Origin of the sequence: Micromonospora rhizosphaerae, assembly GCF_900091465.1 — a bacterium.
Taxonomy (GTDB): Bacteria; Actinomycetota; Actinomycetes; order Mycobacteriales; family Micromonosporaceae; genus Micromonospora; species Micromonospora rhizosphaerae.
This window is the reverse complement of the sequence record NZ_FMHV01000002.1, coordinates 4,407,897-4,464,464: the sequence shown is the minus strand read 5'-3', so window position 1 is coordinate 4,464,464 and position 56,568 is coordinate 4,407,897. Positions and strand designations below refer to the sequence as shown.

At 69.8% G+C, this 56,568-nt stretch carries 55 protein-coding genes and 1 pseudogene (1 of these 56 cut by a window edge); 18 read left to right on the top strand and 38 right to left on the bottom strand.

The features are described 5' to 3' along the window. The 6 genes from GA0070624_RS20880 to GA0070624_RS20855 all read right to left on the bottom strand — a co-directional run. Positions 1–653: the 5' portion of a sugar kinase gene (locus tag GA0070624_RS20880; RefSeq protein WP_091343616.1), read on the bottom strand. It extends 301 nt beyond the left edge of the window; 653 of the gene's 954 nt are visible here — the first part of the coding sequence; it begins with the start codon at positions 651–653; its stop codon lies off the left edge, out of view. After that, the gene (locus GA0070624_RS20875; RefSeq protein WP_245718907.1) at positions 650–1,273 is read right to left on the bottom strand and encodes a bifunctional 4-hydroxy-2-oxoglutarate aldolase/2-dehydro-3-deoxy-phosphogluconate aldolase; all 624 of its coding nucleotides are present in this window, start codon (positions 1,271–1,273) and stop codon (positions 650–652) included. The genes GA0070624_RS20880 and GA0070624_RS20875 overlap by 4 nt, the downstream gene beginning before the upstream one ends. Positions 1,274–1,275: 2 nt before the next feature. Continuing rightward, on the bottom strand, positions 1,276–2,424 hold the full coding sequence (gene dgoD, locus GA0070624_RS20870) for a galactonate dehydratase (protein ID WP_091343613.1): 1,149 nt from the start codon (positions 2,422–2,424) through the stop codon (positions 1,276–1,278). A gap of 7 nt (positions 2,425–2,431) precedes the next feature. Continuing rightward, complete coding sequence (locus GA0070624_RS20865; protein WP_091343612.1) at positions 2,432–3,247, bottom strand: carbohydrate ABC transporter permease; 816 nt, start codon at positions 3,245–3,247, stop codon at positions 2,432–2,434. Further along, a complete protein-coding gene (locus GA0070624_RS20860) occupies positions 3,244–4,188 on the bottom strand; it encodes a carbohydrate ABC transporter permease (RefSeq protein ID WP_091343610.1) in 945 nt (314 codons plus the stop codon). Before GA0070624_RS20860 ends, GA0070624_RS20865 begins: the two co-directional genes overlap by 4 nt. Positions 4,189–4,264: 76 nt before the next feature. Beyond that, on the bottom strand, positions 4,265–5,506 hold the full coding sequence (locus GA0070624_RS20855) for an ABC transporter substrate-binding protein (protein WP_245718906.1): 1,242 nt from the start codon (positions 5,504–5,506) through the stop codon (positions 4,265–4,267). A 186-nt stretch (positions 5,507–5,692) separates the two neighbouring features. Between GA0070624_RS20855 and GA0070624_RS20850 the strand changes: the two genes are divergently transcribed. Together GA0070624_RS20850 and GA0070624_RS20845 are read left to right on the top strand one after the other, a co-directional pair. Then, positions 5,693–6,466 (top strand): FadR/GntR family transcriptional regulator, encoded by a 774-nt coding sequence (locus GA0070624_RS20850; protein WP_245718905.1) that lies wholly within the window; start codon positions 5,693–5,695, stop codon positions 6,464–6,466. Between the two features lie 152 nt (positions 6,467–6,618). After that, a complete protein-coding gene (locus GA0070624_RS20845; protein WP_091343603.1) occupies positions 6,619–8,163 on the top strand; it encodes a SagB family peptide dehydrogenase in 1,545 nt (514 codons plus the stop codon). Between the two features lie 63 nt (positions 8,164–8,226). Here the strand turns inward: GA0070624_RS20845 and GA0070624_RS20840 are convergent, their stop codons facing one another. The 8 genes and pseudogenes from GA0070624_RS20840 to GA0070624_RS36640 all read right to left on the bottom strand — a co-directional run. Continuing rightward, complete coding sequence (locus tag GA0070624_RS20840; RefSeq protein WP_091343601.1) at positions 8,227–9,216, bottom strand: zinc-dependent alcohol dehydrogenase family protein; 990 nt, start codon at positions 9,214–9,216, stop codon at positions 8,227–8,229. Next, positions 9,213–10,082: a carbohydrate ABC transporter permease gene (locus tag GA0070624_RS20835; protein WP_091343599.1), complete on the bottom strand. Its 870-nt coding sequence runs from the start codon at positions 10,080–10,082 to the stop codon at positions 9,213–9,215. The genes GA0070624_RS20840 and GA0070624_RS20835 overlap by 4 nt, the downstream gene beginning before the upstream one ends. Beyond that, positions 10,079–11,005 carry a carbohydrate ABC transporter permease gene (locus GA0070624_RS20830; RefSeq protein WP_091343597.1) on the bottom strand — a complete coding sequence of 309 codons (927 nt, stop codon included), beginning with the start codon at positions 11,003–11,005 and terminating at the stop codon, positions 10,079–10,081. The genes GA0070624_RS20835 and GA0070624_RS20830 overlap by 4 nt, the downstream gene beginning before the upstream one ends. Before the next feature lie 59 nt (positions 11,006–11,064). Further along, positions 11,065–12,411, bottom strand: a complete 1,347-nt coding sequence (locus GA0070624_RS20825; RefSeq protein ID WP_176731802.1) for an ABC transporter substrate-binding protein — start codon at positions 12,409–12,411, stop codon at positions 11,065–11,067. 82 nt (positions 12,412–12,493) lie between these two features. Beyond that, positions 12,494–13,255, bottom strand: coding sequence for a DeoR/GlpR family DNA-binding transcription regulator (locus GA0070624_RS20820; protein WP_218105235.1), 762 nt, complete (start codon positions 13,253–13,255; stop codon positions 12,494–12,496). 259 nt (positions 13,256–13,514) lie between these two features. Beyond that, on the bottom strand, positions 13,515–14,759 hold the full coding sequence (locus GA0070624_RS20815) for an MFS transporter (protein ID WP_091343589.1): 1,245 nt from the start codon (positions 14,757–14,759) through the stop codon (positions 13,515–13,517). Between the two features lie 241 nt (positions 14,760–15,000). Further along, positions 15,001–15,309 carry a hypothetical protein gene (locus GA0070624_RS35900; protein WP_091343586.1) on the bottom strand — a complete coding sequence of 103 codons (309 nt, stop codon included), beginning with the start codon at positions 15,307–15,309 and terminating at the stop codon, positions 15,001–15,003. Beyond that, positions 15,306–15,668: pseudogene (locus GA0070624_RS36640) on the bottom strand (hypothetical protein); the annotation flags it as partial. The gene GA0070624_RS35900 and the pseudogene GA0070624_RS36640, both read right to left, overlap by 4 nt. A 219-nt stretch (positions 15,669–15,887) precedes the next feature. Between GA0070624_RS36640 and GA0070624_RS20800 the strand changes: the two are divergent. After that, positions 15,888–16,139 (top strand): FadR/GntR family transcriptional regulator, encoded by a 252-nt coding sequence (locus GA0070624_RS20800; RefSeq protein ID WP_091343584.1) that lies wholly within the window; start codon positions 15,888–15,890, stop codon positions 16,137–16,139. Positions 16,140–16,331: 192 nt separating this feature from the next. On the opposite strand, the gene GA0070624_RS20795 is transcribed toward GA0070624_RS20800, so the two are convergent. From GA0070624_RS20795 to GA0070624_RS20785, 4 genes are all read right to left on the bottom strand, one after another. Continuing rightward, positions 16,332–16,562: a hypothetical protein gene (locus GA0070624_RS20795; protein ID WP_091343582.1), complete on the bottom strand. Its 231-nt coding sequence runs from the start codon at positions 16,560–16,562 to the stop codon at positions 16,332–16,334. 203 nt (positions 16,563–16,765) lie between these two features. Then, positions 16,766–17,266, bottom strand: coding sequence for a hypothetical protein (locus tag GA0070624_RS20790; RefSeq protein WP_091343580.1), 501 nt, complete (start codon positions 17,264–17,266; stop codon positions 16,766–16,768). Between the two features lie 786 nt (positions 17,267–18,052). Further along, the gene (locus GA0070624_RS34175) at positions 18,053–18,490 is read right to left on the bottom strand and encodes a cupin domain-containing protein (RefSeq protein ID WP_141715113.1); all 438 of its coding nucleotides are present in this window, start codon (positions 18,488–18,490) and stop codon (positions 18,053–18,055) included. A 580-nt stretch (positions 18,491–19,070) separates the two neighbouring features. Beyond that, positions 19,071–19,463: a tetratricopeptide repeat protein gene (locus GA0070624_RS20785; RefSeq protein WP_218105234.1), complete on the bottom strand. Its 393-nt coding sequence runs from the start codon at positions 19,461–19,463 to the stop codon at positions 19,071–19,073. Between GA0070624_RS20785 and GA0070624_RS20780 the strand changes: the two genes are divergently transcribed. Genes GA0070624_RS20780 through GA0070624_RS20765 form a run of 4 tightly spaced genes read left to right on the top strand, consistent with a single transcriptional unit; the run spans position 19,456 to position 22,166 of the window. After that, the gene (locus tag GA0070624_RS20780; RefSeq protein ID WP_091343575.1) at positions 19,456–19,812 is read left to right on the top strand and encodes a transposase; all 357 of its coding nucleotides are present in this window, start codon (positions 19,456–19,458) and stop codon (positions 19,810–19,812) included. The two genes, GA0070624_RS20785 and GA0070624_RS20780, sit on opposite strands and share 8 nt — an antisense overlap. Beyond that, complete coding sequence (locus tag GA0070624_RS35885) at positions 19,809–20,588, top strand: IS3 family transposase (protein WP_091343573.1); 780 nt, start codon at positions 19,809–19,811, stop codon at positions 20,586–20,588. Before GA0070624_RS20780 ends, GA0070624_RS35885 begins: the two co-directional genes overlap by 4 nt. Then, positions 20,534–21,862, top strand: a complete 1,329-nt coding sequence (locus GA0070624_RS20770; RefSeq protein WP_425413514.1) for an IS30 family transposase — start codon at positions 20,534–20,536, stop codon at positions 21,860–21,862. Before GA0070624_RS35885 ends, GA0070624_RS20770 begins: the two co-directional genes overlap by 55 nt. Next, positions 21,846–22,166 (top strand): integrase core domain-containing protein, encoded by a 321-nt coding sequence (locus tag GA0070624_RS20765; RefSeq protein WP_141715112.1) that lies wholly within the window; start codon positions 21,846–21,848, stop codon positions 22,164–22,166. The genes GA0070624_RS20770 and GA0070624_RS20765 overlap by 17 nt, the downstream gene beginning before the upstream one ends. Before the next feature lie 27 nt (positions 22,167–22,193). On the opposite strand, the gene GA0070624_RS20760 is transcribed toward GA0070624_RS20765, so the two are convergent. Both GA0070624_RS20760 and GA0070624_RS20755 read right to left on the bottom strand, forming a co-directional pair. Then, the gene (locus GA0070624_RS20760; protein ID WP_091343569.1) at positions 22,194–23,975 is read right to left on the bottom strand and encodes a tetratricopeptide repeat protein; all 1,782 of its coding nucleotides are present in this window, start codon (positions 23,973–23,975) and stop codon (positions 22,194–22,196) included. After that, a complete protein-coding gene (locus GA0070624_RS20755) occupies positions 23,951–24,376 on the bottom strand; it encodes a hypothetical protein (protein WP_176731801.1) in 426 nt (141 codons plus the stop codon). Before GA0070624_RS20755 ends, GA0070624_RS20760 begins: the two co-directional genes overlap by 25 nt. 748 nt (positions 24,377–25,124) lie before the next feature. Between GA0070624_RS20755 and GA0070624_RS20750 the strand changes: the two genes are divergently transcribed. The 4 genes from GA0070624_RS20750 to GA0070624_RS20735 all read left to right on the top strand — a co-directional run bounded on the left by GA0070624_RS20750 (position 25,125) and on the right by GA0070624_RS20735 (position 29,616). Continuing rightward, positions 25,125–26,324 (top strand): low temperature requirement protein A, encoded by a 1,200-nt coding sequence (locus GA0070624_RS20750; RefSeq protein WP_245718901.1) that lies wholly within the window; start codon positions 25,125–25,127, stop codon positions 26,322–26,324. A 1,060-nt stretch (positions 26,325–27,384) separates the two neighbouring features. Further along, positions 27,385–27,597 (top strand): hypothetical protein, encoded by a 213-nt coding sequence (locus GA0070624_RS20745; RefSeq protein WP_091343564.1) that lies wholly within the window; start codon positions 27,385–27,387, stop codon positions 27,595–27,597. Positions 27,598–27,869: 272 nt separating this feature from the next. Next, complete coding sequence (locus GA0070624_RS20740) at positions 27,870–28,283, top strand: hypothetical protein (RefSeq protein ID WP_141715111.1); 414 nt, start codon at positions 27,870–27,872, stop codon at positions 28,281–28,283. A gap of 165 nt (positions 28,284–28,448) precedes the next feature. Then, a protein-coding gene (locus tag GA0070624_RS20735; RefSeq protein ID WP_091343559.1) for an IS3 family transposase occupies positions 28,449–29,616 on the top strand; the annotation gives its coding sequence in 2 pieces (ribosomal slippage) (positions 28,449–29,327 and positions 29,329–29,616; 1,167 coding nt in all). Here GA0070624_RS20735 and GA0070624_RS20730 read toward each other — a convergent pair. Next, complete coding sequence (locus GA0070624_RS20730) at positions 29,551–30,081, bottom strand: IS110 family transposase (RefSeq protein WP_218105233.1); 531 nt, start codon at positions 30,079–30,081, stop codon at positions 29,551–29,553. The two genes, GA0070624_RS20735 and GA0070624_RS20730, sit on opposite strands and share 66 nt — an antisense overlap. Positions 30,082–30,352: 271 nt before the next feature. Further along, positions 30,353–31,678 (bottom strand): IS4 family transposase, encoded by a 1,326-nt coding sequence (locus GA0070624_RS20725; RefSeq protein WP_091343557.1) that lies wholly within the window; start codon positions 31,676–31,678, stop codon positions 30,353–30,355. Positions 31,679–31,839: 161 nt separating this feature from the next. Between GA0070624_RS20725 and GA0070624_RS34900 the strand changes: the two genes are divergently transcribed. Continuing rightward, positions 31,840–32,439, top strand: a complete 600-nt coding sequence (locus tag GA0070624_RS34900; RefSeq protein ID WP_176731800.1) for a hypothetical protein — start codon at positions 31,840–31,842, stop codon at positions 32,437–32,439. Between the two features lie 91 nt (positions 32,440–32,530). On the opposite strand, the gene GA0070624_RS20720 is transcribed toward GA0070624_RS34900, so the two are convergent. Then, positions 32,531–33,808 (bottom strand): hypothetical protein, encoded by a 1,278-nt coding sequence (locus GA0070624_RS20720; protein ID WP_091343555.1) that lies wholly within the window; start codon positions 33,806–33,808, stop codon positions 32,531–32,533. A gap of 1,735 nt (positions 33,809–35,543) precedes the next feature. Between GA0070624_RS20720 and GA0070624_RS20710 the strand changes: the two genes are divergently transcribed. The 4 genes from GA0070624_RS20710 (at position 35,544) to GA0070624_RS20695 (ending at position 40,239) form a co-directional block, all read left to right on the top strand. Beyond that, positions 35,544–36,365 (top strand): SCO6745 family protein, encoded by an 822-nt coding sequence (locus GA0070624_RS20710; protein WP_091343551.1) that lies wholly within the window; start codon positions 35,544–35,546, stop codon positions 36,363–36,365. A gap of 341 nt (positions 36,366–36,706) precedes the next feature. Continuing rightward, positions 36,707–38,038 carry a chymotrypsin family serine protease gene (locus GA0070624_RS20705; RefSeq protein WP_091343549.1) on the top strand — a complete coding sequence of 444 codons (1,332 nt, stop codon included), beginning with the start codon at positions 36,707–36,709 and terminating at the stop codon, positions 38,036–38,038. Between the two features lie 112 nt (positions 38,039–38,150). Continuing rightward, entirely contained in the window at positions 38,151–38,714 is a 564-nt protein-coding gene (locus tag GA0070624_RS20700; protein ID WP_091343547.1) for a hypothetical protein, read from the top strand. 580 nt (positions 38,715–39,294) lie between these two features. Then, complete coding sequence (locus tag GA0070624_RS20695) at positions 39,295–40,239, top strand: CDP-alcohol phosphatidyltransferase family protein (RefSeq protein ID WP_091343544.1); 945 nt, start codon at positions 39,295–39,297, stop codon at positions 40,237–40,239. Positions 40,240–40,368: 129 nt separating this feature from the next. On the opposite strand, the gene GA0070624_RS20690 is transcribed toward GA0070624_RS20695, so the two are convergent. The 12 genes from GA0070624_RS20690 to GA0070624_RS20635 all read right to left on the bottom strand — a co-directional run bounded on the left by GA0070624_RS20690 (position 40,369) and on the right by GA0070624_RS20635 (position 52,439). Next, on the bottom strand, positions 40,369–41,331 hold the full coding sequence (locus GA0070624_RS20690; RefSeq protein ID WP_091343541.1) for a mechanosensitive ion channel family protein: 963 nt from the start codon (positions 41,329–41,331) through the stop codon (positions 40,369–40,371). Positions 41,332–41,417: 86 nt separating this feature from the next. Continuing rightward, positions 41,418–41,924, bottom strand: coding sequence for a hypothetical protein (locus GA0070624_RS20685; protein WP_091343540.1), 507 nt, complete (start codon positions 41,922–41,924; stop codon positions 41,418–41,420). 16 nt (positions 41,925–41,940) lie between these two features. Then, the gene (locus tag GA0070624_RS20680; RefSeq protein WP_141715110.1) at positions 41,941–42,660 is read right to left on the bottom strand and encodes a hypothetical protein; all 720 of its coding nucleotides are present in this window, start codon (positions 42,658–42,660) and stop codon (positions 41,941–41,943) included. A 23-nt stretch (positions 42,661–42,683) separates the two neighbouring features. After that, the gene (locus GA0070624_RS20675) at positions 42,684–43,919 is read right to left on the bottom strand and encodes an MCE family protein (protein ID WP_176731799.1); all 1,236 of its coding nucleotides are present in this window, start codon (positions 43,917–43,919) and stop codon (positions 42,684–42,686) included. Next, entirely contained in the window at positions 43,916–45,310 is a 1,395-nt protein-coding gene (locus tag GA0070624_RS20670) for an MCE family protein (RefSeq protein WP_091343533.1), read from the bottom strand. Before GA0070624_RS20670 ends, GA0070624_RS20675 begins: the two co-directional genes overlap by 4 nt. Further along, positions 45,307–46,557 carry an MCE family protein gene (locus GA0070624_RS20665; RefSeq protein ID WP_091343530.1) on the bottom strand — a complete coding sequence of 417 codons (1,251 nt, stop codon included), beginning with the start codon at positions 46,555–46,557 and terminating at the stop codon, positions 45,307–45,309. Before GA0070624_RS20665 ends, GA0070624_RS20670 begins: the two co-directional genes overlap by 4 nt. Further along, a complete protein-coding gene (locus GA0070624_RS20660; protein WP_091343527.1) occupies positions 46,557–47,540 on the bottom strand; it encodes an MCE family protein in 984 nt (327 codons plus the stop codon). The genes GA0070624_RS20665 and GA0070624_RS20660 overlap by 1 nt, the downstream gene beginning before the upstream one ends. Further along, the gene (locus tag GA0070624_RS20655; RefSeq protein ID WP_091343524.1) at positions 47,537–48,571 is read right to left on the bottom strand and encodes an MCE family protein; all 1,035 of its coding nucleotides are present in this window, start codon (positions 48,569–48,571) and stop codon (positions 47,537–47,539) included. The genes GA0070624_RS20660 and GA0070624_RS20655 overlap by 4 nt, the downstream gene beginning before the upstream one ends. Further along, positions 48,568–49,857, bottom strand: a complete 1,290-nt coding sequence (locus GA0070624_RS20650) for an MCE family protein (RefSeq protein WP_091343522.1) — start codon at positions 49,855–49,857, stop codon at positions 48,568–48,570. The genes GA0070624_RS20655 and GA0070624_RS20650 overlap by 4 nt, the downstream gene beginning before the upstream one ends. Before the next feature lie 2 nt (positions 49,858–49,859). Beyond that, positions 49,860–50,663, bottom strand: a complete 804-nt coding sequence (locus tag GA0070624_RS20645; protein WP_091343520.1) for an MlaE family ABC transporter permease — start codon at positions 50,661–50,663, stop codon at positions 49,860–49,862. A gap of 1 nt (position 50,664) precedes the next feature. After that, entirely contained in the window at positions 50,665–51,435 is a 771-nt protein-coding gene (locus GA0070624_RS20640) for an MlaE family ABC transporter permease (protein ID WP_091343518.1), read from the bottom strand. After that, entirely contained in the window at positions 51,432–52,439 is a 1,008-nt protein-coding gene (locus GA0070624_RS20635; RefSeq protein ID WP_091343516.1) for an ABC transporter ATP-binding protein, read from the bottom strand. Before GA0070624_RS20635 ends, GA0070624_RS20640 begins: the two co-directional genes overlap by 4 nt. A gap of 163 nt (positions 52,440–52,602) precedes the next feature. On the opposite strand from GA0070624_RS20635, the gene shbA reads away from it, so the two are divergent. Further along, on the top strand, positions 52,603–53,181 hold the full coding sequence (gene shbA, locus GA0070624_RS20630) for an RNA polymerase sigma factor ShbA (RefSeq protein ID WP_091343514.1): 579 nt from the start codon (positions 52,603–52,605) through the stop codon (positions 53,179–53,181). Then, the gene (locus GA0070624_RS20625; RefSeq protein WP_141715109.1) at positions 53,178–54,017 is read left to right on the top strand and encodes a hypothetical protein; all 840 of its coding nucleotides are present in this window, start codon (positions 53,178–53,180) and stop codon (positions 54,015–54,017) included. The genes shbA and GA0070624_RS20625 overlap by 4 nt, the downstream gene beginning before the upstream one ends. A gap of 166 nt (positions 54,018–54,183) precedes the next feature. Here GA0070624_RS20625 and GA0070624_RS20620 read toward each other — a convergent pair whose 3' ends face one another. From GA0070624_RS20620 to GA0070624_RS20610, 3 genes are read right to left on the bottom strand one after another with little or no spacing between them, the layout of a single operon-like run. After that, positions 54,184–55,254 carry a hypothetical protein gene (locus GA0070624_RS20620; protein WP_091343510.1) on the bottom strand — a complete coding sequence of 357 codons (1,071 nt, stop codon included), beginning with the start codon at positions 55,252–55,254 and terminating at the stop codon, positions 54,184–54,186. Beyond that, the gene (locus tag GA0070624_RS20615; protein WP_091349181.1) at positions 55,251–55,598 is read right to left on the bottom strand and encodes a PadR family transcriptional regulator; all 348 of its coding nucleotides are present in this window, start codon (positions 55,596–55,598) and stop codon (positions 55,251–55,253) included. The genes GA0070624_RS20620 and GA0070624_RS20615 overlap by 4 nt, the downstream gene beginning before the upstream one ends. A 42-nt stretch (positions 55,599–55,640) precedes the next feature. Continuing rightward, positions 55,641–56,546 (bottom strand): slipin family protein, encoded by a 906-nt coding sequence (locus GA0070624_RS20610; RefSeq protein WP_091343508.1) that lies wholly within the window; start codon positions 56,544–56,546, stop codon positions 55,641–55,643. Positions 56,547–56,568: the final 22 nt, after the last annotated feature.

Genomic DNA, 56,568 nt, shown 5'->3' with positions numbered 1-56,568 from the left:
CGGTCAAGCAGAGCGGCCACCACGGCCGGCTCGTCCGCGCCGGGCTCGCCGACGAGTTCGAGCTCGTCTTCCGAGGCGACGACGACCGAGGCGTACCCGGCGAGCGGGGTGAGCACCGCGCGGGCGGCGTCCCGGGTCCAGAGCCGCGCCCGGTGGTTGACGTCGAGGCAGACCAGCGCCCCGGACCGGGACGCGGTCTCGGCCGCCCACCGGGTGGCCTCGCGGGCGCTGTCGGAGAGCGCCGGGGTGATGCCGGTCAGGTGCAGCACGTGGGCGCCGGCGGCCAGGGCCGGGCGCAGGTCCTCGACCGACAGCGCCGAGCCGGCGGATCCGGCCCGGTGGTAGCGCACCCGGGTCAGGTCGGCGGTGCGCCGTTCCAGGAACATCAGCCCGGCGGGCCGCTCGGGATCGCGGGTCACGTGGTCGACGCCGACGCCCTCGGCGCGCAGCTCGCGCAGCACGTATCCGCCGAGCTCGTCCTCGCTGACCCGGCCGGCCCAGGCCGTCCGGTGGCCGAGCCGGGCCAGCCCGATCGCCACGTTGGCCTCGGCGCCGGCCAGGTGCATGGTCAGGGCGCCGCCGGCGGCCAGCGGCCCGGCCGCCCGCAGCGACACCAGCGCCTCGCCGAAGGTGAGCAGGTCGAGCCCGGTCATGACGTCGCGGCCCGGTAGGCCCGGGCCCGCTCCCGCAGCGCGTCCAGGTCACCGCCGGACGCCGCGTCACCGACCAACGGACCACCGACGCCGACGGCGATCGCGCCGGCGGCCAGGTAACCGGGCAGCTCCGCCAGGCCCACCCCGCCGACCGCGACGAACGGGATGTCCGGGAACGGGTCACGCAGCGCCTTCAGGTACGCCGGCCCGCCCAGCGACGCCGGGAAGAGCTTCACCACGGCCGCGCCCGCGTTGACGGCCGCGTACGCCTCCGTGGGGGTGAGCGCCCCGGCGGCGACCGGGAGTCCGCGGCGGACCGCCTCGGGGATGGAGTCGACGACGGCCGGGGTGACGACGAACTGCGCGCCGGCCGCCGCCACGTCGGCGACAGCGGCCGGGGTGAGCACCGTTCCGGCGCCGACCAGCGATCCGGCCGGCGCCGCCGCCCGGATCGCGGCGATGGCGTCGAGCGCGCCGGGCGTGGTCAGGGCCACCTCCACCACGCGTACGCCCTCGGCCAGCAGGGCGGTGCCGGTGGCGATGGCAGCGGCGGTGTCGGTGCCCCGGATGACCGCCAGCAGGCGGGTGGCGGCGAGTTCGCCGGTGAGGTCGAGGGTCATCGTCACCATTCCGCGTAGGAGCCGTCGAGGTGTCGCCACATCGGGCTGCGCCAGGCGTGGCCGTGTTTGTCGGCGGCGCGGATCGCCTGCTCGTCGACCTCGATGCCCAGGCCGGGCGCGGTGAGCCGCTCGACGTGTCCGTCCACGAAGGTCAGCGGGGTCTTGTCGAGGCAGTAGTCGAGCACCTCGGCGCCGAGGTTGTAGTGGATGCCGATGCTCTGTTCCTGGATCAGGTAGTTCGGCGTGGCGAACCCGACCTGCAGGCAGGCCGCGAGGGCGATCGGGCCGAGCGGGCAGTGCGGGGCGAGTTGCACGTCGTAGACCTCGGCGAGCGCGGCGATCTTGCGTACCTCGGTGATGCCGCCGGCGTGCGAGACGTCCGGCTGGGCGACCGCGATGCCGGCCTGGAAGACGGGCAGGAACTCCTGCCGGCTGTAGAGCCGCTCCCCCGTCGACACCGGGGTGGTGGTCGACCGGACGAAGTCGCCGATCAGGTGGGAGTTCTCCGGGACGACCGGCTCCTCCAGGAACAGCGGCCGGTACGGCTCCAGCAGCGGCGCGACCCGCCGGGCGTTGGCCAGGGTGAACCGGCCGTGGAAGTCGACGGCGACGTCGCGATTGTCGCCGAGCACCTCGCGGGCGGCGGCCACCCGGGCGACGACGCCGTCCAGGTCGGCCACCGAGGCGATCGGCTTCATCCGCCCCGAGGCGTTCATCTTGACCGCGGTCAACCCCGCCGCGACCTGGGCGGCGATGTGGTCGCGGACCTCGCTGGGCTCGTCGCCGCCGACCCAGCCGTAGACCCGGATCCGGTCCCGCACCGGGCCGCCGAGCAGTTGGTGCACCGGGGCGCCGAAGTGCTTCCCGGCGATGTCCCACAGCGCCTGGTCGAGCCCGGACACCGCGCTGGCCAGGATGGGGCCGCCGCGGTAGAACGAGCCCTTCGTCATGACCTGCCAGTGATCCTCGATCCGCAGCGCGTCCCGCCCGATCAGCAGCTCGCCGAGCTGCTCGACGGCGGTGCGGACGGTCTCCGAACGCCCCTCGCAGGTGGCCTCGCCCCAGCCGACGACCCCGGAGGCGGTCTCGACGCGGACGAAGAGCCACCGGGGCGCGACGAGGAAGGTTTCGATGCGCGCGATAGTCGTCATGATGTCCTCAGCCCTTCGTCGCGCCGGCGGTGAGCCCGGAGACCACGTACTTCTGCACGAACAGGGCGATCAGCATGATCGGCAGGGTGACCACGGTGGCCGCGGCCATCAGCCCGCCCCAGTCGATGCTGGCGTAGCCGACGAAGTCGAAGATCGCCACGGGCAGGGTCTTGGTGTCGGCGCCGGAGAGCACCAGGGCGAACATGAAGTTGTTCCAGGAGAAGATGAAGGACAGGATCCCGGCGGTGGCGATGCCCGGCACGGACAGCGGAAGGGTGATCCGGCGGAACGCGCCGATGTGGGTCAGCCCGTCGACCAGCGCCGCCTCCTCGAGCTCCTCCGGCAGGCCGTCGAAGTAGCCCATCATGATGTAGACCACCAGCGGCAGCGACACGAACATGTGGCTGAGGATCAGCACACTGAAGCCGCCGACCATCTTCAGGTTGGAGAAGACGTAGTACCAGGGCACCAGCAGCGAGACGCCGGGGATGACCCGGGCCATCAGCACCACCAGTGCGGACTTCTTCATGTTGAACCGGCTCATCGAGTACGCGGCCGGCACGCCGAGGATCAGCGATGCCACGGTGGCGGCGAAGGCCACCCAGAGGCTGTTGCCGATGAACTGGACGTAGTTCGCCTGCTTGAGCACCTTGGCGTAGTTGTCCATGGTGGGCGAGAAGACCAGCGCCCTGCCCGTGTCGTAGATGTCCACGTTGGTCTTGAACGACGCGGCGATCATCCAGAACAGCGGCGCGAGCAGCGACAGCACCACGACGGCGAGCGCCACCACCCGGAACACCCGGTACGCGGGACGGGGCTTCATCGCTGGGCCTCCTTGCGCCGGGCGGTCAGGGCCCACATCGACCCGATGATGATCAGGAAGAAGATGATGAGGACGGTCGAGGAGACGCCGTACTCGTTGTAGTCGAAGCTGAGGCCGTAGGCGTACACGTTGAGGGTCTCCACCTCGTGGAACGATCCACCGCCGCGGCCCTTGGTGGCGTAGAGGATGTCGAAGGTCTTCAGCGCGTCGATCCCGCGCAGCAGGATCGCCACGATCACCGTGGGCATCAGCAGCGGCAGGGTGACGTGCCGGAAGCGTTGCCACGTGCTGGCCCCGTCGATCCGCGCGGCCTCCTGCGGCTCGTCGGAGAGTGAGGTCAGCCCGGCGAGCAGGATCAGCACCACCATCGGCGTCCACTGCCAGATGTCGATGAAGATCGTGGTGGGCAGCGCGGTGTGCTGGCCGGCGAGCCACGGCTGGGGCCCGATGCCGACCCAGCCGAGCATCTGGTTGGCCATGCCGATGTTCGGGTCGAAGATGAGCCGCCACATCATGCCGACGGCGACCGGGGTGGCGACCAGGGGCATCAGGATGGCGACCCGGACCCACTTCTGCCCCCGGAACGGCCGCCACAGCAGCAGCGCGACGGCCATCCCGAGGACCACCTCGAAGAGCAGCGCGACGACGGTGAACGCGGCGGTCCGCCCCACCGCCGGCCAGAACCGGTCGGTGTCGGAGAGGACGTCGAGGTAGTTCTGGAAGCCGACGAACTCGGACTCGGCCCGGACCGACCCCTCGGCGTCGGTCAGGCTGAGGTAGCCGGTCCAGGCCAGCGGGAAGACGATCAACACCGCGACGAAGGCCATCGCCGGCGCCGCGAAGAGCCACTTGCGGTGGTCGTTGGCCCAGCGCGCCCAGGCGGGCGTGTCGGGGGTGGCCGGGGCGCTGCGGGACGCCTCGGTGGAGGTGACGGTTGCCATGAGATCTCCGGGGTGGGCGGGCCGGACGGGGTGACGGGGTGGTGGAGCCGTCCGGCTCCACCACCCCGCGCTCGGCTTACTTGGCCTCGTCGTCCAGGAACTTCTGGAACGCGGCGTTGGCCGTGTCGGCCGCGGCCGCCGCGTCCTTGCCGGTGATCGCGTCGACGATCGGCTGGCCGACGATCTCGCGGGCCTCGGGGACCTTCACGACCAGCGGCCGGTCGTGGCCCACGCCGTCCTTGGTGCTGGCGGCGATGGCCTCGACCAGGTCCTTCGGGTAGGTCGCGGTGCCCTCCGGGTTGGCCCAGACCGAGGTACGGGCGCTCGGCACGCCGGCCTTCTGCTGGGCGAGCGTCTGCTCCTTGCCGGTGGCCCACTCGATGAACTTCCAGGCGTTGCTCTTGTTCTCCGAGCTGGAGTTGATGCCCAGCGCCCACGAGGGGATGTTGTACGGCTTCGAACCGGCCGGGCCGGCCGGGAACGGCGCGAAGCCGACGGTGTCGGACACCTTGGACTTGGCCGGGTCGGTGGCGTTCTTGTAGAGCGAGTTGGCCTCGGTGTAGAAGGCGGCCTTGCCCTGGGTGAAGATGGCCATCGCCTCGGGCCAGCTCATGTCGGTGCTGACGTTCGCCGGACCGTTGTCCTTGATCAGCCCGCCGTAGAAGGCGTACGCCTGCTTGGCGGCGTCGCTGTTGACGGTGGCCTTGCCGCTGCCGTCGACGAAGTCGCCGCCGAAGCTGTAGAGGAAGCTGGAGAACTGGGTGACCGCCGGCGACTTGCCGGTACGGGCGACGAAGCCCGCGACGCCCGGCTGGGCGGCCTTGATCTTGGCGGCCGCGGCCTTGAGCTCGTCGAGGGTCTTCGGCGGGGCGCTCAGTCCGGCCTTGGCGAGCAGGTCCTTGCGGTAGTAGAGGACCTCCTGCTCGGTGATGATCGGGACGCCGACCGGCTTGCCCTCGTACGAGGTCGCCTCCACCGGGCCGGACTGGAAGTCAGCGAAGTCCCAGTCCTTGTTGGACTTCACCTGGTCCGACAGGTCCTCGAGGTACTTGTTCTTGGCGAACAGCTTCCCCTCCTGCAAGGGGCGGTACATCATCACGTCGAGGTCGCTGGAGCCGGCGTTCAGCTTGACGTTGTACTGGTCGGAGAGCTGGTCCTCGCCGAGCTGAGTGAGCTCGACCTTGAGCCCGGTCTGCTTCTCGAACTCGGGCAGGGCCTTCTTGATGTTCTCCGTCCACACGTGATTTGCCAGGGTCACCCGGACCGTCTTCGAAGCGCTGCTGTCGTCGCCACCGCCGCCGCAGGCGGACAGGCCCATGGCGACAACCACAGCCAGAGAAGTGCCGATTATCGATCGACGCCGCACGTCCATCTCTCCTTCTGTCGTGGCCGCCACCTCGGGGGAAGAGCGCCACACCGGTGTAACGTCTGCTTAACGCCCGGATGTTAGGGCTAAAAAGCTGACTTATTCAAGAGCTGATCTTCAACTGATATGCTCCAACGCGTGGATCAGTCCTCTCCAGGGGCCGCGCCCGCCCAGCACGCCCCTGCCGAGGCCGGGCTGCACGCACGCGTCCTCGACCACCTCGGCACCGCCATCTGCGGCGGCGAGATGGTCGCGGGTTCGGTTCTCAACATCGACGACCTGGTCGACCGGTACGCGGTCTCCCGCTCGGTGATCCGCGAGGTCCTGCGGGTGCTCGCGGCCATGGGTCTCATCGAGACCCGCCGCCGGGTCGGGGTGCTTATCCGACCGGCCGAGGCGTGGAACGTCTTCGATCCGCAGGTGATCCGCTGGCGACTCGCCTCGGCCGGTCGGATGGCGCAGATGCGCTCGATCACCGAGCTGCGGACCGCGGTCGAACCGCACGCCGCCTGGCTGGCCGCCAGTCGGGTCGACCACGACGAGGCGAGCGACCTGGTCGGGCTCGCCGCCAAGATGTGGGCCGCCGGGAAGGCCGGGGACGAGGAGCGCTTCCTCAGCCTCGACATCGAGTTCCACCGGCGAGTCCTGGCCGCCTCCGGCAACGAGATGTTCGTCAAGCTGCAGCAGATCGTCGCCGAGGTGCTCACCGGCCGGCACCACTACCACCTGATGCCGCACTACCCGGACGAGCAGGCCCTGCAACTGCACGCGGACGTCGCGCAGGCGATCCAGCGGCGCGACGGCGACCGGGCCCGCGAGGCCATGGTGCGGATCATGGAGCAGGCCTTCAACGAGATGAAGTCGATGTGGGAGCAGACCGCAGAGCCGGATCACGGCTCAACCGGTTCGTGAGCTGACCTCTCCTGTTCGGAGCAGGTACCGGCGTAGAGTGATGCCCGGCGCAGTCCTGCGCCTCACCTCCTGCCCGGCGCTCACGCCGCCGGCCTCGCGGAGGCCGGTTCGTCGTATGGCGTACGCCCGGCGCCCGTGGGTACGCGGGCCGGATGCAGATCGGCGAGGTCTCCCGGGTCTACCACCAAGAAACCAACCAGGGCCCCCGGCGCCGGCCCCGGCCGGTCGAGGGGTTCGTCCCGATGGATCCGGCCAACCGGCCCCTACCCTTCAAGCGGTACCCCCAGGCACGGCTCCGCGCCCTCCCCAGGGACCTGCCCCCGACGGGGGCGCCGGCAGCCGCGGCGCTGTCCGGACGGGTACCGCCCACCGAGGCCGCCGTGGATCTCGACCTCCTCGCCCGGCTGCTCTACTTCTCCGCCGGGGTGATCCGGACGACCGCCGGCACCGGCGACCCGCTCTGGTTCCGCGCGGCCCCGTCCGCCGGCAACCTCCACCCGCTCGAGGTGTACGTGGTGGCCGGCGACGTAGCGGGGCTGGATTCGGGGCTCTACCACTTCGCGCCGGACGTGTTCGGCCTGGAGGCGCTGGCGGAGGGCGATTCCCGGGCGGCACTGGCCGAGGCCGTCGCCGACGGTGCGGCCGCGGCCAGCCCGCTCAGCCTCGTCATCACCGGTATGCCGTGGCGGACGGCGTGGAAGTACGGCGAACGCGGATGGCGGCACGTGTACTGGGACTCCGGGACGTTGCTGGCCAACCTGCTGGCGGTCGCCGAGGGTCATCGGCTGCCCGTGGAGGTACGGCTCGGATTCGTCGACGTCGCGGTGTGCCGCCTGCTCGGCATCGACGGCGTGGCGGAGTTCCCGGTCGCGGCGATCACCCTCGGTCGTCCGACGGCTCCCACCCCGGCGGGCCCCGCCGGCCCGACCCGGCCGTCGTTCGCGGCAACGGACCTCTCCCCGCCGCCAGTCGCGTTCCCGCTGACCACCCGCGTGCAACAGGCCGGCGAGCTGACCACGGCCGAGGAGGTGGTCGCCTGGCGGGCGCGTACGGTCGCCGGGCTGTCCCGTTCCTCGGAGAGCGCGGATCCGCCGGCCACGGCCGGCAGCGAGCCGATCGAGGCGCTGATCCTGCGGCGCGGCTCGACCCGCCGGATGCGCCGGCAGGCCGCGCCCGCCGAGCTGCTTAAGTGGGCGCTGGCGGTCGCCACCCGGCACGTCCCCGTCGACGCCGTCCCGGCGGGGACCTCGCTGCTCACCCACGAGGTCGGGGTCCATGCCGTCCGGGGCATGGACCCGGGCCTGTACCACCGGGCCGATCGGGGGCTGCGGCTGGACCGGGCGGCGCCGGAGGCGGAGGTACGACGCCTGAGCGAGCACCTCTGCCTGGACCAGCCGCTCGGCGGCGACTCGGCGTACACCGACTTCGCCTGCGCCGACCCGAACCGGGTGCTCACCGGGTATGGCGACCGGGGGTATCGGGTCGCCCAGCTCGAGGCGGGTGTGGCCGCCGGGCGCCTGCAACTGGCCGCGTTCGCCCTCGGGTGCGGCGGCACCGGCCTCACCTTCTACGACGAGGAGATCCGCGAAGCGTTCGCCACCCCCGCCGCCTGCATGCTCGCGGTCTCGATCGGCGTGCCCGCCTACCGGGCGAAGCCGGGCGGCCCACCCGGCCGGCCGACGCGCATCACCGGCTGACCGGACGCTGTAGCTTGCCGACCGGGGCCTGGGCTCCCCCGGCGCGGAGCCCCGGACCCCGGATCAGGCCGAGATCTGGATCTTGCGACCGACGCCGGCCCGGAACTGGGCCATCGCGTCGGCGTACCGGTCGAGCGGGAAGCGGTGGCTGATGAAGACCTCGGGGTCCAGCACGCCGGCGGCGAACAGTTCACCGGCCCGCTCGAAGCTGTGCAGCACCGCCATTGAGCCGGTGATGCTGATCTCCTGGTTGTAGATCCGGTACGGCTCCACGGTCGCCCGCGTCCGGTACTCGGAGACGCCGAACTGCAGGAACGTCCCGGCCGGGGCGACCCGGCGCAGCCCGTCGTCGATCGCGGCCTGCACGCCCGTGCAGTCGATGACCACGTCCCACCCGCGGGGCCGGGTCAGCTCATCGGCCTTCGCGCCGCTGGCCGTGCAGCCCAGCCGGACCGCGGTGGCGAGCCGGTCCGGGTTCGGGTCCACCACGCTGACGCTCGCCGCGCCGCAGCGCTTCGCCAGCTCCAGCATCATCAGCCCCATGGTGCCGGCGCCGTAGATGAGGTAGTGGTCGCCGAGCCGGCGGGGCAGCACGTCGAAGCCGCGTACGGCGCAGGACAGCGGCTCGATCAGCGCGGCGTCGGCCGGCGCGACGCCGTCGGGCAGCGGGAAGCAGTTCTTCACCGGCGCCACCGCGAACTCGGCGGCGCCGCCGGAGACGGTGACGCCGATGGCCGCCCAGCGTTCGCAGAGGTTGCCCCGGCCGCGCCGGCACTGGTAGCACTCCCCGCAGTGCAGCGACGGGTCGACGGCGACCGCGTCGCCCACCCGCACCTCGGTGACGTCCCGGCCGGCCGCGACCACCGTGCCGGCGAATTCGTGGCCGGGCACGATCGGGTACGCCGGCGCGAACTCGCCGTCCATGATGTGCAGATCGGTGCCGCAGATCCCGCAGCCGGCGACCTCGACCACCACGTCGCGTGGCCCGGGCGAGGGATCCGGCACGGACTCCAGCGAGACCTGTCCCGGCGTGACGATGACCGCTGCCTTCATTTGACCGCCCCCATGGAGAGTCCTCGGACGAGTTGCTTCTGGGCGATCCAACCGGCCAGCACGACCGGCAGCGACACGATGGTCGCCGCCGCGCAGAGCCGGGCGAGGAACAGCCCTTCGGAGGTGATGAAGCCGACCAGGAAGATCGGTGAGGTGCCGGCCCGGGTCGCGGTCAGGTTGACCGCGAAGAAGAACTCGTTCCAGCTGAAGATGAAGCAGATCAGCGCGGTGGCGGCCAGGCCGGGGGCGACGATCGGCAGCAGGATCCGCCGGATCGTCATGGTCAGGCTGGCGCCGTCCATCGCCGCCGCCTCGATCAGCGCCGCCGGCACCTCCAACAGGAACGAGCGCATCATCCAGACCGCGAGCGGCAGGTTCATCGACGTGTAGAGGATGATCATGGTCCAGACGTTGTCGAGCATGCCGAGCTCCTTGACCAGCAGGTAGATCGGCAGCAGCGCGGCGACCGCGGGCAGCATCTTGGTGCTGATGAAGAAGAACAGCACGTCGCGCCACTTGGCGACCGGCCGGATCGACAGCGCGTACGCCGCCGGGGTGGCCAGCAACAACACCAGCAGGGTGGAGAACAGGCTGGCCATCACCGAGTTGAGCAGGTACGGCGTGATGTCCCGGTCGAAGACCTGCCGGTAGCCGTCGAGCACCGGCGTGAAGACCCAGGACGGCGGGTTGCTGGCCGCGTCGACCTCCCGCTTGAACCCGGTGAGCACCATCCAGAGCACCGGCAGGAAGAACAGCAGCCCGGCGAGCCACGCGACGACCGCCCAGGCCGCCCCGCTCGCCCCGGTCGTCCGGCGGGCCGGGCTGGCCGGCCGTCGCCGGGACGCCGGTCGCGTCAGCGTCGTCATCGCGCGTCCTCCATCCGGAACAGGCTGGAGATCACCCGCAGCGCGAACGTGGCGACGATGATCGTGCCGATCACCACCACCACTCCCGCCGCGGCTGCCTCGCCGTACTCGAACTTGCGGAAGGTGGTCAGGTAGATCTCGTAGGGCAGGTTGGTGGTGGCGGTGCCGGGACCGCCCTGGGTGATGGTGAAGACCGCGTCGAAGGTCTGCACCAGGTAGATGGAGCCGAGCAGGGCGCCCAGCTCCAGGTAGGGGCGCAGGTACGGCAGCGTGACCCGGGTGAAGGTCTGCCACGGCCCGGCCCCGTCGACCCGGGCCGCCTCGAGCGTCTCGAGGGACTGGCCCTGCAGTCCGGCCAGGATGATCAACATCATGAACGGGGTCCACTGCCAGACGAGGGTGGCGACGACGGAGAGCATCGGATACTGCGAGACCCAGTCGGTGCTGCCGCCGAAGATGCCGTTGATCAGGCCGTACGATGGGTTGTAGATGGCGTGTTTCCACAGCAGCGCCGCCGCCATGGGCATCACCAGGAACGGGGTGATGAGCAGGGTGCGTACGATGCCGCGACCGGGGAACCGGCGGTCGAGCAGGATCGCCAGACCGAGGCCGAGCAGCACCGAGACGACGACGGAGGCGGCGGTGAGCACCACGGTGTTCAACAGGGCCGCGCGCAGCCGGGCGTCGGTGAGCACCTGGCCGTAGTTGGCCAGGCCGACGAATGCGCGGCGGCCGGGCCGCAACGCGTTCCAGTCCAGGGTGGAGAGATAGAGCGTGACCAGGAACGGGATCTGGGTCACGACGATCGCGAAGATCAGGGCGGGCAGCAGCGGGGCGCGACGGGTCCAGCGCTGCCTCGCGGCGAGTGGCACGGGCCGGACGCTGCGACGCGGCGCCGCGCCCGCGGTCATGGTCTGGGTCATCGGTCCACCTCATGGCGGGTGGCCGGGGCCGGCCGGTCGGCGGCCGGCCCCGGCGGCGGCTACCGGTATTCCTTGGCGACGTCCTCGGCCAGTCGCTGGCCGTCGGCGAGCGCCTTGTCGACGGTGGTGCTGCCGGCGATCGCGGCGGAGACCTCCTGCGACACCTTGGTGCCGAGGTCGGCGAACTCCGGGATGCCGACGAACTGCACGCCGAGCGCGGGACGCGGCTGCACTCCGGGATTGACCGGGTCGGCCTCCTGGATCGACTTCAGGGTGAGGTCGGCGAAGGCGGTGGCGGACTGCCGGTACTCCGGGATCTCGTACGTGGACTGGCGCTTGCCGGCCGGCACGCGGGACCAGCCGAGCGAGGAGCCGACCAGCTTCTCGTACTCCTTGCCGGTGGCCCAGGAGATGAACTTCCAGGCGGCGTCGGCGTTCTTGGTGGTCTTCGGCATCGCCAGCGCCCAGGCCCACAGCCAGCCCGACGACTTGGTCTTGTTCACCGGCGCGTACGCGTAGCCGACCTTGCCGGCGACCTTGCTGGCGTTCTTGTCCTCCAGAGTGCCGGCCGCGGAGGTGGCGTCGTACCACATCGCCGCCTTGCCCTGGCCGAAGGTGTTCAGGCACTCGGTGAACCCCGCCTGTGGCGCGCCCGCCTCGCCGTGGCCGCGGATCAGGTCGACGTAGAACTTGGTCGCCTCGGTGAACTCCGGTGCGTTCACCTTCGGTGTCCAGTCCTTCTCGAACCAGGTGCCGCCGAACGTGTTGACCACCGTGGTCAGCGGAGCGAACAGCTCGCCCCAGCCGGGCAGCCCGCGCAGGCAGATGCCGGCGACGCCCGCCTTCTTGTCGTCCAGCTTCGCGGCGAACTGCGCCACCTGCTGCCACGTCGGCCGTTCCGGCATGGTCAGGCCCTTGGCCGCGAAGAGTTCCTTGTTGTACATGAGGAAGGACGACTCGCCGTAGAACGGGGCCGCGTAGAGCTTGCCGTCCTCGCCGGACAGCGAGGCGACCATCGGCTTGAGCAGATCAGCCTTGTCGTAGCCGCTGTCGGAGTCGGCGTACGAGCTGAGTTCGTGCAGCCAGCCGTTCTTGGCCCAGATCGGCGCCTCGTACGCGCCGATTGTCGCCACGTCGTACTGGCCGCCCTGGGTGGCCACGTCCTGGGTGACCTTGTCGCGCAGTTCGTTCTCCGGCAGGATCGTGAACCGCACGGTGATGCCGGTCTGCTTGGTGAAGTTGTCGGCGGTGACCTTCGCCAGGTCCTCCATCTGGGGGTTGCCGACCATCAGCACCGTGAGGGTCTTGCCGCCCCCGGCGCCGCCGGTGGAGGAGCCGCCACCGGCTCCGGAGCAGGCAGTCGTCGTCAGACCGACCGCGACGGCGACCGCGAGCGCCCCGCGCAATCGGCGAGGAGACCGTGTTCTGGACACAGCGAACCTCCATGAGTGGTGGTGTGGTGGTGGTGGAGACGGGTCGGCCGGGCGCTCAGACGCGCAGCACCACGGGGCCGAGCAGCGAGTAACGGTGGGCCTCGGACGCCGGCAGCGCGGTGTCCGTGACGATGGTTTCGACGTCGCCGACGTCCGCGAAGCGGCAGAAGCTGCTGCCGCCGAACTTGGTGTGCACCCCGGCGAACACCACCCGCCGGGCCACCGCCATCACCTGGGCCTTGACGGCGGCCACAGCCGGGTCCGGAGTGGTGAGGCCGTGCTCCCGGGAGATCCCGTTCGCGCCGACGAACGCCAGGTCGATGACGAAGCCGGCGAGCATGCTGGTGGCCCAGTGGTCGACGGTGGCGAGGGTACGACCGCGGACCCGGCCACCGAGGAGCAGGACCGTCATGGTGGGCGAGGAGGCGAGCATGGCGGCGGTGTGCAGCGAGGCGGTCACCACCGTCAGCGGCCGGTGCGTGGGCAGCGCCTCGGCGATGAGCTGCGGAGTGTAGCCCTCGTCGATGAAGACCGACTCCGCGTCACCGAGGTGCTCGACCGCGGCGGCGGCGATCCGGCGCTTCTCCACGACCAGTCTGGTGCTACGGCTCTCCAGGGTCGTCTCGAAGCGGGCCCGCTCCACCGGATACGCGCCACCGTGCGTGCGCCGCACCAGGCCCTGCTGTTCCAGCAGGCTCAGGTCCCGCCGGATGGTCTCCGGAGCGACGCCCAGGTCGGCGGCCAGCTTCTGCACGTCGACGTCGCCCTGACGCCGAGCCAGCGTGAGGATGTGGTGTCTGCGCTCCGCTGCGTCCACCTCACACCTCCCGCCCGCTCGTGATTCTGTTTCTAACACCGGCAATCGGGCATGACGACGGTCACATCTGGGGTAATACGCTGTGTTTGCCGCCCGCGACATCACGCCGAACGGGCAGCGAAGAACGGGGCAGAAACCGCATACCTCTCTTTTAGACCGCCCGTTTTCCACCGTCCGGCGCCCGATCTCCATCCGGGCCGCCCGCTCGGGCACGGGCACCCCCCCGCCCGGCAGGTCTCGCCGGGGCCGGTGCCGCCCCTCAGCGAGGCGCCGCACGACCCGCGGCCTGCCAGAGCGCCACCGCCAGGTAGGGCAGGGCGGCCACCGCGAAGGCGACCGCGTTGCCGGCCGCACCGGCGACGAGGCCGTACCCGCCGTAGAAGGCGACGATGGTCAGGTCGGTCGCCATTCCGGCCACCGAGGTGACCGTCGCCCGCGCTGTTCCGGTGATCCCCGCCTGCAGGCGTACGTCGGCGAGCACCGTGGCGACCTGGAACGCGGCGAAGGCGACGGCGAGCAGCAGGAAGCCCTCCGGACGGCGGATCAGCGCCCCCGCCGCCAGGGTCGACGCGGCGAGCACCAGCAGACCCGCGTACCCGCGGTTGGTCAGCCGCTCCCCCATCGGGGCGAGCAGCCCGCCGGCGGTCATCCCGGCCCACATGAGCAGGAGCAGCAGCGGCACGGTCGCCTCGGCGACGCCGGTGTCCCGGGCGAGCAACCCGGTGTACTCATCGAGCCCGCCCCAGATCGCGGTCACCACCGCGACGAGCAGCAGGGCCCCGCGTACCCTGCGGTCGGCCCGGGCCTCGGCCAGCCCGCCGCGCAGGCTGGCCAGCCACCCGGGCGCGTCGTCACCGTCCGCCGACTGGTCGCCGGGCACGGTCGGTCCGGGTACGCCCGCATCCGGCATGGACGACCGGTGCGATCGGTGCTCCGGGAACCGGGTCGCGACGGCGGCCGCGAGCAGACAGGTGAGAATGCTGGCCACGCCCACCGCCGGGTAACCGCCGGCGGCGAAGACCGGCCCGGCCACGGCCCCGGAGCCCGCGGCGCCGAGCACCTCCGCCGTGCGGGTCCGACCGATGAGGCGGGCGTACCGGTCGGCGGCGCCGAGCCGGTCGAGTTCGGTGAAGACCAGCGCCTCCAGGGCGCCGGAGCGCAGCGCCCCGCCGGCGCCCCAGAGCAGGAAGCCGGCGGCGAACGCCGGGTAGGACGGGACGAGCACCCAGAGGGCGAAGCCCGCGGCGGCCAGCAGCGGCGCGAGGACGAGCAGCAGCCGCCGGGAGACGGCGTCGGCCCAGGCGCCGGAGGGCACCTCCAGCACGATGCCGGTGGCCGACCAGAGCACGAAGAGCGAGGAGATCTGCCCGACGGACAGGCCGGTGTCCGCGAACAGCAGCACGTAGAACGGGTAGAGCAGGACGAAGTCGATGAGGAACGCGTAGCCGTAGAGCGTGGCCGCCAGCCGGCGGGTCGCAGGTACGCGCGCAGGAGCGATGAGCATGAGGCCTTCCCACGGGACGGAGCGGACACCGGACGTACGGCGTCCACGGCGGCCCGCGGCCACGGCCTCTAGCTATGCATCAACATCGCCAGGTCATGCGCCTGATGGTAGCCCGCTCTCGCCGGCCGTGCGGCCCCTCGTCACGAGCGGGATGTCTTTCACCGTTGCTGTCGCCAGCAAGATGCGGATCGCTTCGGTGTGAACTCTCGGCGAGGGGGTGTGGTGGGGATGTCTTCCGAGGTCAGACGGGTTGCTCCGGCTCGTCTCGGTGCCATGTGGCTGGCATGGTTGCTGTACTTCGGTGCTGTACTGCTGGCGTGGACCGGTCGGCCTCCCTGGTCCATCCGAGAAAGCGGCGGTGCAGCACTCCGGCCGGTGTACAGGGCATGTCCTCGGTGGCCTGGACGAGGTAGGAGCCGAGGTAGAGGGCCAGCGACACCGGAGCATCTGCATACTCGGCCCGTAGCTCCCGCTTCCGCGTGGGGCAGGGCCAGGGCAGGTCGCAGCCCCCGCAGTTCCAGATCGGCATGACCGGGCCGTGGGCGGTCACCGCACACCCCCAAGAAACCGGGCGGTGATCGCTTGGGCCTGCTGGCTGGTCGCCCAATCCACCTGCCAGCACGGGTACGGCGTCAGCCGCGACCACCAGACACGGCAGCCGACGCAGGTCCCGTCAAGCCCTCGGACGTGCACGGCGAGGATCCGCTGCTCCTGGTTGTCGTTCACTGGGCCTCCTCTCCCGGCCAGTGGCCGCGGTTGATCGGGATGCGGTGGCGGGCACGGCACGGCAGGTCGGCGCCGCACCGGCAGACCCGCCGCCACCGCCGCCAACACCAGACCGGCCGATGCCGACGCGCGAAGGTCAGCGCGACCGCCAGGACGTACTCGTCGTACGAGACCCGCCTCATCGGCTCATCACTCGGCGCTGAGCCATGAAATGTCGTGCCAGCCAAGGTGAAGGGAGCACTGCCAGCTCCTCCTGCCGCAGCTATCGGAGGCGTGGATGCCCGATCGCAGAGGTGCGCCGGACATCCACGCCGGCGAGGACGGCCCACAGCGCCAACCGGGGGAATCGACCTCCTCGGCAACCTCCCACAGGTACCGTTGGGTAGTCAAGGGGTGACGTAGGTGGTCTACTCGTGTTGCCAACCGAGGGGAAACACCGTGCCACCGCGTTACCGCTATGAGCAGATCGCCGACGACCTTGCTGGACGCATCTCGTCCGGGGAGTTCCCACCCGGCTCTAAGCTGCCCAGCCGGCGAGAGTTGATCGAGCACTACGGGGTCACGGAGCCGGTGATCGACCGCGCCATGCAGGTGCTGCGGATCAAAGGGATGACCGAGACGCTGCCGGGCGTGGGCGTCTTCGTCGCCGAGTAGTTCCCCTGGCCAGCCGCCCGCCGGTGGGGCCTCGACCCCTCGTTTGTAAGTTCTAGGCGCTTCGTCTGGCGGGGTCCGCCCTCGTCCGCGACCTCGGCCGACCGTCCGGGGCCGGCCGCCAACGGTCGCCCCAGTCCGGGTCAGTTGCTGTCAACGTTGCTGTCGACAGCTCCGCATAGTCTCCTCAGACCGTCACCAGCCCATATCTCGACTGACCTCTGCCTTCGCCGCCTCGATCTCGTCGTGCGAGGCCCCCGCCGCGTCCGTCTCCTCGAGACGGGTCAGGAGGTCCATCAACGCCTGCTTCTGAGCCGGATGGCTGATCGGCACCGCGTTCAGGTCGACGTCCTGGAGCCAGTCGAACAACACGAGCGCATCGGCCCGCCAGAGATCAAGGGCGACCCTCGGAAGATCCTCGTTCACCCCAGCAGTATCCGGCGTACAGGCCGATTCGTCCGTCGCCCACCGGGTCAGCCGCCTTCACCTGGCGGCTGGCCTGCTGTTTCTCCGGGTGACGCTGGTCGTCATCGGTCAATGTCGGTTGGCCTTTGACGGCCGGTTCACGGCTCAGACGGCTCAGCGACGGCCCGCCCGGAGCCGTCATCGCCGGCATGCCACAGGGCATGTCACTCCCACAGGTCGGCATCCTCGTTGCCGGACGGGTCCGTCTCCCCCAGAGACTCATGGAGCCCTCCGATCTCGCGGCCCGTCGGATTGCACTCCGCGTCCGTCTCGACCAGGTGCCAGCCAGGGTCGCTCTCTCGCGCGTTCGGGTCCCCGCCCTCGTCTAGGACGCACACTGCGGCGACGACCGCCTCGTACGCTCCGGCCCGCGCGACCAGCAGCACATCGTGGGGATCCGCGCCTGCGTCAATCAACCGCTGGGCAGCCGCCACGTCGCTCAGAGCGCTGGCATCCATCCAGGGAGATATCGCCTCCCGCCACAGGGCACGCAGAACCATGAACCGCGCAAGCTGCGGAATGTTTTCGCTGATCTCCGACCTAGCCCACTCCTCCGGGTCTTGGGCTCCAAGCTCCTTGAACCTCTTCGCGAGCGATACAGCAGAATCGCGGACATCCGGCGGCAGAGTCGCCAGCCACTCGCCCCAGGTAGGCCAGGAAATCACCACGTGATCATGCCTTCGCCTCGTCCACTAGCCAACCCCCAACGCTCGGTGCGGCGTCTCTAGACGCCAACGGGAGATGACGTGCCGGAAACCGACCGCTTCGGTGTGAACGCGGTTACGGGGCATCGTTCGTTGTCATGCGTTGCCGTCCTGCATGGCGGAGCATGCTGTCCGTGCCGCCTGATGCCGTCTCGTGCCAGCCGCTGCTAATCGTCTCGCTGCCTCCTGGCTGCCTGACGCCGGCTGGACCCCTCGCTTGTAAGTTCTAGGCGCTTCGTCCGGCCGGGTCCACCCGCGTCCGCGACCTCGGGCGGCTGTCCGCGCCCGGCGGCCGGCGGCCGTCCTCGTTTCGGCTCGTTGCTGTCACCGTTGCTGTCGACACCACTCGCCCCGGTTGCACATTCGCCGACGTGGCTGGGTCGACTCAACTCTGCTCAATTCGCCTGGTCAGCTCGGCGGGCGACCTCCTCGGCCAAGCGGGTAGGGTCGAGGCTTGCCAGGATAGCCCGTCCCGTTCCTCGTGCGGATCGCCGGATCGATCACCACCGTTACAGCCAACGGTCGAGCAGCGCCACGGGCAGCCCGCGGTGGCGCCAGCCGTCACGGCGAGGGTGCGGGTCTTCTGGGATGGGTGCAACAAGGGCTGGATGAGGCAGTTGAGGTCCAGCCGGGGCCAATGATGTGTCCAGATCAGCAGACCCCCTGCGTTAGATGGGGCCTGCCGACCGGTACAACTCGGGCGGGCTCCGCTACCGCATGCATCCGCCGTTCTGATGGTGCTCGCTGCTACGCGCAACAACAGCAATAGCAGTAGCACATAAGGGCTCCGTTTGGCCCAACGTCGAAGGAGTATGACTGGCCGCGAGGAATGAACATCCAGTCGCCTGCGGTAAGTTCCTTGCCCTCATAGATGATGGACCCGCCAGCAATGAACCGGATTCCGTCGCCCTCGTCATGCGAATGTTCTGGTGTGTGAATGTCTGGCTCGGCGAAGGAGATGAACATCTGCGACCGCTCGGAAAGGTAGACAGGCAGTTGATACTTGCGGAACCCGTCCGGCACGTTGCTTACCGCTAGGGCCTTCCGAAGCGAGTCGGCTCCTTCATCTCTTGACGTAAAGATCCGACCCTCCAACCGAATGCCGGCTTCTTCGGTTGCTCTACGGATTCGCTCCAGCCCTTCGTCGAATGACAGACGATTGGGATTGAACTTCTCACTCGCCATTGTTGCCTCACTTGGTCGGCGTAGTTGCGTTACGTTGGTTCGGGTCTGAGCGGCGATAGGCATAGGAGTTCGGCGCCAAGCGCCCGCCAGGAAGTGTTATACGCCGCGCGCGATGCCTGCATGGCTTGCCACCGGCAAGCCCTGATCGGAATGACCTACCTTGAACCGCATCGATGCCGTACCACAGTCAGCCTGCCATGAATGCAATTAATCACAATGTCCAAGTCGATGATCCGACAGAAATTGGCCCTCACTCCTCAACTGCTCCTCAGCTTGCCTCCCGTTGAGAACCAGGGCGGTGCGGCGCGGGCGCAAGCCCGGCCGAAGGACTCCCACACTGCCAGGGGGGATCTCGCGGACTTCCCTGGCCGGGCGCCGCGCTGACGTGCGGCTAGCCTGCACTGTCCCCGTCAGTCCCCGTCGAACCCCCGACGTCACCTGCCGACCTGGCACGGATTTGGCACGCGTTCGGTCGCCCGGGCCTGGCCGGCGGCCAAAAATGCGTCTGTCGACCCTCCTGTGTGGCGTTCTCGGGCTCGCTACTGGTGCAGGTCATCCAGTTCCTCACTCATGGATCGACTCACGCATCTGCGTCACTGCTACGAGCGTGATTTGACAACGCTAGGGCGCGTAGCTGCAGAGGTTCAGCCTCCGCAGCCCGCCCGAGGTCTCGCAGAATGCCCGCTAGGTTGTTTAACCGCCTCGCCACGTCGGGGTGGTCGGTGCCCAGCGCAGCTTCGGTGATGGCTAGGGCCCGGCGCTGCAACGGTTCGGCCTCGACGGCCGCCCCTCGCGCACGCAGGATGGCCGCCAGGGTGTCCAGTCGTATGGCTACCCGTGGATGGCCGGGGCCAAGCGTGGCTTCGGTGATGGCCAAAACGCGGCGCTGCAGCGGTTCGGCTTCGGCAGCTCGCCGCAAGATTTGCAGCCCCATCGCCAGGTTGTTCTGGGCTTCCCCCTGAGATGTGGACACCCTGAGACTGGATGTTGGTCCAGAGGAAGGGGTGTCCCCGTTGGGGCGTCCATCGAAGTACACGGAAGAGTTCCGGCGTGACGCGGTTGACCTGGTCCGCTCGTCGCAGCGGCCGATCAACCAGGTCGCGCGTGAGCTCGGGATGAGTCACGAGACCCTGCGGAACTGGGTCCGCGCCGCCGAACGCAAGACCGCGACGGCTTCGGCGGCCTCGGGTGGCGACGGGTTGTCGGTGGCGGACAAGGACGCCGAGATCGCCCGGCTGCGGCGTGAAAACGCCGAGTTGCGGCAGGAGAAGGAGATCCTGCGCAAGGCAGCCGCCTATTTCGCGAAGGAGATGGATCGGTGACCAGCCGCTTCCGGTTCATCTCCGCCCACCGCGCCGTCTTCGGCGTCAAGCGGCTGTGCCGGGTCCTGGCGGTGTCCCGCTCCGGGTTCTACCGGTGGGCCGCCAGTGAGCCGGCCCGGCAGGATCGCGTCGCCGCCGAGGATGCCCTCGCCGAGCAGATCAGGATCATCCACGCCGACTCCGGCGGCACCTACGGGTCGCCGCGGGTGACCGTCGAGCTGCACGACCAGGGCGTGCGAGTCAACCGCAAGCGGGTGGAGCGGATCATGCGCCAGCGTGACGTCGTGGGCCGGCACCTGCGCCGCCGCAAACGCACCACCATCGCGGACCCGGCCGCCCCACCAGCGCCGGACCTGATCGGCCGGGACTTCACCGCCACCGCACCCGACCAGCGGTGGTGCGGCGACATCACCTACCTACGCGTCGGTGGCGGCTGGTTGTATCTGGCCACGGTCATCGACATCGCCACCCGCCGCCTGATCGGCTGGTCAATCAACACCCACATGCGCACCAGCCTGGTCATCGACGCTCTCAACGCCGCGGTCGCCGCCCGCGGCGGCCAAGTCGACGGCGTGATCTTCCACTCCGACAGGGGCGCCCAAGGCGGATTCAACTGGTCGTCGCAACACCTTGTCGGAGAGGTGAAGCGATGGCGTATGGGCTGGGGCAGAAGCGGGTTCGGGAGTATCGGGGTCAGATTCCTTCGCCGGGACGGCCGACGGTGGCGTGGCGTGAGGACCGGGTCAGGTTCTGGGCTGCGATCAGTCGCGGTGTGATGACCGAGGACGCGGCCGCGGCGGCGGGCGTGTCCTCGCCGGTCGGGTTCCGGTGGTTCCGGCACGCTGGCGGCGTGAATCCTGCGTTGCCGCCGAGGGTGTCGGGCCGCTATCTGTCGTTCAGCGAGCGCGAAGACATCGCTCTGTCGCGGGCGCAAGGCATGGGCGTCCGCGAGATCGCACGCCAGCTCGGCCGGGACCCGTCGACGATCTCGCGGGAGTTGCGGCGCAACGCCTCGACCAGGACGTACCGCCTGGATTACAAGGCTTCGACTGCGCAGTGGCATGCTGAGCGTCGAGCCCGCCGGCCGAAGACCGCGAAGCTGCTGGCCAATGAGCGGCTTCGAGAGTACGTCCAGCAACGGCTTGCGGGTGCGATCCGGACAGCGGGCGGCCGACTGGTCGCTGGGCCGCAGGGCCCGCAGTGGAAGGGCCGCAACAAGCCTCACCGTGGTGATCGGGCATGGACTATCGGATGGAGCCCGGAGCAGATCTCCCGCAGGCTCAGGGCCGAGTTCCCGGAGGATGAGTCGATGCGCATCAGCCACGAGGCGATCTACCAGGCGCTCTACGTCCAGAGCCGCGGCGCCCTCAAGCGCGAACTCGTCACCTGCTTGCGGACCGGGCGGGCGCTTCGCGTTCCCCGGGCACGCGCGAAGCAACGCGCGTGGGCGCACGTCACCAGCGACACGCTGATCAGTGAACGTCCCGCTGAAGTCGCGGACCGTGCCGTGCCCGGGCACTGGGAAGGGGATCTGATCATCGGTTTGCAGCGTTCCGCGATCGGGACACTGGTCGAGCGGACGACGAGGTTCACGATGCTGATCCACCTGCCTCGTGAGGACGGCTGGGGTGTGATCCCGCGGACGAAGAACGGGCCGGCTCTCGCCGGCTATGGGGCGATCACGATGAGCAAAGCCCTCGCCGCGACAATCACCCAACTGCCCGAGCAGCTCCGCAGATCGCTGACGTGGGACCGCGGCAAGGAGTTGTCTGCGCACGCACGCTTCACGGTCGAAACCGGCGTCCCGGTGTTCTTCGCCGACCCCCACAGCCCCTGGCAACGCGGCACCAACGAGAACACCAACGGGCTGCTGCGGCAGTACTTCCCGAAAGGCACCGACCTGTCCAGATGGAGCGCCGACGAGATCAACGCCGTCGCCCACGCCCTCAACAGCCGACCCCGGAAAACCCTCGACTGGAAGACCCCAGCCGAAGCCCTCGACGAACACCTACGATCGCTCCAACAACCCAGTGTTGCGACGACCGATTGAATCCGCCCAATACAGCAGCGGCGACTTCGCCGACGCCTGCCGCCGCCACGGCATCCACCGCTCCATGGGGCGAATCGGCTCGTCGTACGACAACGCCCTGGCCGAGGCGCTCTTCGCCACCCTCAAACGAGAACTCGACGTCGACCACCGCCACTGGGCCACCGAAGCCGACGCCCGCCGCGACGTCTTCCGATGGATCGCATTCTACAACCACCGACGCCGCCACTCCGCACTCGGCTACCTCAGCCCCGCCGACTACGAACAGAGCCTCCCACCGATTACGCTGCACCAGATCGCGGCATAACCCGGTGTCCACATCCCGGGGGGAACCTCAGTTCAGCCGGATGGCCACGTCGGGGTGGTTGGGGCCTAGCGTGGCTTCGGTGATGGCCAGAGCGCGGCGCTGCAGCGGTTCGGCCTCGCCACTCCGGTCTAAGTCGTGCAGGCTGATCGCCAGGTTGTCCAGTCGGCCTGCCACGTCGGGGTGGTCTGGGCGCAGCGCGGCTTCGGTGATGGCCAGGGCCCGGCGTTGCAACAGTTCGACATCGGCAGCCCGCCCCAAGGCGCGCAGGATCCCCGCCAGGCCATCCAGCGCATTTGCCACCTCGGGATGGTCAGAGCCTAACGCGGCTTCGATGATCTTCAACGTCCGCGTTTGGTGGCTCAGTGCGATTTGATAGTGGCCCTGCGTCTCCTCGAACACCGCTGTTCGGCCGAGCAGCCACGCCAGTTTGGTCCCGCCGATCTGGTCGGGGCACAAGTCGGCTAGTGCCCCGATGTGCGGACTCAAGGCCGCCCACCGCGGCCACCCCGCCACCTCAACCTGCGGATTGCCCGCCGGCACTGCATGCGACAGGAGATCACACGCAGCATGCAGGGCATTGTCCAACAAGGCTGTCTGTTGACCGTCGCCGTCAGCCTCCCCGCCGGCGCCGGTCGCCTGGTTACGCATCTGAGCGATGATCACCGCCTGGACCAGGCGATGCACGGCCACCGTGACGTCGGTCAGGGCGATCATGTTGTAGGACGCCAATACCCCCAACGCCTCGTCAACCCCCGCCGGATCCTCTGTTGTCGCGGTGAGCACGTCGCGGGGCAGATCGTCCGGCGCGAAACAGGCCATGATCTGTAACAGCGCGACAGCTGCCGGTGACTCCCGACCGATCGCGTCGATAGTGACCGACCACACCCGCGCCACTGCCCGCCCGGCCGAGTCCCCAGCCGCCACCGTGCATAACATTCGTCCTGGATCCTGGCGCAGCCGCTGCACATACGTGGTCATCGGGGTCCGCGTCCGTTGCAGATACGCGCCGGCCTGCTGCAACGCCAAAGGCAGATATCCCAACTCCTCGCACAACACGCCCGCTGTCTGCTGATCGGTCTGACCGCTTATCCGCGTCAGCAGATCCACCGCCGCATCCGGAGTGAGTACCTCCAGCCGCAGGTATCCGTCGGTGATCTGCTCCCACCCCACATCCCGTCGCGTCGTGATCAACACGTGGCCCTGGGTGAGCTGCGCCAACAGAGGCTCCACGTGCTCACGTTGCTCTACGTTGTCCAACACCAGCAGCCAGCTCGGATGTGACTGCAACCAGCCCACCGCCCATGAAGCGGCCTCAGCCTCCGTTGCGGTCAACTGCGCGTCCGGGTGCAACCGGAACGTCAGTCCGGCCAGCCCCGACTCGATCGCCTCAGGACTGTCGGCACTCACCCACCACACCACCGGATACCGGTCACCATGCCGGGCCACGTACTGCAACGCCAACTCGCTCTTGCCCACACCACCCAAACCATGCACCGCCTGGGCCACCACCCCCGTGCCGGCCTCAACCAGTCGCCCCAACTTGGCCAGATCCTCGTCACGCCCGACGAACACCCGCACGGGCGGTTTCGGTAGCCCCACGAACCCACCGGACGGGGTCGCCACCCGATCCGGCGGCCCCAATGACACCGGGACACCCACGACCGCGCGGACGTTGTCACCCGTCTGCACCACACCCTGGTTGGTGTGCAGTACTGCAGCGCGCCTTCCGGATCCCGCGACCGACTCGACAGCGGCGTCCAGCGCGTCGTCCTCGCCTGTCGCGGTCATCGCCGCCCCGGCCCCTGCCATGCGGTGCTTCCGTCCCCGGTCTGCACGATGCCGCGGTTGTCCCGCACCGCCACCGACCGCTCACCAGCCGCGGTCACCGTGGCCCCCGCTTCCGACAGGATCTCGACAAGATCCGCCATCAGCTGTGGATCAGCCTCCAACGCCTTGCGAATCTGCAACCGCAACCCCGCCACCCGGTCCTGATCACCTGGGTCCTGGGCCAGCTCGGCCGCCGCGGCCTCCATCGCCGGCGCCGACTCCGCCCGACCCAACAGCCGCCGCAGCAGGCGGCCGCCCACGCCCACCGTCGCGTCCGCCGCCGCCTCCTGCACCCGGGCGACCACGGCAGCCCCGTACACGCCCATCGCCGCCGACACATATGGCACGACCGCCGCCGCCACCGATGTCACGTCAGCGTCCACCCCGCCACCTCCCGCGTTAGCGCACCGACTTCGACCAGTACCACGCGCGTGGACACGGGTGAAAGCAGCCATCCAGACACAAACACCACGGCAAGCGTCAGTCCGCCGACACGTCGCCCACGCTGCACGATCTCGTCACCGAACAAGCGAAGTCGGAACAGGAGGCGTCCGATGTACGTCAGTGCCGTACGCGACCACATCCGCGACCCCCGCCGGGGGGAGCCGGGTAGGTCGCACCAACGGCTGCGGCTGGGTGTCAGGGACTGTCGATACGCGCACCGCAGCGGCCGTCCAGTGATACCTGGCCGCGGTTGTTGTTGCGGGTTTCGCTGCCTTCTCGCTGCCTCGGTTGCCTTCACTCGTCGGCCTCGGCGAGCTCAGCCGCCGGGTCGGCTGTCCCTGCTTGGGCTCCTGCGGCACACGGCTTAGGAAAGGTGTAACGCCCGCTGGGCGGACTATCGCTCCACCAGGGCATCCGCCCGCCAGGCCGCCAGCACGGCGCTTGATCATTCCGCGCATGTTCCGGATCTTGACAAGCCACCTATCCACCGGAACGCGCATAGCACGTCGGTCAGCTGGCCGTTGCCTGGTTGGAAAAGCACGACGCTGGGCGCCTCAGCAGCCCTCGCCGGCGGTCAGGCCCTTCAGCCATTGGGAGGTGCGTCTTATCCGTGGGCGGCGCGGCGACGTGGTAGGACAGCTTCAGGGACAAGCCGACGAAGCGGGCGGGCCGGTGACGACGAACAGAGTGGCCAATCTGCTGCGCAAGCGTGAGAGTCCACAGCGGCCGATCTTCTTGGAACTGTTCTTCGATCTGGTGTACGTCTTCGCGCTCACCCGGATCGTGGACGAGTTGGTGCTGGACTACACCAGGGGCCGCGTCGCCGAGACGTTGACCACTTCCCTTTCGGAAAACGGCGAGACTCTGCTGCTGTTCCTGGCCATCTGGTGGATCTGGACCCAGACGGCGTGGATGACCAGCAGATTCGACCCGTTGCAGCCGGCGATCCAGTTCGTTGTCCTCGCGACGATGTTCGGGAGCCTGCTCCTGGCGGTCGCGATATCCGGGGCTCTCAGCGAGACCGGCCTGCTCTTCGCGAGCACGTACGTCGCGATCCAGGTGGGCCGCACCCTCTTCTTCGTACTCACCATGCCTGGCCACGATCTGCGCCGCATCAACATGCTGGCGCTCGTCTGGTTCGGCGCGTCAGCCGTACCGTGGCTCGGCGGAGCTTTCGCACCAGAGCTGACGCGCAATTTGCTGTGGCTGCTGGCCTTGGCGATCGACTACCTGGGGGGCACGCTCGGCTGGCCGGTACCGTGGCTGGGGCGCTCGCAGGTGTCCCCGTGGGCCGTCGCGGGCGAGTACCTGGCCGAACGCTACTGGCTGCTCATCATCGTCGCGCTTGGTGAGACGATCCTGACCGCCGGAACGGCTTTTCTACACGGTCCGATCGTGGCTGAACGAACATTGGCCCTTGTACTGTCGTTCGTCACCACGGTGTTGCTGTGGCGGATCTACTTCTACCGAGCCGGCCAGATCTTGGGCGAGGCCATCGCGGCATCCGCCGATCCTGGCCGGCTCGGTCGGCCGGCCGAGCTCTCCCACCTGCTCATGGCGCTCGGCATCGTCGCCAACTCGGCCGGTTCCGAACTCGTCCTCATAGATCCATCCGGACACGCCAAACCCGCCTGGGTCGCCGCCATGCTCGGCGGGCCCGCGCTCTACCTCGCCGGGCGCTCAGTATTCGAGCACGTGGCCTTCGCCCGCGTGTCCCGGCCACGACCGATCGGGATCCTCGTCCTCGCGGCCATAGCGCCGGTGATGGTCGGCCTGCCGCCACTCGGGGTCGCCGCAGCAGCTGCCGCCGTCCTGCTCGGCGTCGCCGTCTCGGACACGATCCGAGCCCACGGACGCCCACTGGAGCAGGCCTCGCCGCCCCGCTGACGCGTGCCCGTTGCCCCACCAACTCAGAGTCGATCTAGGGCAAATTCGTGTGATCGGAGATCACCCTGTCCACCTCTGACGGCCTGGATACGGCCTGATCTTGGAGCTTCCCTCGGCGGCACGCTAGGACGACCGCTTGACCCCCAGGCAGCAAACGTCGGTCCCTGACCTGCAGCCGGACCATCGCTCAGCGCGAAGAGCCGATCAACGCATTACGAGTCCGTTCCGAGGCGCTGTCCATCGCCTGGCCGTCCTGCTGGACGTGGTGTCCTGGCCCGCCATTGTCCGCTGGTGGTCGCCAGTTTGGCTGCTCGCTTGGCTGCTCGGCGGCCCCGGGCGCCTCGCCCACAACCTCCGCACGCTTCGTCTGGCGGCGTCCGTACCCCGCGGCCCCGGCTACCCTCCCGGCATGGCGTCCAAGGATTGCCCAGTTTGCGGCAGCGCTCCTGTCCGGCGCTACAACCACGCACTGCACCACTGCACCTGGTGCCGGGCGCTGCTTCGTTCCGTATTCGGCGGCTACGTCGCCACCAGGTATCTACCGGTAAACGAACGGTGGGCATCGTGCCGGGCGGACGACGACACGGCACCAGCGGTGGAACATGCCTTGGACAGCGACGACACTCTGTGCGGCATCCCGAGCGACCTAGTCATCGTCTACCGACACCACTGGCGGCCGGGCGCAGACTCCTGCCGAGCCTGCGCCGAGATGGCACACACCATCGACGCCCGCTGGCCAGCCTGCCACCGGTAGGTTGGCGGCCACATCGCCCGGCACGACACGCAGCACCGTCGATCGCGACTTGCCTAGCGGCCTTGGAAGCCCGGCGCCGGGACCGAGCCGCGACAGCTCGCTTACAAGCTCTGTGCAGCGGGTCCGTCCCAGTCTGGGAACGGTCGTCAGCTCGGAACAGGGTCCGTCTCCGCGCCCGCTGGCACGCCGTCGTCCAGCGCGGTTGCTGTCGGCGTTGCTGTCGTTCCGCGTTCCCAAGGCTGGCGCCAGCGTGAGACTGTGGGTCACCGTCAACACCGGCCCAGCACACGTGCAGACGAGGCTCGCATGAGATCGACGAATCTGTGGAAGAGACCCCTTTCCGCCGGGGACAAGGCCCTTCTGGTCGTGGCGGCTTTTACGGCGGGGCTCGTCGGCGGCCTCATCCGATTCGCGCTGGGCCTGGACCGGCTCGGCTTCTGGTTCACCAGCCTGCTCCATGCCGCGTTTGTCGGGTTGGCCGTCCTCGCCGTTGGTCTGGTATTGCTGCGCCGAAGGTGACCGCCAGAATTCCTTGACCTCACGTCCTGACGGCGGATCGCGTGTATCCGCGCGAGGCCACGCAGGCCGTACCGGCCGGCCGTCTCGCCGGCGGACCTTGACCTCTTCGTCTCGAACGCGGTGACGGGCTGTTGTCGGCTGTCGGCTATGGCGTTCGGATGCCGTTGTGTGCTGCTCGGGCGTAGCTCCGTGCCGTCTGTCATCGTCAGCCGGCACCACGTTCGCTGCCTTTCTGCTGCCCGTTCGCGTCATCGGGCGGCAAGAATGGCGCCGTGGCTAACGATCTTCTTCGGGCATTGGCGGAGACCTGGGATAGGGCGGCACGGGTACGCGTGTTCGACGCTGGCTCCGGCCAACCAGCCCGCAAACGGCGCCAAGGCCCGCCGGTCCTTGCCGATCAGCATGAGACCGAGGCGCTGATCCAGCTGCGAGCAGCTCTGACGCTACGGCCCGATACCGAGGACGTGGCCTTGATGCGTTGGCCCGACCTGTGGCTGGAACTACTCGGAGCTGACAGGACGCAGTTGACCACGATCGGTCTGATCTACCCCCGTTGGCTGAGGGGGGAGACCGGCAGTGATCTGGAGCTGCAAGACCCGACGGCCATCGTGCAGTGGTTGACCCGCTGGGCTCCAGACGCGGCGGCAGCACTCACCAGAAGAGTCCCGCCGAGCGACCGGTCCTAGTGACCGCCGCGGCCCTCCTCTCCAGCGACGGAGAACGTCCTCCTACCAAAGCAGTCACGGCTTGATGGCGTGACCCCCCGCCGGGGGGAGCCGGACAACCGTTGTCGGCCAGTTGAGGTGTACCAAGGATCTTGGACATGTCCTCCGACTTGAGAGGATGAGTCCATGCCCGAGCAGCGTCGTCGGTTCAGTCCGCAGTTCAAGGCCGAGGCCGTGCAGATGGTGATCGAGACCGGGAAACCGATCGCCGTGGTCGCTCGTGAACTCGGAATCCATGACGGCACCCTGGGCAACTGGGTGAACGCGTGGCGCCGTGAGCACCCGGAGCCGGACCAGCCCGTCAACCCCACGGAGCGTGCCCGCGTGAAGGAGATGGAAGAAGAAATCCGCCGGCTGCGGATGGAAAACGAGTTTCTAAAAAAAAGCCGCGGCCTTCTTCGCCCGGACGCACCCGTAGCGGTGCGGTGCGCGCTGATCGACGCGGAGAAGGCCACCTACCCGGTCGCGTGGATGTGCCGGATGCTGCGCGTGCCCCGCTCGACGTTCTACGCCTGGCGTAACCGGGCCGAGACCGCGACCACGGCCCGCCGGCGGCAGCTGGCCGAGCAGGTACGGCGGGTGTTCGACGCCTCGCGGGGCACCTACGGGTGCCGGCGGGTGACCGCGGCGCTCAACCGCGAGGGCATCGCCTGCAGCGTCGGGCTGGTCGCCGACCTGATGCGTGAACTCGGCTTGCAGGCCTGCCAGCCACGCGCCTACAAGCGCACCACCGTGCCCGGCCAGCAGCCGGTCTCCAGCCCCGACCTGATCGCCCGCGAGTTCACCGCCGTCCAGCCCGGCACCCGGCTCGTCGGCGACATCACCTACCTGCGCACCGGGCAGGGCTGGCTGTATCTGGCCACCGTCATCGACCTGGCCACCCGCATGGTCGTCGGCTGGCAGACCGCCGACCACATGCGCGCCAGCCTCGTCATCGACGCCCTCGCCATGGCGAAACGACACGGACATCTACGCCCCGGCGCCGTGTTCCACAGCGATCGCGGCCGCCCAATACACCTCGGCCGAGTTCGCCCGGTTCTGCACCGCCAACAAGATACGCACCAGCGTCGGACGCACCGGCGTCTGCTGGGACAACGCCGCCGCGGAATCGTTCTTCGCCACCCTCAAAAACGAGATGTACCACCGGCAACGCTTCGACACCCGCGCCCGCGCCAGCTTCGCCGTCGCCGAATACATCGAAATCTTCTACAACCGCCAGCGCCTGCACTCAGCGCTCGACTACCGCACCCCAGCCGAAGCCCTCACCGAATCCCAGACCCGCATCGCAGCCTGACCAGCAAACCCACGAGGCACTGTCCAAGATCCTTGACACAGCCCACCGCAGCTGGCGCATCGGCTTGGGGTGCACCAGGCTGGGCCGGCACATCCCCCGCTCCACGACCTTGGCCAGCCACACCGCGTCGAGCCGGTCAGTCTTCGGCCGGCCCGGCACATTCTTGACATGCTTGGCATTGAGCAGCCAGCACGCGAAGCCCTCGGCCTCCAGCAGGTAGAACACCGGCTTCCAATAGTCCGAGGTCGCCTCCATCGCCACCAGTTCGACCCGCTCGACCCGCAGCCAGTCCGCCAACTCCAGCAACGCCGGCGTCACCGTCGCATACTCGCGGACCTCCTGCACCCGCCGGTCCCGCCGGCTCACGTGCGGCACCCGCACACACGCCACCAGACCGGCCTTGCCGATGTCGATCGCGCAGACCCGCGCAACCACCTGCACCGGCTCCTCCGTGATCGCCTCCACAGCGCCACCCCCTCATCCACAAGACCAACCAGGCGGTCGCCCGCGGAAGCGGTTGCGGGCAAAGACAGAGGCGGACTCGCGTGCTCGAAGCAACAATGCAGGGCCCCTAAGATCACGCTCCCAGCGTCAGACCAGAAGACGGGCTCAACGCACCAAGCAAGCTCGACGTCGGCGGGCGACCACCCCCGATTTTCACGCACGGCACGGGCGTCACGACAGAGTCATCGGGGACTAGAAGCAACGCCGTTCAGTTAGACGGGTTGGTCGGTTGTCAAGGTCCGGTGTCGAGGATGTTGATCTCGATGGTGGCTTTGTAGGTGGTGCGGTCGATGTCCGGGCCGCGGGCGTTGTACTTGGAGATGGCGCGTTTGACGATGCGGGGTTTGGTGCGTACGCGTCGGTCGGGCATGAGCGTGGCCAGGACCCGTCGTCCGATCGCGCCGACGAGGTCGATGACCGTGTCGGCGATGATGCTGGCGGCTTGGATGACCTGGTCACGGGCGGTGTGCAGGGCAATGGTGAAGCTGGCCCGGTCGGGGTCCAGGCCAGGGATGGTGTCGGTGGCGTCGGTCATGGCGGTGCGGAGCACCTGGTAGGTGACCAGCAGGGCGTAGATCTCCTGGTCGATCCCGGCCGGGGTGCGGGCGCGTAGCACCCGCCCGCCCAGGATGGTGGATTTCAGTTCCAGGTAGACGGTCTCGATCTCCCAGCGCTGGTGGTAGAGGGTGATCAGCTCGCCGGCTGGGTAGCGGTGCGGGTCGAGCAGCGTGGTGACCAGACGGTAGGTGCCGGTGCGCCGGCCGGCGCTGGTGACGATGCTGATCTCGGCCTCGATGACGCGGACGGCGAGACTACCGAGTTGGGACAGGTAGGAGCCGTCCGGGTAGCGGGATCTGACCGGTAGTCGTCGGCCGGTCTTGCATCGCACCAGCAGGTCCGCGCCGGTGGTGGCGAGATGGGTCAGCAGGTCCGCGGCGGCGAAGTTACGGTCGGCCAGCAGCAGCATCCCCGGTCGGAGACTGCCCGCCAACCGTGCCGCGTACCCGGGTTCGCCGGTGCTGGCTGGGCCGAAGACCGCGTCGATGACGCTGCGGGTCCCGCAGGCCACCAGGGCTAGGACCCGGACCGTGGGGTAACCGCCCGCGCCGTGGTTGCAGCGCTGTTTAACCACAGCGGTCAGGTTCGCGGCGCTGTCGGCCACGCTCATCAGCGTGCCGTCCACAGCGCAGACCAAGAGCCCGCGCCAGGACACCGCCCCTGCCGCGGTCGTCGCGGCCGGGCCACGGAGCAGGTCGAACAACGCCCGCAGAGGTGTCGCCCCGAGCCGTTGCCGGGCCTGACGCAGCGCGCTGGCCGTCGGCGTGGCCACGGCCAGGCCATGCAGACCAGCGGTCAGCCGATGCCAGACCTGCACGTAGCCCAACTCAGCGAACAGGCAGCCGGCCAGCAACAGGTAGACCACCACCCGTGCAGGCAGCAACCGAACCCGCGACTGCATCGCACCGGTGCGATCGAGGGCATCATCGACCATCTCGAACGGCACCAGCTGGGTCAACTCGCCCAGATGACCCGGCGCGAACCGCCCCGCCGCCACCATCGTCGTACGCGTTATGGCAATCTGTCCGGACAGCGGAGCTCCTGGTTTCGGGGTGTCTTGGAGTGACAACCCTCTCTACCGGAGCTCCGCTGCTTCACATCCTCGACACGCCTTGACAAGCCACCAACCCGCCTAACTGAACGGCGTTGGGACTAGAAGAGGTGATTCACGACGACGGACCCGACTACATCCTCGAACGGGTGCGAATGTACTACGACGGCCGGGGGGGCCAAGGCTCCCCATTCGACGCCGTCCCGTTCCGGCCGATCGACCTCCGCCCAGACGACGAGATCGTGGTGTACCTGACGCTGCGACTCGCCGAGGTGCCGAATGAGACGTGCGCAGGGTTCCAGCTCTACAGCCAGAGAGTTCGCTTCAAAGTGCTCGGCATACCCCGCGAACAACTAGTGCCGATCGGACACGTCATCAGCGTCTTGACGCCAACGGCAGCCAGCCAGCCATGCGCCGCCGAAACGTGGAAGTTGCCCCGGGCCCGGCGTGTGAATCCAGAGGTAAATCGCACTGCCGGGTGCCCCGCCCGTGCCCAAGGCTCTCTGCCGAGGGCAGCCCATAGACCGCGGAAAACTCGTCCGAGCCGCTGGCTGTCGTCCGTGGACATCGGGCTTGATGCTCTGGCCCGCCACCAGATGCTCGCCCACGTTGTGCAGCATGTCCGCCAGGTACTTGGCGGTCGCACGGTCCATACGAAGAACAACTTCATCGGCCATGACGGGACAGGATCGAGCAAGGGCGATCGCTGACCCGCCGCCTCCTGGGTGCGCAATGAGGCAACACCTTCGTTACGGCCGAGGTCCATACCACGTGTGGCACGGACCTCGGCGACGGGTTTGTTCAGCCGGTGCAGCCGGGGACGCTGCCTGGTGGGGCGCAGTTGTTCGGGTGATTGCCCTGGACCACAGTGCCGTTCAGCGTGACCGTGCCGGAGGCTTCGTAGATGCCGCCCCCGTCGCCGGCTCTGTTGTTGGTGACGGCGCTCCCGTTTAGGGTCGTCAAGCCGTTGGCGTTGAAGAGTCCCCCGCCGAGGGCAGTACCGCCTGTGACGGTGTTGTTGCTGATGTCGGTCTGGTTAGTCGTGAGGGTGCCGCCGGGTTCCAGGGCATTGGCGAGGCCGCCGCCCCCGGCGATTCCTCCCGAGGCTGTGTTGCCCCATACTGTGCTGTCGGTCAGTGTGGCCATGCCTCGGCCACCGACGTTGAACCCGCCGCCAAGAACCACACCACCGGTGGCGTGGTTGCCGCTGATGTGAGTGCGGGTCAGGGAAATCGTGCCGTTGGTCGAGCCTCCACCACCGGTTACGCTGCCTCCTGGGGCGTTCGTGGTGTTGTTGATGATGGTGGTGTCCGTCACCGTCATCGTGCCGGCGGGGTTGACCAGAGCGCCACGCGCGGTGCCGCCCGGGGCGGTCGCCTGGTTGTCTTCGATGAAACTAGCGTCGATCGTCGCCACGCCGAAGCTGGAGATGCCCGCAGCTTCCGCGAGGCTACTGGTACCAGGCGCGACGGTGACGGAGTTGTCGACCACCCGACTGCCGTTGACCGTCAGCACGCCGGCACTGGCGATCCCCCCGCCTGATACAACGCCGCCTTGGCCGGTGCCGATGTAGCGGGCTGTGTTGCCGCCTACTTCGGTGTTGTTCAAGGTCGCCACGCCGAGGCTGGCGAGGCCGGCGCCTGCGGCGCCCCTGGCGGCCACATCCGACTCGGCGTTGTTGTCGACCACCCGGCTGTCGTTCACCGTCAAGGTGCCCTGGTTCAAGATACCGGCACCGCAGACCAGCCCTCCTGGAGGAAAGGGAGGAGTGGTGGGGGCGCCTGGGCAGTCCGTCGCCTCGCCACCGCTGATGGTGGTCTCATTGAGCGTCAGTTTGCCGGTGCTGGACACGAAGAGGATGCGGAAGGCGGGGGCGGACTCGTCGCGCTGGATCGTCGCGCCGTTGCCGTTGATGGTGATGTCGCTGGTGATGGCCGGCAGGCGGCGAACAATTGCGGGGTCGGCGGGAGCAGAGCCCAGCCGGTAGGTGCACCCGGAGGCCAGGCGGAGTGTGTCGGGGCCCGGTGACCTGTTGGCCGTGTTGATCGCCGCGACGAGAGCCGGGACCGAGCACGGCACAGACAGTGTGGCGGCGTGGGCAGCCGAGGCCGGGAGCGCCGCAGCGCCGGCTGCCAGGCCGGCAGCGGCCAGGAGCCGGCCCGGATACGATCGCCGGACACCGGGTGCCCGACCCCTCGCTCGGAATCTCTGCCAGGACATCAGGGAACTCCTCTTTCTTCTGCTCGGTTGTCTCCCAAGGACCAGCATGTCCGGCCGTACTCACAATCGGCTCATCGGCGGCTCGCACCGCAACGGCACACCTGCTGATCACGGCCCCGGTCGAGCTCGAACCTATGCCCGTTTAGTCCCTCTATACAGCGGATCGCGGCTTTTCCTTCTGCTGGGACTATCTGGAGGCGACAAGGGCCAAGAGGACCCGCAAGGCGATCAGGCCTGACGCGAGTCTCCGCTCGTCCTGAGCTTGACGCCTCGCTCACAAGCTCTGTGCAGCTCGTCTGCGCTCGTCGGTGGACGGTCGCGACCTAGGCGGGTCACGACGTGATGTATCGCCGACGCTAGAAGACGCCGTGATGCACGGCTTGAGGGTCGGATAACGGCGAGACATCGGCCGATCATCCAAAAACAACCGGGCCGATCAGTCAGCCACCACCGTCTGCTTGGACAGGCCGATCACGGAGCGTCATGAGTAGCGTCGTGATTGAACGACGCCGACCGATGCCCGAAATTTGGTACTCCGGGGGTAGTCGTAAGGAAGGTGAGTTGCATCATGAAAAGACGAGTGGCAGCGCTGTTGGCGAGTGTCGCAGGCCTTGCAGTGGTCCTGATGTTTCCCAGTCCTGCCTCAGCCTCTATCTCACAAATCGAGATTGCCCCGACAGCTCAAGTCAGCTCCCAGGGGGCTTTCGTGACCGTCTCCGTCACCTATCAGTGCACCCTCAACGAACCCGCCAACGTCGAGGTCTTGGTCGCGCAGTCCAGAGGTACTGCTCTCGTAAGGGGCTTTGGCATCCTCTTCGGCTTTTGCAGTTCGAGCCCGCAGACATCCCTGATTGTCGTGGAGCCGCAGGACAACATGGCGTTCCAACCGGGCCCGGCCGACGCTAGAGCGTCGGATTTGGACGGCGGTGCTACCACCGGGCCGGTGACAATCCGCCTTGTCCGTTGATCGCCGGATCCTAGGATCCCCCCGTTGGGCTTCGGTCGAGACGTGCGGCCTCCCGACCTAGATTGGGAGGCCGCACCGCTTTGTCCAGGCGCGGTGGGGGGCAAACACGTGCTGGGCGGCTCGATACCGCTGTTACGCTCATCTCCACCAACACTCGACGGAGCGTCACGCAGGTCCTGGTACAGCGCGGGTCCCGAGACCGGACACGGCCGGCAGCCGGCCGTGCCGCCGGCAGACGTCCCTCTGCCGCGAAGGCTGCATCCTCTTCTGCCGTAACGGGTCTGCTGTCGTTTGGATCGGCGATGTTGACCATGGACTCAGCCCATTGCCGGTGCTGTGTGAGGGTACGTCGAGGATCTTCCAGGCGCCCGCGGCAGGATTCGAACCTGCGACACACGGTTTAGGAAGGGTTAGCGTTCCACCGCCTCCGCGGTCTGTTACCTGCACAAAACGTGGCACGGTCTGGTCGCGTGACACGAGATCATTCCGTGAATAGGCCGGATCTTGTGCGAGGTCGGTGACCGGCTAGTGATCTTCCCGGATGTCGGGACAGACCTTAGCGGCTCTTCCGAGTTCCGGTGGGGTGAGCGCCTCGCCTCGCCATCCTCGGCCGCTATCGTCGCGGCCATGGAGCCCACCGCCCGCCGCCTGTACCGGCTCGTGGAGCCGATCCACCTGGTCACCTTCTTCGCCGACGAGCCGACCGATGCACTTATGGCGCTCGGCCACCGGAACTATTGGGACGGCTACTTCGCCGGACGAGCCGCACCGCTGGGCCGAGTCCCGGCCGAGGTGGTCCATGCGATCTTCTACAACTTCGCCGACGGCGAGGTCGCCCGCCACATCCCCCGCGTCTGGGACACGGCCACTCCCGAGACGGCGCTCGCCGCTCGCGAGCAGGGCAGCGTCGCGGCGCTGAGGCGGATCCTCGGCGATCTCGCCGACGCCCCCGGTCTCGCGCGTGCCGCCGACCTCGCCACCAGGGCGGCGACCAGCGCCCCGATGGAGGGACGGATCATGTACGCCGGACTCCGAGCGCTCCCCGTACCCGAGGAGCCCGTGGCCCGGCTCTGGCACGCGGCCACCCTGCTCCGTGAGCACCGCGGGGACGGTCACATCGCCGCCCTGGTCGCCGCGGGCATCGGCGGGACGGAGGCCCATGTGCTTCACGCGCTCTCCGAGGGGATCCCCGCGGAGAAGTTCGGCAGGGTCCACCACCTCCCCGCGGCCCGGCTGGCGGCGGTTGTGGACGGGATGCGTGCCCGCGGCCTCATCGACGCCTCGGGCTGGCTCAGTGACGACGGCCGGGAGACCAAGGAGCGGATCGAGTCGCTCACCGACGACCTCGCCGCACCGGCGTACGACAACCTGGAGCCGAGCGAGCTCGACCAGCTCATCGGGGACCTCGAGCCCATCTCCACAGCGCTCGACGCTGCCGGCTCCCGGTAGGTCCCGACACGTACGAGCGAACGGCGAAGTCGAGAGGACCGACTCCGGGGCGGACCACTACTGGACCGCGCTCCGTTGGCAGTCCGACTGCGGCCTGCCCGGCGTGACGGCGGTGGCTCGGGTGTCGCTGACCTGGACGGTGCACCACCAGGGCTCGGCTGTCTGTCCACTATGGACTGTGTCGCGTGCGACCGTGAGGAGAAGGCAAAGAGCGTCCGTTCTATATCGACATCGGTAGTCATGTCAGCCATAGAGGAAAATGAGGAGCGGGGCACCGCAGCAAGATCCGCAGCGCTAGCGTGACGCGCGCTGGTCCATTCAGGACCTACTCAAGGAGCATCATGACGCCTATCCGCTCGCCCCGTACCCATCCCGCCCGCCGAATCTCTCTCGCCGCGGCGCTGGCCTTTGTCCTCATCGTGCCGACTCTCGCTACGTCGTCCCTGACGGCGGCGGCGGCGCCTTCCGGCCCCGAGGTGGTCAGTTCCGATCCCCAGTCCACCGACAATCTCGATCCTGCCCTGCTGAGCGAGATGCGTCGGCAGAACGATCTAGAGCCCGCTCTCCACGCCATCTGGGACGAGCAGCTGAAGACGCCACGGTCCGGTTTCGCCGGCGTTGCCTACGAGGGCGAAGGCTTGTCGGTCTACTGGAAGGGAGACCTGACGCCAGGGATGCGCGCAGCCCTCGCTCGCGCTCAGAACTGGGGAGCCGTCGCCGTGAAGCCGGCGGCATACTCCGAGGCCGAACTGCACGCTGCCGGAGAGAAGATCCACAAAACCATCAGGCGGCATCGAGGAAGTGAGATTCAGTCCGTCGGTTACAAACCGGATGGCAGTGGGCTGGAGCTGACCCGTGGCCCTGAAGTCGTGGATCCGAGATCGGCGACGGATAGCCGGTCCGTAGGGCGGGCGAAAACCCCGGTTGCCCAGATCCTCAAAGAGGCGGGGGTGACGGTGCCGGTGACTGTAGTCGACGCCACGGAGCCGCTCGACCTGCTGTCCAGCCGTCTCGACGACTCTCCCCCCTGGAACGGTGGCGGGCGATGGGAGTCGTGGCGGGGCCTGGACAAACGAGGCGTTTGCACGACCGGGTTTGGGGTTCACGCCAACGGTCGGAGCTACGTCCTGAGCGCCGGGCACTGCGCGACCCCGCCCGACGTCGCCTACCAGGGCACCTACGGGAGCTCAGCGTTCGACGAGATGGGCCCGATCTACGACGACGACTGGCGTTCGGACCTTTTGATGATCAATGCCCCTGGGTGGTATCTCATCTTCGACGGCACCACGACCACCTCGAACACGAAGGGGGTCCGGAGCTGGGGATACTGGGCGGCCGGCCAACTCGTCTGCCAGTCCGGCCGGTCGAGTGGGACGGTTTGCGGCATCAAGCAGGTTCAGTCGCAGGGCCTTGAAGTGAGCTGTACGACCCCTGACTCCGACGGAGACTGTGGCTCCGTCATCGAAGGGGTCATCAGGAGTACGCAGGTCGATGGAGCCACGGCCGCCCGCCCTGGTGACAGTGGTGGCCCCGTGTTCACCCTTGATGGTACCGGCGTTCGCGCCAAGGGCATCGTTGTCGGCGGCGGCGGTACCACCCTGTACTTCCAGGACTGGGCGGATGTAATCCGGGTCTACGGCGCATACCCGAACACGAATTCGTCGACCTCATAGCGGAGCACGGCGGTGGGCGGCGCCCGGCTCGCGCCGCCCACCGCCCAAAGGATCGGCAGGCCGCGGGTCGAAAGGGACCTATCATGTCGCTACGCCAGCAGAAGGGGTGCGAATGACAAGCCAGCAGACGGACGGCCCAGCGCCTACCCGTCCGCCCCATCGGCTCATTGGTCTTCTGCTGGCCGCTTCGACGGTCGTCGGCCTCGTGCTGACCGTCGGGTCAGTAATAGCCGGCAGGGAGACGGCGCCGGCGCAGGCCGCGTCGGCCGCGAACACCGAGGCAGGTCCGGCCCGCTGTCCCGAGTCGTGGAACGACGAACCCACGCCGACGCAGCGTGGCAAGGACGTTCTGGTCCCCACCGGGGCGACGGAGGCCCTACTGTGCAGCTACCGACAGGACGCGTCCTCACCCCTGGATCTCGACGTCAGCCGACGTATCACCAGCAAGGTCGACGAGTTGACGGCCTATCTCAACGGGTTGCCGAGCTCGCCACCAGAGGAGACGGTCTGTCTGCTTGGGCAGCCGACGGAGCACGCTTTCGTCTTCGGCTACCCCGGTCAGCGGTCGGCGGTGATTCGGCTGAGCAACTGTGCGTGGCAACGCGATGACGCGATCCGCTACGGCGGTGACCTGCGTAAGGTCACCGCGTACTGGGGTGTGCGCTGGAACCAGTAGGTCTCCGGGTCGATGGGCGTAACGTGACCAATCAACCCCTGCCGCCGCTGATCGCACGCCAGGTCGGCGCCTCCACCGCCGGACGCGGTCAGGCCACACCGACCCGGACCGGCTGGTCGTCGGCACGAGCGGGTAGTGCCCCCGCCCTCGCGGCACAACGCGAACAGCCGGCCGGAACCTACCGATTCCGCAAGGTCGACACCCTCGACCTATATCAACCGATCCTCACTGATCAGGGATTCTAAGAAGAACGGAACCTCTGTGTCCCGCCAACCAGCGGGCAGTCAGCGTGACTCCCGCCGGTGGGTGGTGGAGCGGACCCTGCTCGCCGCGCCGAACGAAATGGAGCAACCGGTTAGCCATCCGCCACCTCATGTCCAACCTGGCGCGGCGATGGTAGCGCCTCTCGATCGTCGCCCGCGTGTCCGGCGAAACACCTGACTCGTTGACCGAACGGACGAGGACAACCGATGACAGGACCGGATTAGCGGGACTCCGTTCGAGGGTCATTCCTGTCGTTCGCCTTTTAGCGTCCCCGCCCATACACGTTCAGGTTCCACCGCCGTGAATGGATGTGACGATGGCACAGCGGCTGCCTCTGCAGGAGATCCGCGACCGGACGTACAAGGACCGGGACGCCTGGTGGACGGTCTGGCTCGTCGACCCCGTCGCCTCCCGCCTCGTCCGACTCGTGGCACCCTACCGGTGGATCACCCCGAACCGGCTGACCACGGCGGCCTTCCTGCTCGGGTTGGCCGCGGCGGCCTGCTTCGCGCTGCAGGACTACCCCTGGCTGGTCGCCGGGGCGGTGCTCTTCCACCTCAGCTTCGTGATCGACTGCATGGACGGCAAGGTCGCGAGGCTCAACGGCACGGGTTCGGTCTTCGGCGCCTGGCTCGACTACGTCTTCGACCGGCTGCGGGTCCTCGTCTGCACGATCGCCCTGATGGCCGGGCAGTTCCAGCGGACCGGCGATCTGACGTACCTCTGGGTCGGTGGTGGCGTCATCTTCCTCGACATGTTCCGCTACCTGAACGCCCTGCAGATCGGCAAGGTCAAGGACCAGATGCGTGCCGAACTCTCCGCGCTGCAGGGCGAGGGCGGCGTACGTCCGGCGTTCGTCGAGGAGACCGTCCAGCAGCAACCCGTGGGCGCGGCGACGGCGGACCAACTGGCGGCCGGCGAACGGCCGGTCGTCGACGTCTACGGCGACTTCCGCACGCGCTTCGGCCTCTTCGTGCGGTTCCGTAACGCGCTGGTCCGCCAGCGCATCCGGGCCCATGTGGTCAGCGGCATCGAGTTCCAGATGGCGGTCTTCATCATCGGGCCGCTGACCGGGTTCATCATCGGTTCCGCCGTGGTCGCCGGCGGCCTGGTGGTCGCGTTCGAGCTGCTGCTCATCTACAAGCTCAGGGCGGCGACGCGCAGCTTCACCCGCCATCTCGCCGATGCCAAGTCGTCAGCGGCAGCGGCCGCCTTGGCGACCCAGCCGGCTGGCATTGAGGCCGACGCCGTGCCGGTGTGAGGTCTGACCGCCCTCTCGAACTCAAATCGCTTCATCCTCGACGAGCGTGACGGGACTTGAACCCGTGACCCCCTCGCTGTGAAGCCGGGGTGGGACCCGCTGGGCCCCACCCCGGTGCGACGCCGCCGGTCAGCGGCGGGAGTTGTCCACGTCCGTCGGCGGGATGACCATTGTGGCGTCGGTGTCCATCGCCCGGTCCGCGGTGGTCTGCCGCGGCGTGGTCGGCTGGGTGCGGTCCGGGTCGGCGTACGGCGCGACCGGCTGGGTGCCGTCGGCCGAGGTGTACGGGGCGACCGGCTGGGTCCGGTCGGCGGTGTGCCCGGCGACCGGCTGGGTCAGCTCGGCCTCCGCGTACGGAGTCACCGGCTGGCTCAGGCCGGCCTCGACGTCCCGCCGGCCCGCCTGGTACGCCCGGGCGTGCGTGGCGATCGTCTCCGACTCCTGCTCGGCCCGGGACAGCCAGTTCTCCCAACGGCTCTGCATCGGGCGGACCAGGCCCCCGCCGACGCCGACGACGAGGATGCCACCGATCGTGGCGAGGACGGCGATCAGCACCGGGGTGGTCACCGTGGTGGCGACGCCGATCTGGTTGAGGGCGGCGATGATGCCCAGCCCCAGGATGAGGACCGAGGCGATGTTGGCCAGCAGCCGGCCGTAGGAGAGGCCGCCGAGCGCACTGCTGATGATGTCCTTGACCGCCTTGGCGATCGCGGCGGCCACCACCACGATGACGATCGCGACGAACGCCCGGGGCAGCCAGGCCACCACACCACGGATCAGGTCGGAGATCGGGTTCGGGCCCCAGATGCCGAAGGCGAGCTGGAGCGTCACCAGCAGCACGGCGTAGTAGGCGAGCTTGGCGACGATGTCACTTGCGTCGTACCTGGACCGGGCGAGGGCGTTCTTGATCCCGCCGCGCTCGACCGCACGATCGAAGTGCACCCGTTCAAGGATCTTGTCGACGATCTTGAGGACGGCCTTGGCGATCAGCCAGCCGACCACAAGGATCGCGATGAAGGCGACGGCCTTGGGCAGGAACAGCATCACCGAGCGGAACGCGTCGCCCACCGCGTTCCCGAAGTTGTCTCTCATCGAAAGGCCTCCACGCACGTGTTCGGTCGGTCTGCCCCGACCTACCCGAATCGGCCGAGCGGGAAACGCGATGACGAGCCCGAGGGTCAGATCGCCGTCGCCTTGACCACCTTCCAGTCGCCGTCGACCGGGACCATGGTGAGCACGACCCGGTTCTGGTCCACCTTCTCGCCCGCCGTGCTGACGTTGCGCCGGTACTGGTTGAGATAGACCAGCAGTTCGACCCGGTCGGCGTCGGCGGTGACCACCCCGGTGGCGGAGACCTCGGCCAGCACCACCGCCTGCTGCTTGGTGGCGGTCTGCTTCAGCGTCGCGGTGGTCTGGGCGTACTCGTGGGCGAAGGCGCCCGTGGCGAAGGTCCGTCCATTGGCGACGCTCTCGTCGAAGGTGCGGTAGTCGTACGAGAAGATGGCCTTGGCGGCCGCGGGCGCGGCGGCCAGGGCCTGCCGTACGGCCCGGTCCCGCTCGTCGGCGCGATGGTCGCCGTACCAGCCGGTGACGGCGAGGGCCGCCGCGATCACGATCGCCACGATGAGCGCCGGCAGCAGTGGGACGCGCCCAGCCCGTCGGCGCAGGGCTCTGGGGATACGCATGGGTCTCCTCCTCGGGTCAGCCGACGAACTGGAGCTTGGACACGAGCCAGTCGCCGGCGTCCGGGTCGCGGACCATGTCCACCTGGATCCGGTAGTGCGACGGCCGTCCCTCGGGCGCCTTGACGTTCTTGACGGTGGCGTCGACGGCCACCAGCACGACCGCCCGCCGGCGGTCCCCGGAGACCAGTCCGGCCCGCAGCACCGACCCGTACGACTCGACCCTGTTCTCCACCACCGCCGTGCGCACCTGCGCCTGGCCGCGGGTGAACTCCTCCTTGAAGTCGCCGGTCGCCCCCGCGGCGATCCGTTGCAGGTCTCGGTCCACGCTGGCGGCGCTGACCGAGACGAAGTTGACGCTGGCCTGCTTGGCGGCGGCGAGCGCGGCCTGCCGGGCGTCGTCGGTCGCCCGGTCGACGTACCAGCGGTGCCCGTACACCCCGGCCGCGGCCAGGGTGGCGGCGAGCACGACCACGAGCAGGCCGACCAGCGCCCGCCGCCGGCCGGGCGTACCCGCGTCCGTGGCGGCGTCGTGGGCCTTCCCGGTCCGGACGGGGCCGGCGTCGGGGCGCGGCAGGTCCTCGACCGGCTCCTGGTCGAGGCGCTCCAGCACGTCCTCGATCGGGGCGGCTGCCGGCTGCGGCACGGCACGGGTGACGAGCCGGCGACGGGTGGGACCCGGCGAGCCGGACTTCGCCCCCTTGATCACTTTCAGCGTGGTGCTCCTACGGCTTTGCACCGCCACCTCCTCTGGTACGCCGGTCACGGGGTCAACCCGGCGAGCAACAACTGCTTCCAGGACTGGTCACCGGCCGTCCGGTACTGCCCGCCGGTCCCACCGAACTGCAACGGCCGCCCGTCGGAGCCGAGCACCAGGCCGGTCGCCGGGTCGTACCCGCTGACACTCCCCTGCTCGGGCTGGGCGGGGGCCGGCGGGCGGCCGGATGGCCGCGGCGCGTTCCCGGCACCGCGGACGCTGGCGCCGGCCGCGCGGTCCCCGGCGCTGCATCGGCCGCCGCCACCGCGGTAGACGCAGGAGGGCGGGTCACCGGCGTTGACCACCAGTCCGAGGTGCGCCGTGCCGTCCCCTGGGGTGACGGTGAACCCGCCGGCCACCGCTATCGGGTAGACCACCAGCAGCTGCTCGATGCCGGGCAGCCGGCGGGCGGCGATCCCGTTGACGGTCACCAGGTTGCCGAGCAGAGTGCCGATGCTCGGGTCCAGTCCGCGCAGCAGTGCCTGCAACTCGGCGCCGGCCTGCGGCCCGGTGGCGAGCAGTCGCCGCAGGTCCGGGTCGGCGGCGCGGACGGTGGCGGCCAGCTGCGCCAGCCCGGCCGACCAGCGGCGCAGCGCCTCGGCCGATTCCGCCTGGGTGGTCAGCACGGTCCGCCCGTCCCGGATCAGCGCGAGCGTCTCGGGCAGCCGGGCGTCCGCGTCGGTGAGCAGCGCGTCGCCGGCGTCGAGGATCCGGGCCAGCGCCTGCTCGTTGCCCTCGAACGCGGTGCCGAGTTCGGTGATCAGCACGGTCAGGTCCGCCGGGTCGACCGAGCGGACCAGGGCGTCGAGGTTGGTCAGCAGCGTCTCCGGGGCGAGCGGGACACCGGTGCGGTCGACCGGGATGACCGCGCCGTCGGCGAGGAAGGGCCCGCCGTCGCGGTCGGGACGCAGGTCCAGGTACTGCTCGCCGACCGCGGAGCGTTGGGTGACGACGGCCCGCAGGGCGTCGGGGACCCGTACGCCGCGATTGATCCGCAGGTCGGCGCGGACCCCGTCGGCGTGCAGGTTGACGGCGGTGACCCGGCCGACGGGGACGCCGCGGTAGGTGACCGGGGCGTTGGCGAAGATGCCGCCGGCGCGGGCGAGGTCGACGTGGACCACGTAGCCGCCGCCGAGCAGCCGGTCGCCGAGGCCGACGTAGCGGATCCCGACATACGCGATGCCGAGGACGCTCACCAGCACGAACGCCAGGACCTGGAGTTTCGCGGTACGCCCGATCACGGGATCAGCCCTCCTCCCAGCAGGTCCGGCAGGTCGCCGACCTGTCCGGTGACCGCCCCGGTCACCGCGAGCACGCAGTCGGCCGTGAGGACGGTGCCGGCCGGCAGTTCGGTCCCGGCGGGGAACACCGTGCCCGGGGGCACGATCCCCTTGGGCAGGAGCAGCCCGCCGATGGGCACCTCCGAGCCGGGCTTGAGCAGCACACAACCCTCGGGCAGCCCGCACTCCTTCGGCGGGGTCCACGTCGCGGGGAAGTTCTTCAGGTCCGGCAGGCACTTCGTGAGTGGCAGCCCGGGGAGGGTGGTGTCGCCGGGCGTCGACCGGGAGCCGCCGCCGCTGGCGGGGGGCGCGGTGAGGGCGCTGGGCGTGGCCTGCCGGACCGGTGCGGGCGCGGCGGCGACCAGGTTGGCCAGGATGCTGGCCGCGTCCAGGTCGGCGGTGACGGAGAGGTTGACGAAGTCGCCGACGATCGCCCCGGTGACGTTGGGCGGGAAGGGATACGACAGCATGAAGTCCATCGACTTCGGCAGGTCGTCGCCGGCCCGGGCGAGCTGCTCCAGGATCGGCTGCAGCGCCCGTACGCTGGCCAGGGTGTCGTCCCGGCTGCGGTTGACCACCCGGGTGCCGACCTTGCCGAGTTCGCCGAGGGCGGTCAGCGCCTTGGTGAGCTGGGCGCGCTGCTGAGCCAGCACGGTCAGGCCCGGGGCGAGGGAGTCGAGCGCGTCGCCGACGACCTGGCGTTGCCGGGCGAGCCGGTCGGTCAGCCGGTCGAGCGCCTCGATGGCGCGGACGAGGTCAGTCTTCTGCCGGTCCAGCCCGCCGATGAACGTGTCGAGCTGGCGCAGGGTGTCGCGGACGGCGGGCTCGCGGCCGGCGAGGGCCCTGCCGAGTTCCTGGTTGATGGTCTTGAGCTGGGCCAGGCCGCCGCCGTTGAGCAGCAGGCCGAGCGCGGCGAGCACCTCCTCGACCTCGGCGCCGCGGGCGGTGCGGGACAGCGGGATGACGCCGCCGTCGCCGAGGCGTCCGCGTGCCGGCTCGGTGGGGGGCGGGGCAACCGTCACGTACTTCTCGCCGAGCAGGCTGCTCTGGCGTACGGCGGCGGTGGCGTTCGCGGGCAGCCGCACGGCGCGGTCGATGCGCAGCCGCACTCGGGCGTGCCAGCCGGACAGCGAGATCTTCTCCACGCTGCCGACGGTCACGTCGTCGACCTTGACGGCGGCCTGCGGCACCAGATCGAGCACGTCGCTGAACTCGACGGTGACGGTGTAGCCGTCGCCGGCCGGGGCCCCGCCGGGCAGCGGCAGGTCCGCGAGCTCCGGAAGGCCGCAGCCGGCGGGGAGCGTCAACGCCGCGAGGGCAGCGGCCAGCACGCGGAGCAGCCGGGGCCTCATGCCGGGCCTCGCAGGATGCCGCCGAGGGTGGGGTCGCTGGTGATGGCGGGGCCGCCCGGCGCCGGGTCGGGGATCGGCGCACCGGGAGAGCTGAACGGGGGTCTTCCCGGGGAGGACCCGCCGGTCGCCGGGGCGCCGGGCGGCAGCTTGAGCAGCTTGCGCAGCTGGTCGGTCATGGGCAGGCCGCGGGAGTGCAGGGTCTGCGCGAGCGCCCGGCACTTCGCCGGCACCTCGGCAGCCGGGAGCTGATCCACCATCAGTGAGCAGACGAATCCGGCCGGGTCGTAGGGACCCATCAGGTTGTCCCGGGTGTCCAGCGTGCCGGAGCGGGAGTTGTACGCCAGGTTCAGGTTGTTCAGGGCCAGCGGCGCCACGTCGAGGATGTCGATGACCGCCCGCTGCTGACGGACCAGTACGCGGGTGATGTCGGCCAGCGCGGCGACGTTCGAGGTCAGCACCGCCCGGTTCTGCTTCACGAAGCTGGTGACCTCGGCCAGCGCGGCGGCGAGGTTGCGCAGCGCGGCGGCCAGTTCGTCCCGCTCGCCGGCGAGTTGCTCGGCGACATCGGCGAGCTGCTGGTTGAAGGCGCGCACCTGCTGGTCGCTGCGGGCCAGCGCGGTGGTGAAGCGCTGCAGGTTGGCCACCGAGCCGAACAGGTCCTGCCGTCCGTCGGCGAGGGTGCTCAGCGCGCGGGACAACCCGTCGAGGGTGTCGTGCAGGTTGCCGCCGTTGCCCTCCAGGTTGGCCCGACCGGTGGCGACCACATCCGACAGCGCGCCGTCGGCGTTGGCGCCCTGCGGGCCGAGGGTGCGATTGAACTCGTCGAGCGCCTGGTAGATGTCGTCGATCTCCATCGGCACAGCGGTCCGGTCCACCGGGATCTCGGCACCGTCGGGGAGCGCGGGCCCGCCGGTGAAGGCCGGGGTCAGCTGCACGTACCGGTCGCTGACCACGCTGGGCGGGACGATCAACGCCTGGGCGTCGGCGGGAACGTCCACCTCGGGGTCGTAGCGCATGCTGACCCGTACCGTTCGGCCCTGCGGGGTGACCGACTCCACCTCGCCGACCCGGACGCCGAGCACCCGGACGTCGGAGCCGGGATACACCCCGACCGCCTTGGTGAAGTACGCGACCACCCGCCGCTGCGCCGGGTCGTGGCGCCACAGGACCACGCCGGCGGCGACGGCGGTCAGCAGCACGGTGGCGGCGGCGAGGGGACGCCGCCAGCGCTGGATCGGGCCGGGCATCAGCGACCTCCCGTCGTGGGCTGGTACGGCTGGAGCAGGCCCGAGACGTACGAGTCGAACCAGCGTCCGTTGCCGACCACGTTGGCGAACGCGGTGACGAACGGCGCCATCCGCCGGATGGTCTGCTCCAGGTCGTCGCGGTTGCGTTGCAGGACGGCGACCACGTCGCGCAGCTTGCGCAGCGCCGGTTCGAGCTGGGCGCGGTTGTCGGCGACCAGCCCGGACAGCTGGGTGGCGAGGTCGTTGGTGCCGACCAGCAGCTGGTGGATGGCGTCCCGGCGGCGGCTCACCTCGGCGAGCAGCTTCTCGCCGTCGGCGACCAGCTTGCGGAAGTCCTCGTCGCGCTCGGCGAGCACGCCGGTGACGGTCCGGGCATGGGCGAGCAGGGTCCGCAGCTCGGCGTCCCGGCTGGCGACGGTCTTCGACAGCCGGGACAGCCCGGTCAGTGAGGTGCCGACGCTGGCGGGGGTGTCGGCGAACGTCGCGGAGAGGGTGGTGAACGCCTGGGCGAGCTGGTCGGTGTCGACCTTGTCCAGGGTGTCGGCCAGCCCGGTGACCGCCTGCACCACGTCGAACGGCGCGGCGGTGCGGGACAGCGGGATCTGTCCGCCCTCGGGCAGCCGTCCCGCTCCCGCCGGTGACAGGGCGAGGTACTTCTGACCGAGCACGGTCTTGATCCGGATGGTGGCGCCGGTGTCCCGGCCCAGCCGTACGCCGTCGTCGTCGACGCGGAACCGCACCCGGACGTACGGCGCCGGGCCGCGGGCCAGGTCCACCGCGGTCACCGTGCCCACCCGTACCCCGGCCACCCGCACCTCGTTGCCGGCGGTCAGCCCGCTGGCGTCGTGGAACGCGGCCTGGTAGGCCCGGCCGGTGAGCGCGGCCAGCCGGTCGAGCTGGAAGGCGCCGAGCAGCGCGGCGACGATCACGACCAGTCCGATCGCGCCGACGACGACCGGATTGCGTTCGCGGAAGGGCTTCACTGGCGGCCTCCGGTGGCGCAGCGGGCGGCGGGGGCGCTGAAGGTGGCCGGGTTGAGCGGTGGCTGGCCGGCGACGGCCACCCGGCCGTCGAAGTCGCAGAGGTAGAAGTTGAACCAGGAGCCGTAGGAGGCGACCCGGGTCAGCGACTCGTACCGCTCGGGCAGCCGGCCGAGGGTGCCGTCGATGACGGCGGAGTTGCGGTCCAGGGTGCCGGCGAGGTCGTCCAGGGCCCGGACGTCCGCCGCCAGCGGCGGCCGCACCTCGCGCAGCAGCGATGAGGTCACGTCGGTGAGTTCGCCGAGGTTGGCCAGAGCGTCCCCGATGGCGGTGCGGTCGGCGGCGAGGCCGGAGACGAACTGTTGCAACTGGCTGATGGTCTGGTCCAGGTCGTGGTCCCGGCTGGCCAGCGTGGCCAGGACGCTGTTGAGGTTGGTGACGACCCGGCCGATGACCGCGTCCCGGTCGGCGAGGGTGTTGGTCAGCGACGCGGTGCGTTGCAGCAGGCTGGTGATCGTGCCGCCCTCACCCTGGAGGACCTGGATGATCTCGTAGGCGAGCTTGTTGACGTCGTCGGGGCTCAGCGCGGTGAACAGCGGGCGGAATCCGTTGAACAGCACGGTCAGGTCGAGCGCGGGCGTGGTCTGCGCGAGCGGGATCAGGCCGTTGGCGGGCAGCGGCCGGCCCTCCCCCGGTCCCTCGGTGAGCGCCACGTACCGCTGGCCGACCAGGTTCCGGTAGCGGATCTTGGCGCGGACGCTGGTGGCCACGGGCACGTCGCGGTCCACGGTGAAGGCCACCTCGGCGACCCGGTCGTCGACCACCGTGATGTCGCTGACCTTGCCGACCCGGACCCCGGCGATCCGAACGTCGTCCCCGGCGAGCAGTCCGGTGACGTCGGTGAACCGGGCCCGGTAGGTGACGCCGTCGGGTGGGAACGCGCCGAGGGTCTGGGCGAGCAGGCCGGTCAGCAGCAGCGTCACCGCGGCGAAGAGCACCAGCTTGACCAGCGAGGTCGTCGTCTTCCCGGTCATCGGGCGTTCACCACCGCTCCGCGCAGCAGCGGCCCCCAGAGCAGGACGGCGATGTCGGGCACCTCCGCCGGCGGCGTGCCGGTGAGCCCGCCGACGAGGGGCTTGACCAGGGCGCTCTCCTCGCCGGTGCCGGCCTGGCCCATCGCCGCGGAGCCGGCAGCGGTGCCGGCCGGCCCGCCCGGCACGCCCACTGGCAGGAGGGGGTGGGAACGGGCGCCCCGGTAGTCGTAGCCGTCGTTGACCGGCACCTCGGGGGCGGGCACGGACGGGTGGGGCAGGCGCCGGCAGTCCGGGCCGTTGTGGGCGCCGTAGACCGGTTCGTCGCGTCCCCGCTCGTACGGGCCACCGTCGCGAGTGACCTCGAGGGTGATGTGCATCCGGCCGCCGGCGAAGACCTCCTCGACCCGGGGTTGCAGGGCGACCAGCCCGCTGACCAGGCACGGGTACTCGGGGGCGTAGGTGGCGAGCAGTTCCAGCACCGGGCGGCTGACCTCGCCGAGCCGGATGAGCTGGTCGCCGTGCCGGTCGAGGAAGGCGCGGGTGACGTCGGCGGTGTCGGTGGTGTCGGCGAGCAGCGCGGCGAGCTGGGTCCGCTGGTCGCTGACCGTGCGGGCGGTGACGGTGACGTCGCGCAGCAGGGCGAGCAGGTCCGGCAGCGCGGCGTCGTAGGCGTCCAGCACGACGGCGAGCTTGCGGACGTCCTCGGCGAGGGCGGGCATCGCCGGGTTGAGCTGCCGCAGGTACGCGTCGAGCCGGGCCAGGTTCGCCCCCAGCTGGTCGCCGCGTCCCTCCAGCGCGGTGGAGATCGCGCCCAGCGTGGCGGCGAGCTGATCCGGTCGGATCGACTGCAGCAGCGGCAGCGCCTGGTCGAGCACCCGTTCCAGCTCCACCGCGGTACGGCTGCGGTCCTGGCTGATGACCGCGCCGTCGCGGATCGGGCCGGCGGTGCCGGCGGTCGGTGGGACGAGTTCGACGTACCGCTCACCGAAGAGCGTCTTGGGCAGCAGCCGCGCGGTCACGTCGGCCGGGATGCGGTCGGTCGTGGCGGGGTCGAGCGCCAGCCGGATGACGGCGCCGCCGCCGTCGCTGCGCACGGAACGGACATCCCCGACCACGACGCCGCGTACCTTGACGTCGGCGCCCTCGAGGAGTTGCAGGCCGGCGCGGTCGGCGTGCAGGGTGACCCAGGCGACCGGGGTGAACGCCTTACGGTACTGCAGCACCGAGGCGGTCAGCGCCGCGGTCAGCACGGCGATGAAGACGATGCCGAGGACGCGATGTCTCATGCTCACCCCGCGATCCGGACGGTGGTCGTGGCCCCCCAGATGGCCAGCGACAGGAAGAAGTCGACGATGTTGACCGCGACGATGGCCAGCCGGACGGCGCGCCCGACGGCGACGCCCACGGCCGCCGGCCCACCGGTGGCGGTGTAGCCGTAGTAGCAGTGCACCAGCACCACGATCACGCTGAAGACCAGCACCTTGCCGAACGACCAGAGCACGTCCACGGGCGGCAGGAAGAGGTGGAAGTAGTAGTCGTAGGTGCCGGCGGACTGGCCGAAGTAGAAGACGGCGATGGTACGGGTGGCGAGGTAGCTGGAGAGCAGGCCGATCACGTACAGCGGGATGACCGCGATGAAGCCGGCGATCATTCGGGTGGTGACCAGGAACGGCAGCGACGGCACCCCCATCACCTCGAGCGCGTCGACCTCCTCGGAGATCCGCATGGCGCCGAGTTGGGCGGTGAACCCGCAGCCGACGGTCGCCGACAGGGCCAGCGCGGCCACCAGCGGGGAGATCTCCCGGGTGTTGAAGTACGCCGAGACGAAGCCGGTGAACGCGCTGCTGCCGATCTGGTTCAAGGCCTGGTAGCCCTGCAGGCCGACCTCGGTGCCGGTGAAGAAGGTGAGGAAGCAGATGACGCCGATGGTGCCGCCGAGCACGGCGAGCGCGCCGGTGCCGAAGCTGACCTCGGCCAGCAGCCGCATCACCTCGCGCTTGTAGCGGCTCAGGGTGCGCGGCGTCCAGGCGAAGGCGCGCAGATAGAAGGAGAGCTGTCCGCCCAGGTCGTCCAGGTAGCGCAGCACGGCCATGTCAGCTTCCCTTCTGCGGTACGACCTGGAAGTACACGGCCGTCACGATGAAGTTCAGCGCGAACAGCAGCATGAAGGTGATCACTACGCTCTGGTTGACCGCGTCGCCGACGCCCTTGGGGCCGCCCTTGGCGGTCATCCCCTTGTAGGAGGCCACCAGGGCGGCGGCCGCGCCGAACAGCAGCGCCTTGACCTCGCCCACCAGCAGGTCAGGCAGCTGCCCGAGGGCCTGGAAGCTGGCCAGGTAGGCGCCCGGCGTACCGCCCTGCAGGACCACGTTGAACGCGTAGCCGCCGGTCACCCCGACCACGCTGACCAGCCCGTTGAGCAGCACGGCGACCAGCATCGAGGCGAGCACCCGGGGCACCACCAGCCGCTGGATCGGGTCGATGCCGAGGACCTGCATCGCGTCGAGCTCCTCGCGGATCTTGCGGGAGCCCAGGTCGGCGCAGATCGCCGAGCCGCCCGCGCCCGCGATGACCAGCGCTGTCACGATCGGGCCGGCCTCTCGCACCACCGCGAGCACCGAGGCGGCGCCGGTGAACGACTGCGCGCCGAGCTGCCGGACCAGCGAGCCGAGCTGCAACGCGATGACCGCGCCGAACGGGATCGACACCAGCGCGGCCGGGAGAATCGACACCGAGCTGATGAACCACGCCTGCTGGACGAACTCGCGTACCTGCACCGGCCGGCGGCCCAGGCCGCGGAGCGTGTCCAGACAGAACGCGAAGAACTCGCCGGATCGGCGTACGGCGGTGGTGGGGGCGCTCATCCGGCCACCTCGCGGTGCTGCCGCAGTTCCGCGACGGACAGCTCGACGGTGGGGCGCTCCGCGTCAGGCCGGCCGGCGAAGGAGCCCGGCGGCGGGGTGACCCCCTGCTCGCGGCACCACTGTCCGGCTGGTCGCTCGGCCCGGCGGGGCAGCCCGTCCGACGGAGGCAGCTGCAGCGGGATCGGCGGCAGCGGGGGCAGTTCGACGCCGGCCTGCGCCTCGGCCTGGAGTTCGTCGGCGTCCTTCTCCTCCGCCATGCCGATCGGGCCGATCCGCTGCGCGTTGAGGAACTGCCGCACCACGGGTTCGGTGCTGGACAGCAGCATCTCCCGCGGCCCGAACATGGCCAGGTGCCCGTGGTAGATCAGCCCGATGTTGTCCGGCACGGTCCGGGCGGTGTTGATGTCGTGGGTGACGATCAGGAAGGTCGCCTCGGTGCGCTGGTTGAGGTCGATGATGAGCTGGTTCAGGTAGGCGGTGCGGACCGGGTCCAGCCCGGAGTCCGGCTCGTCGAAGAGGATGATCTGCGGGTCGAGCACGAGGGCGCGGGCGAGGCCGGCCCGCTTGCGCATGCCGCCCGATATCTCGCCGGGCAGCTTCTTCTCCGCGCCGATCAGGCCCACCATGTCGAGCTTCTCGGTGACCACGGCCCGGATCTGGGACTCGGGCCGGCGGGTGTGCTCGCGCAGCGGGAACGCCACGTTGTCGTAGATGTTCATCGAGCCGAACAGCGCGCCGTCCTGGAACAGCACGCCGAAGAGCTTGCGCACCTCGTACAGCGCCCGTTCCGACAGGCGCGGCAGGTTCTGCCCCTCGATCCAGATGTCGCCCCGGTCGGGGCGGAGCAGGCCGACCAGCGTCTTGAGGAACACCGACTTGCCCGTGCCGGAGGGTCCCAACAGGACGGATATCTCACCGGCCGGCAGGGTCAGCGTGACGTCCGACCACACGGGCTGACCACCGAAGGACTTGGTCAGTCCCCGCACGGCCACCTCGACGCCCATCAACCCCTCCCTCCGTTGTTACCTGGGACATCGGAGGCGGTCGGACGAGCGCAACAGCTACTTTCCGCGGTGCCTCCACCACGAAGCGCGAGCTATGCAAAACCCGACAGTCTCGATAGCGTGCCGGTAACCGGCCGGTAATGAAGGTGTCTCGCAAAGCGTCATGACGACAGTGATCCAGCCAGAGCTCGTCCGTCGGGCCGCCGCGGGCGACCAGGCGGCGACCGCGACGCTGCTCACCGACGTACGTCCCGGCCTGGTCCGGTACTGCCGGGGCCGCCTGGGCCGGATCGGCGGGGCGTACACCACCGCCGACGACGTCGCCCAGGAGGTGTGCGTCGCGGTGCTGCGGGCGCTGCCCCGCTACCGGGAGCAGGGCTCGCCCTTCACCGCCTTCGTCTACGGCATCGCCGCGCACAAGGTGGCCGACGCGCAGCGCGCGGCGATCCGGGACTCGGCCGTCACCCCCACCGACACCCCGCTCGAGCAGCCCGACGGCGCTCCCGGGCCCGAGCAGCAGGCGGTCGCCAGCGACCTGGCCCGGCGGTTGTCCGGGCTGCTGAACAGGCTGCCGGACGTGCAGCGGGAGATCATCCTGCTGCGCGTCGCGGTGGGCCTCTCCGCCGACGAGGTGGGGACGATCGTCGGGATGACCGCGGCGGCGGTGCGGATGGCTCAGTCCCGTGCCCTGGCCCGGCTCCGTACCCTTGCCGGGGATGCACTGGACGAGGTGGCGGCATGAGTGAGCGCACGCCGGGCAGGGGCGACGAGGCGATGGATCTGGACACCCTCGCCCGGGACGACATGCTGCTCGACGCGCTCGGGCGCGGGGAGGACGCACCCGCCGACGACGACCTCGCCGTCATGCTCGCGGCGTGGCACGCCGACATCTCCGACGGCACACCCGAGCCGGCCGACCTGCGGCACCCGGCCCCGACCGGGGACGGCAGCCAGCCCACGCCGGTGCCGGTCCGCTCGGCGACCCGACGTCGGCGGCCGAGGCCCTGGGCGCTGCGTCTCGCCGCGGCCGTCGTCGCGGTGGTCGCCCTGGCGTCCGGGCTCGGCATCGGTAGCCGGAACGCCGGGCCGAGCAGTCCCCTGTGGTCGCTCACCAAGCTGCTGTACCCGGAGCAGGCCGAGGTGAGAGGCGTCGAGCAGACGATCGCGCGCGCTCGCGCCGCCCTGACGGCCGGCCGCCTCGACGAGGCGGAGCAGCTCCTCGACCAGGCCCGGCGGGACCTGCGCGGGATCACCGACCCGGCCAGCGCCGACCGCCTGCGCGCCGAGCTCGACACCCTGTCGCGCGAACTCGCGGCCGCCCGGGCGAGGTCCGCACCGACGGCCGTTCCCCCCGCACTGCCCGCCCCCGGCCCCGAGCCGAGTCCCAGCACCCGCAAGGGCGGGGGTACCACGGCGCCCGCGCCGCAGCCGTCCCAGCCGAAGCCGAGCGGCTCGTCGACCGGGGGGAGCGGTCCGCTGCTTCCGTTGCCCAGCCTGCCGCTTCCGCCGCCGCCCAGCCCGTCGCCGCTGTTACCGCTGCCGGGCCTGCCCCTGCCCACCAGCGGTCTGCTCGGCTGAGCTCCGCGGCCGCAGCTATCGGCCCGACCGCGCTCCCCCGCGACGACACCCCGCTCGGTTTGGGTGCTGCGCGTGAGCAGCGCGACGATAGCGGGCGCAGCCGCGGGGGGCCGGCGGGCGAGCCGGCGCAGGTGGTCCCGGCCTGACCCGGGACCACCTGCGGCGGTCAGCTCGCGGGTCGCTCCCGGTCGGCGTCCCGGCCGAGGGCGACCATCCGCAGCGTCTCCTCGCGGCGGCGGACCAGCAGCACGCCGGCAAGGAACGTTACGGCGGGCACGAGGACCAGCATGGCCCACTGCGCAGGTACCAGCGGGATGACGCGGCCCAGGTACATGCTGGACTCCTGCCAACCGGCCAGCGCGGTGTCGATCACCGCGGCGAGCGCGGCAACCGGTGCCAGCATGACCGGGATGCGCCGGCGCACCTGCGGGGTGAGGGTGCACAGTGTGACCACGACCGCCACCGCGGCGGCCGCCAGCCCGGCGACGTAGAGCCGGACGACCAGTGACCTTCGGGCCTCCAGGTCGTAGAAGACGTAGGAGGTGTACCCGGTCGCGTCGTAGGACGGCGCGGTCAGCCGGTTGACCTCCAGGATCGTCACGACGGCCAGGGACGCCAGGACCAGCGTCGCGAGTCGGCGTGCGCCCAGCACCGCGATAGCGCGGCGGGGCGGGGCGGGCACGCTCAGCGCCGCGGCCGCGACGACGGCGAGCGCCAGCTGCGGCAGGGTGTATACCACGTACGTCGGCTGATCGGCCACGCCCGGCCCTACCAGGACCATCCACGCGGCGGCGGCCGCCCAGGCGAGTCCGGCGGCCACCGAGCGCAGCCCGACCAGGGCGGCGAAGCAGACGCCCGCCCAACCGGCGACGCGTAGCCAGTCGACGAGGTCGGGGCCGGCCGGCCGCAGCGGTGGCGGAACGCTGGGGTCGGGCACGAGCTGGTCGATGAGTCCCTTCCCGGCGATGGTCAGCAGGACCAGGGCGACCAGCACCCCGGTCACCGCCGCTGCGTCGGCCCACGCCGGCTCGGTGAACCCCCGGGCGCTCACCCGCAGCCGGGCCCGGAGGCCGGCGCCGATCAGGTTCAGTGCGTCCCCGAGGCCGGGCCGGCGCTGGCCCGGCCGGGTGTCGGCGAGGAGGACGGCGAGCATCTCCTCCTCGTACGTCCGGCGGTGTTCCCAGGGATAGACGGCGAGCAGCCGACGGTAGCGGCGCTCCAGTTCCTCGGCGCTCACGCCGCTCCTCCCTCGGGGAGCAGGCCGGCGCGGCGCAGCCGGGCCCCGGCGGCGTCGGCGTTGCGACGCAGGCGGGCGGCCTCGTCGGCGAGCCGACGCGCACCCAGGGCGGTCAGGCGGTAGTAGCGGCGCAGCCGCGACTGCACCACCTCCTCCCGCTCGACCTCGATCAGGCCGTCGGCACGCAGTCGGTCGAGGACGGCGTAGAGCGTGCCGGCGCGCAGGCGGACCCGCCCGTCGGAGATGCGCAGGACGTCCTCGATGACGGCGTAGCCGTGCTGGGGTGACTCCGCCAGCGCGGTGAGGACCAGGAACGTCGGTTCCCGGAGGGGACTGTCTGTCATGGAGGTCAGCATATACAGCTAGCCGGTATATGCAATGACCCGTCAGCCGGGCGGTGGCTGTGGCCGGCGCCCGTCGCCGCCCTCGGCGGCCGCGGCCGCGACGCTCTCGGTGACCGGGCCGAGCACCGGCCCGACCGGCGTCGTCTGCGCCTGCGGGCCCCGCCCGCCCGGCGCCGCCCCCTCGCGGCGGGCGAACTCGGCGAAGAAGCTCAGCATCTCGACCGGGAAGGGCATCACCAGGGTGCTGTTCTTCTCGGCGGCCACGTCCACCACCGTCTGGAGCAGCCGCAGCTGGTACGCCCCCGGCGTCCCCGACATGGTCCGGGACGCGTCGGCGAGCCGGCGGGACGCCTGGTACTCGGCGTCGGCGATGATGACCCGGGCCCGCCGTTCCCGCTCCGCCTCGGCCTGGCGGGACATCGAGCGCTTCATCGCCTCGGGCAGCGCTACGTCCTTTACCTCGACCCGCTCGATGAGCAGTCCCCACGGCTTCTCGGTCGGCGCGTCGATCACCGCCTTCAGCTCGGCGTTGATCTTGTCCCGGTTGCTCAGCAGGGTGTCGAGGTCGGCCTTGCCGATCACCGACCGCAGCGCGGTCTGCGCGACCTGAAGCACCGCGGACTGATAGTCGCGCACGTTGACCAGGACCTTCACCGGGTCGACCACGCGGTAGTAGACGACCGCGTCGACGGTCACGGTGACGTTGTCGCGAGTGATCACGCCCTGCGCCGGCACGCCGATCACCGTGGTCTGCATGCTGACCCGCACCATCCGGTCGGCGACCGGGATGATGAAGTGCAAACCGGGCTGGCGGATGCGGTCCAGCACCCGGCCGAAGCGGAACACGACGCCGCGCTGGTACTGCTGCACCAGCCGGACGCTCAGCGACAGCACGAACACCGCGATCGCGATGACGATGACCAGGCCGACGACGGCGGCGGCTCCCATTGTCCCCCTCGATCCCGGAGGC

Coding starts and splice junctions, on each gene's coding strand:
- GA0070624_RS20665 (WP_091343530.1), bottom strand. CDS start 46,557: ATGCCCGGCCCGATCCAGCGCTGGCGGCGTCCCCTCGCCGCCGCCACC.
- GA0070624_RS20625 (WP_141715109.1), top strand. CDS start 53,178: ATGAGTGAGCGCACGCCGGGCAGGGGCGACGAGGCGATGGATCTGGAC.
- GA0070624_RS20725 (WP_091343557.1), bottom strand. CDS start 31,678: ATGGTGGCGGCGGGGCGGTTCGCGCCGGGTCATCTGGGCGAGTTGACC.
- GA0070624_RS20815 (WP_091343589.1), bottom strand. CDS start 14,759: ATGCTCATCGCTCCTGCGCGCGTACCTGCGACCCGCCGGCTGGCGGCC.
- GA0070624_RS20830 (WP_091343597.1), bottom strand. CDS start 11,005: ATGACCCAGACCATGACCGCGGGCGCGGCGCCGCGTCGCAGCGTCCGG.
- GA0070624_RS20840 (WP_091343601.1), bottom strand. CDS start 9,216: ATGAAGGCAGCGGTCATCGTCACGCCGGGACAGGTCTCGCTGGAGTCC.
- GA0070624_RS20835 (WP_091343599.1), bottom strand. CDS start 10,082: ATGACGACGCTGACGCGACCGGCGTCCCGGCGACGGCCGGCCAGCCCG.
- GA0070624_RS20695 (WP_091343544.1), top strand. CDS start 39,295: ATGGCACAGCGGCTGCCTCTGCAGGAGATCCGCGACCGGACGTACAAG.
- GA0070624_RS20710 (WP_091343551.1), top strand. CDS start 35,544: ATGGAGCCCACCGCCCGCCGCCTGTACCGGCTCGTGGAGCCGATCCAC.
- GA0070624_RS20635 (WP_091343516.1), bottom strand. CDS start 52,439: ATGGGCGTCGAGGTGGCCGTGCGGGGACTGACCAAGTCCTTCGGTGGT.
- GA0070624_RS20650 (WP_091343522.1), bottom strand. CDS start 49,857: ATGAGACATCGCGTCCTCGGCATCGTCTTCATCGCCGTGCTGACCGCG.
- GA0070624_RS20760 (WP_091343569.1), bottom strand. CDS start 23,975: ATGGCAGGGGCCGGGGCGGCGATGACCGCGACAGGCGAGGACGACGCG.
- GA0070624_RS20615 (WP_091349181.1), bottom strand. CDS start 55,598: ATGACAGACAGTCCCCTCCGGGAACCGACGTTCCTGGTCCTCACCGCG.
- GA0070624_RS34175 (WP_141715113.1), bottom strand. CDS start 18,490: ATGGCGAGTGAGAAGTTCAATCCCAATCGTCTGTCATTCGACGAAGGG.
- GA0070624_RS20855 (WP_245718906.1), bottom strand. CDS start 5,506: ATGGGCCTGTCCGCCTGCGGCGGCGGTGGCGACGACAGCAGCGCTTCG.
- GA0070624_RS20705 (WP_091343549.1), top strand. CDS start 36,707: ATGACGCCTATCCGCTCGCCCCGTACCCATCCCGCCCGCCGAATCTCT.
- GA0070624_RS20875 (WP_245718907.1), bottom strand. CDS start 1,273: ATGACCCTCGACCTCACCGGCGAACTCGCCGCCACCCGCCTGCTGGCG.
- GA0070624_RS20700 (WP_091343547.1), top strand. CDS start 38,151: ATGACAAGCCAGCAGACGGACGGCCCAGCGCCTACCCGTCCGCCCCAT.
- GA0070624_RS20645 (WP_091343520.1), bottom strand. CDS start 50,663: ATGGCCGTGCTGCGCTACCTGGACGACCTGGGCGGACAGCTCTCCTTC.
- GA0070624_RS20860 (WP_091343610.1), bottom strand. CDS start 4,188: ATGGCAACCGTCACCTCCACCGAGGCGTCCCGCAGCGCCCCGGCCACC.
- GA0070624_RS20670 (WP_091343533.1), bottom strand. CDS start 45,310: ATGAGGCCCCGGCTGCTCCGCGTGCTGGCCGCTGCCCTCGCGGCGTTG.
- GA0070624_RS20655 (WP_091343524.1), bottom strand. CDS start 48,571: ATGACCGGGAAGACGACGACCTCGCTGGTCAAGCTGGTGCTCTTCGCC.
- GA0070624_RS20690 (WP_091343541.1), bottom strand. CDS start 41,331: ATGAGAGACAACTTCGGGAACGCGGTGGGCGACGCGTTCCGCTCGGTG.
- GA0070624_RS20685 (WP_091343540.1), bottom strand. CDS start 41,924: ATGCGTATCCCCAGAGCCCTGCGCCGACGGGCTGGGCGCGTCCCACTG.
- GA0070624_RS20865 (WP_091343612.1), bottom strand. CDS start 3,247: ATGAAGCCCCGTCCCGCGTACCGGGTGTTCCGGGTGGTGGCGCTCGCC.
- GA0070624_RS20845 (WP_091343603.1), top strand. CDS start 6,619: ATGCAGATCGGCGAGGTCTCCCGGGTCTACCACCAAGAAACCAACCAG.
- GA0070624_RS20640 (WP_091343518.1), bottom strand. CDS start 51,435: ATGAGCGCCCCCACCACCGCCGTACGCCGATCCGGCGAGTTCTTCGCG.
- shbA (WP_091343514.1), top strand. CDS start 52,603: ATGACGACAGTGATCCAGCCAGAGCTCGTCCGTCGGGCCGCCGCGGGC.
- GA0070624_RS20610 (WP_091343508.1), bottom strand. CDS start 56,546: ATGGGAGCCGCCGCCGTCGTCGGCCTGGTCATCGTCATCGCGATCGCG.
- dgoD (WP_091343613.1), bottom strand. CDS start 2,424: ATGACGACTATCGCGCGCATCGAAACCTTCCTCGTCGCGCCCCGGTGG.
- GA0070624_RS20745 (WP_091343564.1), top strand. CDS start 27,385: ATGAGATCGACGAATCTGTGGAAGAGACCCCTTTCCGCCGGGGACAAG.